The organism is Micromonospora sp. NPDC000442, assembly GCF_042898635.1.
GTDB lineage: Bacteria > Actinomycetota > Actinomycetes > Mycobacteriales > Micromonosporaceae > Micromonospora.
The window spans coordinates 1-50,058 of record NZ_JBIAYZ010000030.1; the positions used below are offsets into that span (position 1 = coordinate 1).

37 protein-coding genes are annotated in these 50,058 nt (G+C 71.6%); 9 read left to right on the plus strand and 28 right to left on the minus strand.

The window, feature by feature from the left end:
- Nucleotides 1-275: 275 nt before the first annotated feature.
- Complete coding sequence (locus tag ACFY2A_RS28510; RefSeq protein WP_387176148.1) at nucleotides 276-1,454, plus strand: ROK family protein; 1,179 nt, start codon at nucleotides 276-278, stop codon at nucleotides 1,452-1,454.
- Between the two features lie 55 nt (nucleotides 1,455-1,509).
- Here the strand turns inward: ACFY2A_RS28510 and ACFY2A_RS28515 are convergent, their stop codons facing one another.
- The 17 genes from ACFY2A_RS28515 to ACFY2A_RS28595 form a co-directional block, all read right to left on the minus strand.
- Nucleotides 1,510-2,517, minus strand: a complete 1,008-nt coding sequence (locus ACFY2A_RS28515) for a sugar phosphate isomerase/epimerase family protein (RefSeq protein WP_387176150.1) — start codon at nucleotides 2,515-2,517, stop codon at nucleotides 1,510-1,512.
- A gap of 247 nt (nucleotides 2,518-2,764) precedes the next feature.
- Nucleotides 2,765-4,486, minus strand: a complete 1,722-nt coding sequence (locus ACFY2A_RS28520) for a ThuA domain-containing protein (RefSeq protein ID WP_387176152.1) — start codon at nucleotides 4,484-4,486, stop codon at nucleotides 2,765-2,767.
- Nucleotides 4,487-4,565: 79 nt separating this feature from the next.
- A complete protein-coding gene (locus ACFY2A_RS28525) occupies nucleotides 4,566-7,403 on the minus strand; it encodes an RICIN domain-containing protein (RefSeq protein WP_387176209.1) in 2,838 nt (945 codons plus the stop codon).
- A gap of 250 nt (nucleotides 7,404-7,653) precedes the next feature.
- On the minus strand, nucleotides 7,654-8,721 hold the full coding sequence (locus tag ACFY2A_RS28530; protein ID WP_387176154.1) for a polyprenyl synthetase family protein: 1,068 nt from the start codon (nucleotides 8,719-8,721) through the stop codon (nucleotides 7,654-7,656).
- Nucleotides 8,718-10,112, minus strand: coding sequence for an alkaline phosphatase family protein (locus ACFY2A_RS28535; RefSeq protein ID WP_387176155.1), 1,395 nt, complete (start codon nucleotides 10,110-10,112; stop codon nucleotides 8,718-8,720). The genes ACFY2A_RS28530 and ACFY2A_RS28535 overlap by 4 nt, the downstream gene beginning before the upstream one ends.
- A gap of 120 nt (nucleotides 10,113-10,232) precedes the next feature.
- Nucleotides 10,233-11,480 (minus strand): metabolite traffic protein EboE, encoded by a 1,248-nt coding sequence (eboE, locus tag ACFY2A_RS28540; protein WP_387176157.1) that lies wholly within the window; start codon nucleotides 11,478-11,480, stop codon nucleotides 10,233-10,235.
- Entirely contained in the window at nucleotides 11,480-12,331 is an 852-nt protein-coding gene (locus ACFY2A_RS28545) for a TatD family hydrolase (RefSeq protein WP_387176159.1), read from the minus strand. Before ACFY2A_RS28545 ends, eboE begins: the two co-directional genes overlap by 1 nt.
- Nucleotides 12,331-12,948, minus strand: coding sequence for an EboA domain-containing protein (locus tag ACFY2A_RS28550; RefSeq protein WP_387176161.1), 618 nt, complete (start codon nucleotides 12,946-12,948; stop codon nucleotides 12,331-12,333). Before ACFY2A_RS28550 ends, ACFY2A_RS28545 begins: the two co-directional genes overlap by 1 nt.
- Before the next feature lie 70 nt (nucleotides 12,949-13,018).
- On the minus strand, nucleotides 13,019-13,954 hold the full coding sequence (locus ACFY2A_RS28555; RefSeq protein ID WP_387176163.1) for a sugar phosphate isomerase/epimerase family protein: 936 nt from the start codon (nucleotides 13,952-13,954) through the stop codon (nucleotides 13,019-13,021).
- Nucleotides 13,951-14,928, minus strand: coding sequence for an SCO3242 family prenyltransferase (locus ACFY2A_RS28560; RefSeq protein ID WP_387176165.1), 978 nt, complete (start codon nucleotides 14,926-14,928; stop codon nucleotides 13,951-13,953). The genes ACFY2A_RS28555 and ACFY2A_RS28560 overlap by 4 nt, the downstream gene beginning before the upstream one ends.
- Nucleotides 14,912-16,072, minus strand: coding sequence for an inositol-3-phosphate synthase (locus ACFY2A_RS28565; protein WP_387176167.1), 1,161 nt, complete (start codon nucleotides 16,070-16,072; stop codon nucleotides 14,912-14,914). The genes ACFY2A_RS28560 and ACFY2A_RS28565 overlap by 17 nt, the downstream gene beginning before the upstream one ends.
- Nucleotides 16,073-16,575: 503 nt before the next feature.
- Entirely contained in the window at nucleotides 16,576-17,751 is a 1,176-nt protein-coding gene (locus ACFY2A_RS28570; RefSeq protein ID WP_387176211.1) for a Gfo/Idh/MocA family protein, read from the minus strand.
- 54 nt (nucleotides 17,752-17,805) lie between these two features.
- Nucleotides 17,806-18,858, minus strand: coding sequence for a substrate-binding domain-containing protein (locus ACFY2A_RS28575; RefSeq protein ID WP_363923051.1), 1,053 nt, complete (start codon nucleotides 18,856-18,858; stop codon nucleotides 17,806-17,808).
- A gap of 89 nt (nucleotides 18,859-18,947) precedes the next feature.
- Complete coding sequence (locus ACFY2A_RS28580) at nucleotides 18,948-20,066, minus strand: ABC transporter permease (RefSeq protein ID WP_363923049.1); 1,119 nt, start codon at nucleotides 20,064-20,066, stop codon at nucleotides 18,948-18,950.
- A complete protein-coding gene (locus tag ACFY2A_RS28585) occupies nucleotides 20,063-21,643 on the minus strand; it encodes a sugar ABC transporter ATP-binding protein (RefSeq protein ID WP_387176170.1) in 1,581 nt (526 codons plus the stop codon). The genes ACFY2A_RS28580 and ACFY2A_RS28585 overlap by 4 nt, the downstream gene beginning before the upstream one ends.
- On the minus strand, nucleotides 21,640-22,818 hold the full coding sequence (locus ACFY2A_RS28590; RefSeq protein WP_363923045.1) for an ROK family transcriptional regulator: 1,179 nt from the start codon (nucleotides 22,816-22,818) through the stop codon (nucleotides 21,640-21,642). Before ACFY2A_RS28590 ends, ACFY2A_RS28585 begins: the two co-directional genes overlap by 4 nt.
- A 182-nt stretch (nucleotides 22,819-23,000) precedes the next feature.
- Nucleotides 23,001-24,161, minus strand: a complete 1,161-nt coding sequence (locus ACFY2A_RS28595; RefSeq protein ID WP_387176173.1) for a YhjD/YihY/BrkB family envelope integrity protein — start codon at nucleotides 24,159-24,161, stop codon at nucleotides 23,001-23,003.
- 635 nt (nucleotides 24,162-24,796) lie between these two features.
- Here ACFY2A_RS28595 and ACFY2A_RS28600 point away from each other — a divergent pair.
- From ACFY2A_RS28600 to ACFY2A_RS28620, 5 genes are all read left to right on the plus strand, one after another.
- Entirely contained in the window at nucleotides 24,797-26,968 is a 2,172-nt protein-coding gene (locus ACFY2A_RS28600) for a TRAP transporter permease (RefSeq protein ID WP_387176175.1), read from the plus strand.
- Between the two features lie 17 nt (nucleotides 26,969-26,985).
- Nucleotides 26,986-28,005 (plus strand): TAXI family TRAP transporter solute-binding subunit, encoded by a 1,020-nt coding sequence (locus ACFY2A_RS28605; RefSeq protein WP_387176177.1) that lies wholly within the window; start codon nucleotides 26,986-26,988, stop codon nucleotides 28,003-28,005.
- A gap of 65 nt (nucleotides 28,006-28,070) precedes the next feature.
- On the plus strand, nucleotides 28,071-30,488 hold the full coding sequence (locus ACFY2A_RS28610) for a nitrate- and nitrite sensing domain-containing protein (protein WP_387176179.1): 2,418 nt from the start codon (nucleotides 28,071-28,073) through the stop codon (nucleotides 30,486-30,488).
- Complete coding sequence (locus ACFY2A_RS28615; protein ID WP_387176181.1) at nucleotides 30,489-30,914, plus strand: roadblock/LC7 domain-containing protein; 426 nt, start codon at nucleotides 30,489-30,491, stop codon at nucleotides 30,912-30,914. It begins immediately after the preceding gene.
- Nucleotides 30,911-32,011, plus strand: a complete 1,101-nt coding sequence (locus ACFY2A_RS28620) for a TAXI family TRAP transporter solute-binding subunit (RefSeq protein ID WP_387176183.1) — start codon at nucleotides 30,911-30,913, stop codon at nucleotides 32,009-32,011. The genes ACFY2A_RS28615 and ACFY2A_RS28620 overlap by 4 nt, the downstream gene beginning before the upstream one ends.
- 1,377 nt (nucleotides 32,012-33,388) lie before the next feature.
- Here the strand turns inward: ACFY2A_RS28620 and ACFY2A_RS28625 are convergent.
- From ACFY2A_RS28625 to ACFY2A_RS28665, 9 genes are all read right to left on the minus strand, one after another.
- Complete coding sequence (locus tag ACFY2A_RS28625; protein WP_387176185.1) at nucleotides 33,389-34,198, minus strand: ABC transporter permease; 810 nt, start codon at nucleotides 34,196-34,198, stop codon at nucleotides 33,389-33,391.
- A gap of 9 nt (nucleotides 34,199-34,207) precedes the next feature.
- A complete protein-coding gene (locus ACFY2A_RS28630; protein ID WP_387176187.1) occupies nucleotides 34,208-35,005 on the minus strand; it encodes an ABC transporter permease in 798 nt (265 codons plus the stop codon).
- 22 nt (nucleotides 35,006-35,027) lie between these two features.
- Nucleotides 35,028-35,960, minus strand: coding sequence for an ABC transporter ATP-binding protein (locus tag ACFY2A_RS28635; protein ID WP_387176189.1), 933 nt, complete (start codon nucleotides 35,958-35,960; stop codon nucleotides 35,028-35,030).
- 50 nt (nucleotides 35,961-36,010) lie between these two features.
- Nucleotides 36,011-36,547, minus strand: a complete 537-nt coding sequence (locus tag ACFY2A_RS28640) for a hypothetical protein (protein WP_387176191.1) — start codon at nucleotides 36,545-36,547, stop codon at nucleotides 36,011-36,013.
- Between the two features lie 2 nt (nucleotides 36,548-36,549).
- Complete coding sequence (gene dnaG, locus ACFY2A_RS28645) at nucleotides 36,550-38,412, minus strand: DNA primase (protein ID WP_387176193.1); 1,863 nt, start codon at nucleotides 38,410-38,412, stop codon at nucleotides 36,550-36,552.
- A 189-nt stretch (nucleotides 38,413-38,601) separates the two neighbouring features.
- Nucleotides 38,602-40,185, minus strand: coding sequence for a BCCT family transporter (locus ACFY2A_RS28650; RefSeq protein ID WP_387176213.1), 1,584 nt, complete (start codon nucleotides 40,183-40,185; stop codon nucleotides 38,602-38,604).
- A gap of 197 nt (nucleotides 40,186-40,382) precedes the next feature.
- Nucleotides 40,383-41,228 carry a siderophore-interacting protein gene (locus ACFY2A_RS28655; protein ID WP_363923019.1) on the minus strand — a complete coding sequence of 282 codons (846 nt, stop codon included), beginning with the start codon at nucleotides 41,226-41,228 and terminating at the stop codon, nucleotides 40,383-40,385.
- Between the two features lie 52 nt (nucleotides 41,229-41,280).
- Nucleotides 41,281-42,522: a deoxyguanosinetriphosphate triphosphohydrolase gene (locus tag ACFY2A_RS28660; protein ID WP_387176196.1), complete on the minus strand. Its 1,242-nt coding sequence runs from the start codon at nucleotides 42,520-42,522 to the stop codon at nucleotides 41,281-41,283.
- Entirely contained in the window at nucleotides 42,519-42,872 is a 354-nt protein-coding gene (locus ACFY2A_RS28665) for a VOC family protein (protein WP_387176198.1), read from the minus strand. Before ACFY2A_RS28665 ends, ACFY2A_RS28660 begins: the two co-directional genes overlap by 4 nt.
- A 308-nt stretch (nucleotides 42,873-43,180) precedes the next feature.
- On the opposite strand from ACFY2A_RS28665, the gene ACFY2A_RS28670 reads away from it, so the two are divergent.
- A complete protein-coding gene (locus ACFY2A_RS28670; protein WP_387176200.1) occupies nucleotides 43,181-43,663 on the plus strand; it encodes a roadblock/LC7 domain-containing protein in 483 nt (160 codons plus the stop codon).
- Between the two features lie 119 nt (nucleotides 43,664-43,782).
- Here the strand turns inward: ACFY2A_RS28670 and ppdK are convergent, their stop codons facing one another.
- The gene (ppdK, locus tag ACFY2A_RS28675) at nucleotides 43,783-46,518 is read right to left on the minus strand and encodes a pyruvate, phosphate dikinase (RefSeq protein WP_387176202.1); all 2,736 of its coding nucleotides are present in this window, start codon (nucleotides 46,516-46,518) and stop codon (nucleotides 43,783-43,785) included.
- A gap of 312 nt (nucleotides 46,519-46,830) precedes the next feature.
- Between ppdK and ACFY2A_RS28680 the strand changes: the two genes are divergently transcribed.
- A complete protein-coding gene (locus tag ACFY2A_RS28680) occupies nucleotides 46,831-48,774 on the plus strand; it encodes a beta-N-acetylhexosaminidase (RefSeq protein ID WP_387176204.1) in 1,944 nt (647 codons plus the stop codon).
- Here ACFY2A_RS28680 and ACFY2A_RS28685 read toward each other — a convergent pair.
- Nucleotides 48,719-49,420 (minus strand): TetR/AcrR family transcriptional regulator, encoded by a 702-nt coding sequence (locus ACFY2A_RS28685; protein ID WP_387176205.1) that lies wholly within the window; start codon nucleotides 49,418-49,420, stop codon nucleotides 48,719-48,721. The two genes, ACFY2A_RS28680 and ACFY2A_RS28685, sit on opposite strands and share 56 nt — an antisense overlap.
- 126 nt (nucleotides 49,421-49,546) lie before the next feature.
- On the opposite strand from ACFY2A_RS28685, the gene ACFY2A_RS28690 reads away from it, so the two are divergent.
- Entirely contained in the window at nucleotides 49,547-50,050 is a 504-nt protein-coding gene (locus ACFY2A_RS28690; RefSeq protein WP_387176207.1) for a DUF998 domain-containing protein, read from the plus strand.
- Nucleotides 50,051-50,058 lie beyond the last annotated feature (8 nt).

The following is a 50,058-nucleotide window of genomic DNA, read 5'->3' on the forward strand; positions in this document are numbered from 1 at the left end:
TTGGCGCGGGTTACTCCGCCCCCCCCCCCCCCAATAATCGCGTCCGCGCCCCGCCCAAACGGCAAAAACAAAAACCCCCCCCCCCGCCCCCCCCCCCCCCGCCCGGGGGGCCCGGCCCCCGTCCGTACACCCGTCCCGCAACGGGCCACGGCGGGCCGGTAGTGGGGCCACAGCGGGCCGCCGCGGCGACATCGGACAGGCGTTGACGGATCCGGCTCCGGCCGGCCACTGGTCTGAAACACCGCCGTGGAACACTCCGAACGGAGGTGGTCGAAATGGCCCTGGTCCGGCCGGAAAATCCGCAGCAGGCACGGTTGGTCCGGTTACTACGGGACGAAGGTCCCCGCTCGCGGGTGGAGCTGGGTGACCTGCTGGGCCTGTCCCGGACGGCGCTCACCACCGAACTCGACCGGCTCACCGCCCGTGGGCTGGTCGAGACCGCCGGGCCGGCGGCCTCCCGGGGCGGACGCCGGTCGTCGCTGCTGCGCCTCTCCGGCGGCGTACGCTTCGCCAGCGTGGTGGTCGCCACCGACCGGGTCACCGTCGCGATCACCGACGGTGAGCTGAACGTGCTGGCCGAGACCGGCGAGGTGGCGGACGTACGCGACGGGCCGGAGCCGGTGACCGGCCGGGCCGTCGAGCTGGTCGACAAGCTCCGCGCTGAGCTGGGCGTCACCGAGCTCACCGGGGTCGGCGTCGCCCTTCCCGGGCCGGTCGACGGCGGCACCTCCACCGCGCCGGCCGTCCTGCCCCGTTGGCAGCGCTTTCCGGTGCGCGACGCGTTCGCCGCCGAGCTCGGCTGCCCGGTGTTGGTCGACAATGACGCCAACGTGCTCGCCCTGGGCGAACGGCACGCCGGCATCGGCCGCACCGTCGAGGATTTCCTCTACCTGAAGCTCGGCACGGCGATCGGCTGCGGGCTGGTGCTCGGCGGATCGCTCTACCGGGGGGCGACCAGCAGCGCCGGCGACATCGCCCACCTACCGCTCGGCGAGGAGGGGCCACCCTGCGCCTGCGGAGAGGCCGGTTGCCTCGAGGCGTACTGCGGGGATGTCGGGTTGGTCCGGGCGGCGCTGGCGGTTGCCCGGACGGATCGCTCCCCGGTGCTGGCCGCGCGCCTGGCCGCGGCGGGCACGCTCACCGTCGCGGACGTGGTCGCGGCCGCCACCGCCGGGGACCCGGCCACCCAGCTGCTGGTCCGCGATGCCGCCCGTCGGCTCGGTCGGGTGCTGGTGGGCCTGGTCAGCTTCTTCAACCCCGGCATGGTCGTGATCGGTGGGGCACCCGACGGGCTCGGGCACCTGCTGCTCTCCGAGATCCGTGGCGTGGTCTACCGACGCTCGGCGCCGCTGGCCACCGGCACCATGCCGATCGTCCTGTCCGACCTGGCGGGCCGGGCCGCCGTGGTGGGCGCGGCCTACCTGGCCAGCGAGCACGTCTTCAGCGCCGGCTGACCACGGAGATGCCCGGGGGCCGGCTGCGGGCCGCCCCCCGGGCATCCGTACGGTTTCAGTCCTTGCTGCTGAACGCCGCGTCGAAGGCGGCGGACGGTGCGTCGAAGGCGAGCCGGCGGACGAACTGGAGCGCTTCCGGGGCGCCGACCAGCCGGTCCATCCCGGCGTCCTCCCATTCAATGGAGATCGGCCCGGAGTAGCCGATCGCGTTCAGCGCCCGGAAGCAGTCCTCCCAGGGCACGTCGCCGTGGCCGGTGGAGACGAAGTCCCAGCCGCGGCGCAGATCCGCCCAGGGCAGGTGCGAGGCCAGCCGACCGCGACGGCCGTCGCCGGTACGCACCTTCGCGTCCTTGCAGTCGACGTGGTAGATCCGGTCGGCGAAGTCGAAGATGAAGTTCACCGGGTCGAGCTCCTGCCAGACGAAGTGCGACGGGTCCCAGTTCAGCCCGAACGCGGGCCGGTTCCCGATCGCCTCCAGCGTCCGCTTCGTCGTCCAGTAGTCGTACGCGATCTCGCTCGGGTGCACCTCGTGGGCGAAGCGCACCCCGACCGCGTCGAAGACGTCGAGGATCGGGTTCCACCGGTCGGCGAAGTCCTGGTAGCCGCGCTCGATCATCTCTGGCGGCACCGGCGGGAACATCGCCAGCGTGTGCCAGATCGACGAGCCGGTGAAGCCGACGACGGTGTCCACGCCGAGCTTCGCCGCCGCACGGGCGGTGTCCTTGATCTCCTCGGCGGCCCGCTGGCGTACCCCTTCGGGCTCGCCGTCGCCCCAGATCCGGGCGGGCAGGATGCCCTGGTGTCGTTCGTCGATCGGGTGGTCGCAGACCGCCTGGCCGACCAGGTGATTGGAGATCGTGAAGACCTGGAGGTTGTGCTTGGCGAGCGTCTCCCGCTTGCGTTCGACGTACGAGTCGTCGGCCATGGCCTTGTCGACCTCGAAGTGGTCGCCCCAGCAGGCGATCTCCAGGCCGTCGTAGCCCCACTCGGCGGCGAGCCGGCACACCTCGTCGAACGGAAGGTCGGCCCACTGGCCGGTGAACAGCGTGATCGGTCGCGCCATGTGTCCTTTTCCCCTGTCGTGTTGGGGATTCCGTTACCTGCGGGACCGGGGCGAGGGATGACCGGATGCGGCGGCCCCGACGATGCACCGGTGGACGCGGTCGCGCCTGGGGCCGACGGGTTGCGCCTCCCGTCGACTCACCGGCCACCTCGCGGTCGCCGTCTCTCACTCTAGGCGGGCGGCGCGCGGTAGGAAAGTGCCCCGGTGCGACGGGCGACCGTCGCACCGGGGCGTGCCCTTTGTTCGGTTACGGCAGGACCCAGCGCTGGTTGGCGCCGGTGTGGCAGGTCCACAGGTGCACGGCCTGCCCGTCGGCGGAGCTGTTGTTCGACACATCCAGACACTTGCCCGAGTTCGGGTTACGCAACGTGCCGTTGGACTGCGCCGACCAGTTCTGGGCCCCACTGCCGTTGCAGGTCCACAACTGGATCTTCGTGCCGTCGGCCGAGCCGGCACCGTTGACGTCCAGGCACTTACCCAACGCCCGGATCGTCGAATTCGGCGTCACCGTCCACGTCTGCGCCGCCGAGCCGTTGCAGGTGTAGATCTGAATCTGCGTACCATCGGCCGTGCCCGCGTTACGCACATCCAGACACTTACCGGCCAGGCCGGTGATCCGGCCGGTGCGGACGTCACCGCCCGGCGGCGGCTCCGAGCCGCCGAGTTCCTTGATCCGGATGTTGCGGAAGGACACGTCGTCGCCGGTGCCGTGGTTCTGGATACCGATGTGGCCGGCGAGCGACCGGACCGGGTCGGTGTTGGTGAAGTCGTTGATCTTCGAACCGTTCAGGAAGACCTGGAGGCGCTCCCCCTCCACCAGCAGCTCGTAGGTGTTCCACTCCCCCGCCGGGTTCAGCGCGGCGTCCCGGGCGGCGAGGTCGGCGGACTTGAAGCCGTAGACCGCGCCGGTGGTCCGGTCGGCGGCGTCGGTGGGGTCGATCTGCACCTCGTAGCCGTTGTTGATGGCGGAGTTCGGGTCGTTCGACGGTGGGAAGCCGATGAAGACACCGGAGTTGTCGTCCCCGGCCACCCGCCAGTCCAGCTTCAGCGAGTAGTTGGTGAACTGCTTGGCGCTGTGCCAGAACAGTCCCATCCCGCCGACGGAGGTCAGCGTGGCGTCGGAGTTGCTGAAGCTGCCCGGCCCGGCCTGGGACCAGCCGCTGGTGGAGCCGTTGTAGAGGGTGGTGTAGCCGGTCTCCGGCCGGCAGTCGGCCTTGGTGCGGCCGGCCGCGTACCGGATGCCGCCGAGCAGGTGCGCCCGGAAGGCCGGCTCGGCGTACGACGCCTGGGTGTGGCCGCCGCCGGTGTAGAAGGACCGGCCGCCGCTGTATGTCTTGCACCAGGCGATCGGGTGGTCGGCACCCATCACACCGCCCGAGTACGTCGATTCGTTGAGGTTGGCCAGCACCCGCGCGTTGGCCCGGGGGTTGCTCTGGAAGTCGTACCACTCGTCGGTGCGGACCCAGTTCTGCGGCAGGTGGGCGGTGGCCGCGTGGGCCCGGTTCTCCACCCGGACGGTGGCCTGCTGGATGGCCGGGTGGGAGCGGAAGTACGCCCCGACCAGGTTGCCGTAGAAGGACCAGCCGTACTCGGTGTCGGCGGCGGAGTGCACGCCGACGTAGCCGCCACCGGAGCCGATGTACGACTCGAACGCGCTCTGCTGGCTGTTGTTGAGCACGTCGCCGGTGGTGTTGAGGAAGATCACTGCCTCGTACTGGGCGAGGTTGCCGGTGGTGAAGACGGCGGCGTCCTCGGTGGCGGTCACGGTGAAGCTGTTCGCCGCGCCCAGGTCACGGATGGTCTGGGTGCCCACGGCGATGGAGTCGTGCCGGAAGCCGGCCGTCTTGGAGAAGACCAGCACGTCGTACGGGGTGTCGGCGGCGCTGGCGGGGGTGGCCGGGGTGGTGCAGGCGAGTACGGCGAGGGCGGCGGTGGCCAGGCCGACGGTGGTTCGGAGGAGTCTGCGCATGTCGCTCTCCCAACGATTGGTGGTGTCAGGAGGGGCCCCTGTTTCCAACACTAGGCGTTGACGAGGGCCCCTCCTCGGATCAGGGCAGGACCCAGCGCTGGTTGGCGCCGGTGTGGCAGGTCCACAGGTGCACGGCCTGCCCGTCGGCGGAGCTGTTGTTCGACACATCCAGACACTTGCCCGAGTTCGGGTTACGCAACGTGCCGTTGGACTGCGCCGACCAGTTCTGGGCCCCACTGCCGTTGCAGGTCCACAACTGGATCTTCGTGCCGTCGGCCGAGCCGGCACCGTCGATGTCCAGGCACTTGCCGAATGCCCGGATCGTCGAGTTCGGCGTCACCGTCCACGTCTGCGCCGCCGTACCGTTGCAGGTGTAGATCTGAATCTGCGTACCGTCGGCCGTGGCCGCGTTACGCACATCCAGACACTTACCGGCCAGACCCACGATCGGACCGGTTCCGCCCGTGCCACCGCTGCCGGTGGTGAAGGCGAACGAGTCGAGGTCGTAGAGCGAACCGGTGCCGGTGCCCGCGAAGGTCAGGTAGAGCGTGGTGGTGCCGGACGGCGGGTTGCTGATGGTGCCGGTGACCGTGGTGAAGGTGTCCCAGGCGCCGGTCACCGGGACGGTGGCCGAGCCGAGCACGGTGCCGGTGGCCGAGCCGGCGCGCACCTGGAGGGTGCCGCCGGAGCCGGCCGAGGAGACCCGGGCACTGAACGATGTCACGTTGTTGATCCGGTACGGCTCGAACGCGATCCAGTCGCCGTTGTTGATGTTTCCGACGGTCTTGCCGCCCTCGGCGGCCGCCTTGTCGAAGGTGGCGATGCCGGAGGAGGTCTTGTAGTGCTCGGCCTGCCGGCTACGGGGTTGGAGGGTGTGCTGGGTGTGGGTGGTGAGCCCGCCGGCATCGGTGTACTCGGCGTCGAAGATGGCGAAGATGTTCGCCGCGTAGTCGTGCTCCCCGTCCACCGGGATCGTGATCGAACCGGAGCAGCCGTTCTGCGAGGTGATCTGGTGTCCGTGGCTGTCGTGGCCCAGCACGTAGGTCATCTTGACCTTGGTGCAGTCGATGGTGCCGTCCTCCGGGTCGGTCACCGTGATGCTGAACGGCACGGTGTCGCCGAAGGAGAACAGCGATCCGTTGACCGGGCCGTTGATGGTGACCGTCGGGGCGGTGTTGCCGACCCGGATCTGCACGCTCGCGGTGCCGGTCGCGCCCTGCGGGTCGCGCACGGTCAGGGTGGCGGTGTAGCTGCCGTTGGCGGTGTACGTCTTGCTCGGGTTGGCCGCCGTCGAGGTGGTGCCGTCGCCGAACGCCCACGAGTAGGTCAACGCCCCACCCTCCGGGTCCGACGACCCGGCCGAGGAGAAGTTCACGGTCAACGGGGCGACCCCCGAGGTCCGGTTCGCCGAGGCCACCGCCGTCGGTGCGCGGTTGCCGCCGCCGACGTAGTCGTACCGGTAGACGGCCGAGTTGGCGTCGCCGTTGAAGTAGCCGGTGCCGTAGTCCAACACGTAGAGCGCACCGTCCGGGCCGAAGGCCATGTCCATGACCTGCTTGCCGTTCCAGGGGAAGGTGTCGATGGTGCCCACCGAGCCGTCGCCGTTGACATGGATCGGCTTGATCCAGCCCCGACCGAACTCACCGGCGAAGAAGAGCCCGTCGAAGCTCTGCGGCCACTTGGTCGTTGACGTCGACGCCGCGTTGTAGCGGTAGACCGGGCCGCCGCTCGGCGACTCGGAGCCACCGCCGAACTCCGGCGGGCTGCCGGCGTCACCGGCGTAGCGGATCCAGGACGGCTTGGCAGCCGGCAGAGTGGTCAGGCCGGTGTTACGGAACGAGTTGTTGGTCGCGCCGCCGGTGCAGTTGTACTTCGGCCCGGCGGTGTTGTTGGCGAAGTTCCACTCGGCGTACGTCTCGTTGCTGGTGTTGGTGCCGGTGCAGTACGGCCAGCCGTAGAAGCCGGGCCCGGTGACCCGGTTGAACTCCACCTGACCGCTGGGGCCACGCGCGGAGGTGGAACCCGCGTCCGGCCCGTAGTCGCCGACGTAGACGATGCCGGTGGCCTTGTCGACGCTCATCCGGAACGGATTGCGGAAGCCCATCGCGTAGATCTCGGGCCGGGTCCGGGCGGTGCCCGGGGCGAACATGTTGCCGGCTGGGATCGAGTACGACCCGTTGGCGTTGACCTTGATCCGCAGGATCTTGCCGCGCAGGTCGTTGGTGTTGGCGGCGCTGCGCTGCGCGTCGTACGCCGGGTTGCGGTTGGTCCGCTCGTCCAGCGGCGAGTAACCGCCCGAGTCGAACGGGTTCGTGTCGTCGCCGGTGGACAGGTACAGGTTGCCCGCGGCGTCGAAGTCGATGTCGCCGCCGACGTGGCAGCAGATGCCCCGGTCGGCGGGCACGTCGAGGACATCGACCTTGCTGGACTGGTTGAGCGTGAAGTCGGCGTTAAGGGTGAACCGGGACAGCCGGTTTACTCCCTGCCAGGCGGAGAAATCGCTGGCGGTGGCCGGCGCGTCGCCGCTCGGGGTGGACAGCGGCGGTGCGTAGTAGAGGAAGATGTGCCGGTTGCTGGCGAAGTTCGGGTCGACGCCGATGCCCTGCAAACCCTCCTCGTCGTGGGTGTAGACCGGTACGGTACCGATCACGGTCGTGGTGCCGGCCGCGTCGGTGCGACGCACCGTGCCGTTGCGGGCGGTGTGCAGGACCGAGCGGTCCGGCAGCACCGCGAGGGTCATCGGTTCACCGACCTCGGCCACTCCCTTGGCGAGGGTGACCTGCTGGAAGTCGCTGGCGACGATGGGGTGGGCGCGGGCCGGGGTCGGGCCGGCGATGGCAATGGTGCCGGCTGTGACGACCAGGAGCAGCGCCGAGGCGCTGGTGGACCACCGTGCGGGGTGGTGGGTGGTGCGCATGGTGGACATCGCAGTGCTGTCCCTTCCTGACGAGTGCTTCTGCCAGGGCGGGGCGCGCGCCGTCGCGCCGGATGCCGTAGCGGGGGTGCCGAGGGGGTCCCGCGCCGCCGGTTCACCTCGACGAAACATTTCGGTGCTAGCGACGACACTAAGCGTCATTCGTCTATATGTCTATATCTTCTGCCTGCCGGATACAGACTTTCGTCAGTTCGGTCAAAAGCCGCCCGGTGTTGCGCTGCCACGGCGGTGCTCAGCGCTGGCGGTCGATGGCCTGGGCGGCCAGCTCCATCAGGGCGGTCCGGCTCTCCGCGGTCACCTCGGTGTGTTCCAGCGCCGCCAGCCCGGCCTCGGCGCGGACCTGGATCATCTGCTCGATCTTCCTCCGGGCGCCGGTGCACTCGATGATCTCGCGCAGCTCGGCGGCGCCCTCGGCGTCCAGGTCGGGATTGCCGAACAGCTCGCGCAGCCGGGCCCCCTGCGCCCGGTCGGCGGCGTCGCGGGCCAGCGCCATCATCACCGTCGGTTTGCCCTCGCGCAGATCGTCCAGAACGGACTTGCCGGTGACCGCCGGGTCACCGAAGACCCCCAGCACGTCGTCGCGGAGCTGGAAGGCGTCCCCGAGCGGGTCGCCGAACTCGGCCAGCGCGTCCAGCAGCTCGACGGGTGCACCCGCCAGCGCGGCGCCAATCTGCAACGGCCGGGTGACCGTGTAGCGGGCCGCCTTCATCCGGATCACCGTGAGCGCGCTGGCCACCGAGCCGTCGCCCACCCCGGAAACCAGGTCGAGATACTCCCCCGCGATCACCTCGGTACGCATCAGCGCGAACACGGCGTACCCCTGGTGCACCTGGTCGGGGGTCAGCCCGCACTCGTGGAACATCTGATCCGACCAGGCGGCGCAGAGGTCACCACAGAGCAGGGCGGTGTTACGTCCGTACGCCTCGGGGTCGCCCCGCCAGGACGAGCGGGCGTGCAGGTCGGCGAAGATCCGGTGCACCGAAGGCTCCCCCCGGCGGCGGTCGCTGCCGTCCAGGATGTCGTCGTGGATCAGCGCGAAGGCGTGGAACAGCTCCAGCGCGGCGGCGGCGACCACGATCGGCGTGCCGTCCGGGCCACCCGCGCCCCGCCAGCCCCAATAGCAGAACAGTGGTCGCAGGCGCTTGCCACCGGCCAGCACGAAGCGGTGCAGCGTGGTGAAGACGCCCCGTGGTGCGCCGTCCGGCCAGTCCGGATCCTGCCGGTCGAGGAAGGCGGTCAGCTCGGCGTCGAAGCGGGCCCGCAGCCCGGCCGAATCGACAGGTGCCTCGGCAACCGTCACCGTCCCTCCATTCCGGCCAGTTCCAGCAGCAGCCCCTTCACCTCCGTGGCCGCTATCCGGTCCCGGGCCACCGACGCGTCGGAGCAGAGCAGCACCGGTCCGTCGGCCGGATCGGCGGGCAGCCGTCCGTGTGAGCCCCGGACCGCGCGTGCGCCGGCATCCAACCCGACCACGTTCATCAGGTACCGCATCCCGAGCTTCTTGCGGGCCAGCGCGACCGCGGCCCGGCGCTTCGCCGCGCCCGGCCCGGCCGGGTCGAAGAGCAGCTCCGCCGGGTCGTACCCGGGCTTGCGGTGGATCTCCACCAGCCGGGCGAAGTCGGGCGCACGCGCGTCGTCCAGCCAGTAGTAGTACGTGAACCAGGCGTCCGGCTCGGCCACCAGCACCAGCTCACCGGCGCGCGGATGGTTCAACCCGTGGGCCGCCTTGCCGTCGACGCCGAGCACCTCGGCCACCCCGGGCAGCCCGGCGCAGAGCTTCGCCACCGCCGGCACGTCGGCCGGGTCGCGCACGTACACGTGGGCGACCTGATGGTCGGCGACCGCGAAGGCGCGGGACGTCCACGGGTCGAGGTACTCCATGCCCGCCTGGGTGTGCACCCGCAGCAGCCCCTCGGCGCGCAGCAGCCGGTTGACGTCCACCGGCCGGGACACCTCGGTGATGCCGTACTCCGACAGCACCACCACCGTCGCGTCGCGGGCCTGCGCGGCGTCGAGCAGCGGTGCGAGCACACCGTCCAGCTCGGCCGCCGCGGCCGCGGCGCGGGGCGAGGACGGGCCGAAGCGTTGCAGGTCGTAGTCCAGGTGCGGAACGTAGACCAGGGTCAGGTCGGGCGAGGACTCGGCGAGGATCTGCTCGGCCGCCCGGCAGATCCAGCGCGACGACGGCAGGCCCGCACCCGGCCCCCAGTAGGTGAACAGCGGAAAGGTGCCGAGCCGGTCGGTGAGCGCATCGTGCAGCTGCGGCGGGTCGGTGTAGCAGTCCGGCTCCTTGCGACCGTCGGCGTAATAGACCGGTCGCGGGGTGACCGTCCAGTCCACGTCCGCGCCCATCGCGTACCACCAGCAGACGTTCGCCACCGTGTAACCGGGCCGGGCGCGGCGCGCGGCCTGCCACAGTTTCTCCCCGCCGACGAGCGCGTTGTGCTGCCGCCAGAGCAGCACCTCGCCGAGGTCCCGGAAGTACCACCCGTTGCCGACGATGCCGTGCTCGGCGGGGAGGGCTCCGGTGAGGAAGGTGGACTGCACCGAGCAGGTCACCGCCGGCAGCACGGTGCCCAACTCGGCGCGGAACCCGGTGTCGGCGACCGCGCGCAGCCGGGGCATGTGCGCCAGCAACCGGGGGGTCAGCCCCACCACGTCGAGCACCACCAGCTGTCGACCCGCGCTCACGGGATCACCGCCTTTGTTCGCGACTGCGGGGCTCGCAACACCGGCTCACTCCTCGCGCTCACGGGATCACCGCCTTTGTTCGCGACTGCGGGGCTCGCAACACCGGCTCACTCCTCGCGCTCACGGGATCACCGCCTTGTCGGTCGGGGTCAGCCCGAGGGCGACCAGCTCGTCCCGGGTGAAGGCCAGTTCGGCCGCGATCCCGGCGGCCAGCTCCGCGTCGGTGCGCGGGCGTCGCGCAGCCGGCAACACCCCCCAGGTGTACGTCTCGACGTCGAGGTGGTCGCAGCCGGCGTCGGCACCGGCGAAGAGCGCGGCCAGCGCGGCGCGCAGCACCGGCAGGGTCGAGCCCAGCGGTGGTTCGGGTGGGGCGTGCAGTGGCACGTGGTAGTGCACCCGCCACGGCCCGGGCAGCGCGGCGTCCAGGGCGACGTCGAGGTCGTCGGCCGCCCAGCTCGGATCCGCCGGATCGGCGCCCTGCGGCCCGCCTCCCGATACGACGCCGGTGGCCGCGGTCGGTGCGGCGCCGGTGGCGGCGGCGCAGCCGGCGGTGCGGGTCTGGTGCAGGAAACGCGGCTCGACCCAGCGGCGCAGGGCGGCGGCGTCAGCGGTCGGGTCGGCCGCCTCCAGCGCGGCGGACACCTGCACCTTGACCACCGGCAGGCCGGCGACGGCCAGCCGCTCCAGGGCGGCGGCGGGCTCCTCCCAGGCGCAGGCGAGGTGGGCCAGATCCAGGCAGATCCCGAGGCGATCGGTGTCCATTCCGGACAGGGCGGCGACGGCCTGCGGGGTGCTCTCCACCACGCAGCCGGGCTCCGGCTCGAAGCCGACCCGCACCGGCCGACCGGTGTCCCGCTCGACGGCGGCGAGTCCGGTGGCGAGCCGGTCGAGCCGTCGACGGGCGGCGTCCGCCCGAGTGCGGTCCCACGGCGCCCGCCAGGCCAGCGGCAGGGTGGAGACCGAGCCACGGGCGGCGTCGTCGGGTAGCAGGTCGGCAAGTACCCGGGCCAGGTCGAGGGTGTACCCGAGCCGGTCGTCAGTGGTCCAGTCCGGTCGGTACACCGCCCCCTTGACCACGGGCGCCTGGAAGGCGGCGTACGGGAAACCGTTGAGGGTGACCACCTCCAGCCCGCGTACGGTCAACTCGGTGCGCAACCGGCGGCGGGCGGCCGGGTCGGCGGCCAGTTCGGCGGCGACCGGGGCGGCCAGCCACAGGCCCAGCCCGAGTGGATCGGCGCCGAGCGTCTCGCGGACCGGCACCGCGTAGGTGTCCAGTTGGGCGACGATGCCGGCGAGGTCCTCGGCGGGGTGCACGTTTGTGCAGTATCCGAGGTGGACGGTGCGCCCGCCGGTGTGCCGCAGCCGCATCAGCTGCCGCCGCGCAGGATCGAGTTGCCGGCGAAGGTCGGCTCCGCGAGGTCGTCGTCGGTCAGGTCGAGCCGCCCGGACTGCCCGTAGAACTCGACCGGGTTGCGCCAGAGCACCCGGTCGACGTCGTCGTCGGTGAACCCGGCGCGCAGCATCGCCTCGCCGGTGGCCCGGGTGAGCAGCGGGTCGGAGCGTCCCCAGTCGGCGGCCGAGTTGACCAGCACCCGTTCGGTCCCGTACGCCTTGAGCAGCTCGACCATTCGCGGCGGCGACATCTTGGTGTCCGGGTAGATGGAGAAGCCGAGCCAGCAGCCGGTGTCCCGGACCAGTTTCACGGTCATCTCGTTGAGATGGTCGAGCACCACCCGCTCCGGCGCGATCCCGGACTCGGCGACCACGGCCAGGCTACGCTCGACACCCCGGGCCTTGTCCCGGTGCGGGGTGTGCACCATCGCCGGCAGGTCGTGCGCCACGGCCAGGGCGAGCTGGGCGGCGAAGGCGTCGTCCTCCTCGGGGGTCATCGAGTCGTACCCGATCTCGCCGACCGCCACCACGCCGTCCTTCTCCAGGTAGCGGGGCAGTTCGTCGAGCACGGGCCGGCAACGCCTGTCGTTGGCCTCCTTCGGGTTCAGCGCGATCGTGGCGTGATGGCGGATCCCGAACTGCCCCGCCCGGAACGGCTCCCAACCGACCAGGGAGTCGAAGTAGTCGGTGAACGAGCCGACGTTGGTGCGCGGCTGGCCCAGCCAGAACGCCGGTTCCACCACCGCCCGGACGCCGGCTGCGGCCATCCGCTCGTAGTCGTCGGTGGTACGGGACGTCATGTGGATGTGCGGGTCGAAGATCCGCATCACACCTCCCTGGGCTGGGGCTGGCTGGCGGCGGTGAGCCGATCCAGCAGTTCGGCGGCGTCGGCGGGCATGCTCCGGCCGGCGGCCCGGCGCTCGGCGGCCAGCGCGGCGAGCATCGCCGCCAGTTCCTGGTCCGCGCGGGCGTCGAGGTCGGTCACCACCGCCAGCGGCACGCCGGTGAAGACGCACTTGAGCACCGCCTGCCGCCAGGCCGGCGGGTCGAGGTGGCGGGCGTACGGGCCGAGGGCCGCGGCGACCAGCCGGGTGTCGTTGGTGCGGATCGCGTCGTGCAGCAGTGGCAGCCCGGCCGCGCCGATCGGCAACAACGGCAGCGCCTTGAGCACGGCCCGCTTCTCGGCGGCGTCCCCGGTGCGGTAGAGCACCTCGGCCTGCTGGGCATGACCGGTGGGCAGGCTGGCCAGCAGCAGTGCCCGGGCCGCCTCGTCGGCGGTCCAGCCGGGCAGCTCGGGCAGGTCGTGTCGGCCGCAGCGGCGGCCGGCCGCCGGGAAGAACCGCGCGATGGTGGTGGGTTCGGCCGCGACGCGGTCCAGGGCCGTGGCCAACCAGTCCGGATCGGGTACGCCCCGCAGGGCCGCCCGCAGCTCGTCCACTGTCATCGCGTCTCCTCCCTCGTCCGCCGCCGTCGACGGCCGTGGCGGTGGCACCGCGTGCGTCCTTTGCTCTGCTTCACTCCACGCGTCGGTCGTTGTCCGGATAGCGGACGCCTGGTGGTGCGCCGGTTGAAGCAGAGCAAAGGACGTGCCCCGAGGCGGCGGTGCGCAGGAAATCCAGCGAGCGGGCGGCGACGGTGGGCGCGGCGTGCGAGTGCCGGGGCAGTTCCACCGCCGCCAGGCCCCGGTAGCCGATCTCGCGCAGCGCGGCCAGCACCGGCGGAAAGTCGATCTCGCCGACACCGAACTCCAGGTGTTCGTGCACACCCCGCCGCATGTCGTCGATCTGCACGTTGACCAGGTGCGCGGCGACGTCACGGACACAGTCGGGCACCGACTGCGGCTCCAGACACCGGCAGTGTCCGATGTCGAGGGTGATGCCGAGGTGGGCCGGCGAGCCGAGGGCGGCGTGCAGGCGGCGCCAGTCGGCGATGTCCTCGACCAGCATGCCCGGCTCCGGTTCGAACCCCAGCGTGACCCCGACGGCCTCGGCCGCCTCGATCACGGTGGCACAGCCGGCGACCAGGCGGTCCCAGGCCACCGCCGGCGTGACCGTATCCGGCCGGACGCCGGCCCAGAACGAGACCGCCTCGGCGCCGAGGTCCGCGCCGATCGCCACCGCGCGGCGCAGGAACTCGATCCGGAGCGTGGGGTCGTCGTGCAGCAGCGTCGGGGCGTGCTTGTGCCAGGGGTCCAGCAGGAATCGCGCGCCGGTCTCGATCACCAGGCCGAGCCCGAGTTCGGCCAGTCGGCGAGCGACGGCGTCGACGCGCCCCGCCAGGGCGGGCGCGAACGGGTCGAGGTGGTCGTGGTCCAGAGTGAGCGCGACACCGGCGTAGCCGAGGTCGGCGATGACCGCGAGCGCGTCGTCGAGGCGGTGGTTGGCGAAGCCGTTGGTCCCGTACCCGAACCGCAGTCCGTCGGGGGGCCTGGCGATGCCGGCGGACGTCATGTCGGTGAGACCTTCCGGGCCAGCCGCCGGCCCAGCGGTGCGGCCGCCGCCACCGCCAGTCCGAGCAGGCCCGACCCGGCGCGGGCGGTCAGCGCCCCCTGCAACGCGGGCAGGCCGGTGATGCCGGCGCCGACCGCCGCGCGGACCCGCGCCGCGGTGGGCTCGGCCGCCACCCGCGCCTGAGCGGTGCCGTAACGGGCGGCGTACCAGGCGGCGAGGACGGCGGGCAGCGCCACCGCCACGGTGCCGAGGGCACGCCGACCGTTCCCGACGTCGACGGTTCGCCGACCGTCGGTGCGGACGGCAGGGGCACGCCAGGCGGGCTCCGCCGGACCACCGGTCCGGGTGACGCTCGCGGTGAGTCGCCGACCGGGCGGGACGGCGGCGCTCGCCGCGACCAGGGCGGTGCCGGCGAGGGTGCGCAGCGGCAGGGCGCAGTCGGTGCCGCTGACCTCCCGACGGGACAGCGCGGTGACGGTCCAGGTGTGCGCGGCGACGGTGACCGCCGCCGGCAACGCCCGCGCCGTCCGACCTCCGGCGGCACCGAGCAGCACGTCCAGCCCCCGACAGGTGGCCATCATGGCGGGCCCCACGGCGGTGTTCTTGGCCGCGAGGTCGTACCCCCAGACGGCGGCGGCCAGCGGCAACGCGACAGCGGTGGCCCGCCGGCCACCGGCCGCGGCGGCGAGCCCGACACCGGCGGCGGTGAGACCGGCGGCAAGGCCGACCGCGAGGCCGGGACTGACCCGGCCGCTCGGTATCGGCCGCTCGGGGCGTTCCACCGCGTCCAGTTCGCGGTCGGCCCAGTCGTTGGCGGCCATGCCGGCCCAGTACAGCAGCACCGACGCGGCGGCGAGGGCGGGGGTACGCGGACCGAGCGCGCCCGCCGCGGCGGCACCGGCGACCACGTCCCCGGGTACCGAGAGCGCGGCCGGGGCGCGGACCAGCTCGGCCAGGTCAGCCACGCGAGGCATCGGTGTCTCCGGCGTCCAGGCTGCCAGCGAACGCGCACAGCCGCGTCCATTGGTCGGCCAGCGAGTGGGTCCCGGTGCCCAGCGGATCCTTGAAGAAGAAGGCCAGGTCGGTCAGCGGCCCGGTGTGGCCGGCGGCGTGCGCGGCGGCGGTGAGCCGGGCCAGGTCGAGCACGAGCGGGGCGGCCAGCGCCGAGTCGCAGCCGTGCCAGGTGAACTCCAGCCGCATCCCGGTGCCCAGGAACCCGGCGAAGGTGATCAGATCCCAGGCGGTCTTGAAGTCACCGAGTTCCTCGACGTACCCGATCCGGGTGTCGCCCTGCGGCAGGTAGCCGAGCGTCTCCCCGAGCACCCGTTGCTTGCTGCGTACCTTCGCGGCGTTGGCGTCGGGGTGGGCCAGGGTGGCACCGTCGCCGCCGCCGAGCAGGTTGAGCCCGGACCAGGACCGGACGGTGAGGTGGCGCATCGCGAACATCGGGGCGAGCACCGACTTGAGCAGGGTCTCCCCGGTCTTGCCGTCGTGGCCGGCGTACGGCACGCCGCGGCGGTCGGCCAGCGCGGTCAGCGCCGGCAGCCGCAGGCCGGTCGACGGGGTGAAGTCGACGTACGGGCAGTCCGCCGCGACGGCCGCGTACGCGTAGAGCGAGCTGGGTGGCAGCACCTCGTCGGGACCGGCGAGGGCGGCCCGCAGCGCGTCCGGGTCGGCGTGCCCGGGATGCGGTCGGGGAGCCGGTTCGGTCGCGGCGACGTTGACCACCACCACCCGGGCCAGCTCGTGTCGCTGCCGGAAGGCGGTGAGATCGCGGACGAGCGCGGCGGCCCGGTCGGCCTGGGTCCCGGCGGTGGGTGCCGGGCGTAGTTCCCGCTCCACGGCGGCCAGTTCCTCGGGCAGCGCGGCGACCAGGCGGGCCGGCAGTACACCGGCGTCAGCGAGCGCCTCGGCGCGCTTGGCGATCGGGGTGGCGACCACGTCGTGGCCGCCGAAGACCAGGTCGGCGAAGGCCGGCAGGGCGGGGCTGTTGACTCCGGGCAGTTCGGTGACGCAGCCGGTCGGCCCGGTCAGCCCGGCGCGCAGCGCGAGTGCCCCGACGATGCTGGTGGTCGCGACCGAGCCACGCGCCCCCACCAGCCAGACACCTGTACGCATAGCGCTCCTTCCGGTGCCCGAGAAACCGACATACATCGATTGAATCTTGATATCAGGAAAAAGCTGAAAAAGATACGGGTTGGGCCGATGCGCCCCGTCCGCCGCCCGCTCCGGTGGGTACTCGCCGGCCGACGCCGAGGTCGGCGGCGACGACGTCGGGCCGGCGTACCGGGTGGGTCGGTCGGACGGGGCTGGCAGGCAGGGACAGTCGGCGTCTCGCCCCTGCCTCCCCCGCATCCGGCCCGGTCAGGACGACGATGTCCCGATCGGACGACTCGTCGGACGCGGTCCGCCTGGCGGCGGGAGTCTCCAGGTGGACGGTCGGTGGACTGGTCGGTGGGCGGCGGCCCTCCGGTGCTGCCGGGGAATCCCGGTCCGGCCGCACCGGAGGAACCGCATTGCTCGTGCCGCCGGTCGCCCGGTGGCACGACCTCCGGACCCGACCCGTACCGGCCACGGGGCGCAACCGTGGCCGGCCCTCGCCGGTCGGCTCCGGAGGTGGTTCAGGCGGCGACCGGTGCCAGCGACGGCTCCACCGCGGCCCAGGAGGAGCCCAGTTCGGCCGAGCGGGTCACCGCGTCCAGCACCAGTTGCACCTGCAACGCCTCGGCGAACGAGGGCGACGGGTCGACCCCGGTCGCCACCGCCTCGATGAAGTCGCGCATCTGGTGGGTGAAGGAGTGCTCGTACCCGATGATGTGTCCCGGCGGCCACCAGGCCGACAGGTACGGGTGCTCGGCCTCGGTCACCAGAATCCGGTTGAAGCCCTGCTCGGCCGCGGGCCGGGTGGCGTCGAGGAACTCCAACTCGTTGAGCCGCTCCAGGTCGAAGGCGACACTGCCCAGCGAACCGTTGATCTCAACCCGGAGGGCGTTCTTGCGTCCGGTGGCGAACCGGGTCGCCTCGTACGTGGCCAGTGCCCCACCGTCCAGACGGGCCACGAAGATCGCCGCGTCGTCGACGGTGACCGGGCCGGTGGCGGCGTCGGCCCCGTCGGCCTGCGCCGCCAACCCGCTCGACTCGGCCGGCAACGGCCGCTCCTTGACGAAGGTCTCGGTCACCGCGCTGACCCCGCTGATCTGCTGTCCGGTGACGTACTGGGTCAGGTCGATGATGTGCGAACCGATGTCGCCCAGCGCACCGGATCCCGACACCTCCTTACGGAGCCGCCAGACCAGGGGGAACTGCGGGTCCACGATCCAGTCCTGCAGGTAGGTGGCCCGGACGTGCCGGATCTCGCCGAGCCGCCCGTCAGCGATGAGCTGACGCATCAGCGCCACCGCGGGCACCCGCCGGTAGTTGAAGCCGCACATCGACCGCGCCCCACCGGCCTGGGCGGTGGCCGCCGCGGCGGCCATCTCCCGGGCCTCGGCGACCGTGTTGGCCAACGGCTTCTCGCACAGCACGTGCTTGCCCGCGGCGAGCGCGGCCAGCGCGATCTCGGCGTGGCTGTCACCCGGTGTGCAGATGTCGACCACGTCGATGTCCGGCCGGTTCACCAGCTCCCGCCAGTCCGTGGTGTGCTCCTCCCAGCCGAGCCGGTCGGCGGCGTCGGCCACCTTCCCGGCGTCCCGGCCGCAGAGGAGCGCCATCCGGGCCCGCGCCGGCAGGTCGTACACCCGGTTCACGGTCCGCCATGCCTGCGAGTGCGCGGCGCCCATGAACGCGTAGCCGACCATGCCGACCCGCAGTTCGTTGTTTGTCGTGGACAAGGTGGGTCTCCCCCCGTTGTGTCAGAACCCGAGCTTGAGGTAGTCGCTCGCGTTCTCCTTGGTGATCGTTTCGGAGGCGAGGACAATCTCCTTGGGAACCTGGAGTTCCACCAGGTCGGACATGCCCCTGCCCTGGCCGATGAGGCGGGCCAGCGAGATCGCCGAGGACGCCATCGACGGGCTGTAGGTCACCGTGGCCTTCAGCACCGTGTTGTCGGCCTGGATGTCCTCCATCGCCTTCTTCGAGCCGGCGCCACCGACCATGAAGAACTCGTTGCGGTTGGCCTGGCTGAACGCGGCCAGCACCCCGATGCCCTGGTCGTCGTCGTGGTTCCAGATCGCGTCGATCTTCGGCTCGGCCTGCAACAGCTGGCTCGCCTCCTGCTGGCCGGAGTCCGCGGTGAACCGTGCCGCCCGGCGGTTCTTCACCTTCAGGCCGTGCTGGGCCAGGGTGTCGTTGAAGCCCTTCGTACGCTCCTGGGTCAGCTCCAACTCGTCCATCCCGGCGATCTCGGCGATCACCGGATTGCTGACGCCCTTGGCCTTGAGCTGCTCGACGATGAAGGTGGCGGCGGAGACACCCATGCCGTAGTTGTCGCCCTTGATCTGCAACCGGTACGCCTTGGCGTCCGGGAAGGCCCGGTCCAGGTTGACCACCGGGATGCCGGCCGCCATCGCCTCCAGCCCGAACGAGTTCAGCTCCTTGCCGTCGTGCGGCAGCAGCACGATCACGTCGGGCTTCTGCGAGATCAGGGTGGACAGCGCGGCCCGCTGGGCCGCCGCGTCCGCGCCCGCCTCGACCGTCTTGAACTCCACGTCGGAGTACGCGGCGGCCTGCGACTTGGCGTTGTTTGTGATCGCGGCGATCCAGCCGTGGTCGGCGGCCGGCGCGGAGAAGCCGATGGTCACCTGCTTGCCGGGCTCGGCGTTGGCGTTGCCGTCGGCCGCCTTGGTCTGCGCCTCGGTCGGTGTCTGCTCGTTGCTTGTGCAACCGGCGAGCAGTACGCCGGCGCCGACGGCCGCCCCGCCGAAGAGCAGCCGGCGCCGCGACATGTCGCGACTGTGCTGGGTCATGACGACCTCCTGGTTATTCAGTGGTGGGGATTTTGGGTGTACGAAGCCCGGCCACCGTCGGTTGCTCGGTGGCCCGGGTGCAGCGGTGGTCAGCTCGTGGTGAGCCGGTTGCGACGGAAGAACTGGGAGAGAGTGCCGAACTGGACCTGCTGGATCAGGACGGCGGCGACGATGATGCCGCCCTTGACCATGTTCTGGGCCTCCGTGGAGAGGCCGTTGATGGCGAAGAGGTTGGTGATGGTGGCGAAGATGATCACACCGAGCAGGGAGCCGACGATGGTGCCCCGCCCACCGCTGAGCAGCGTGCCCCCGATGATCACGGCGGCGATCGCGTCCAGCTCGTAGAGGTTCGCCATCGCCGCCTGGGCCGAGGTCGCCTGCGCGGTGAGCATGATGGCGGCGATGCCGCAGCACAGGCCGGACAACGCGTACAGCAGCAGGGTGTGCAGTCGGACGTTGATGCCGGCCAGCCGGGCGGCCTCCGGGTTGCCGCCGACGGCGACGGTGCGCCGCCCGAAGGTGGTGCGGTTGAGCAGCACCCACCCCGCGGCGACCACGGCGGCCAGGATGTAGACCAGCAGCGGGATGCCGAGCAGGTCGGTGCTGGCGATGCCGTTGATGGTGCTGTTCTGCGAGATCTGGGTCTGCTTCTGCGAGATCTCGGCGGCCAGCCCTCGCGCGGCCACCAACATGGCCAGCGTCGCGATGAACGGCACCAGCCGCCCGTACGCGATGAGTGTCCCGTTGACCAGGCCGACCGCCATCCCGACGATGATCGCGGTGAAGATCATCCCGCCGGCGCCGAAGCTCTGCGTCGCCACCGTGGTGCACCAGACCCCGGCCAGCGCCACGATCGCGCCGACCGAGAGGTCGATGCCGCCCCCGATGATCACGAAGGTCATGCCGACGGTGACCACGCCGACCACCGAGGCGAGCTTGAGGATGCTGAGCATGTTCGCCCAGACCCAGTCCGGGTTGGAGTACAGATCCGAGCGGGTCGCCGCACCGATCACGAACAGGGCCAGCAGCACCCCGATCAGGGCGAGATTCCGCTTGGCGCCCTCACCGCCGTCGCCGTGCCACCAGGAGAGCCGACCGGTGGTGGCCGCCGTGGCGGTCGGCGTCGAGTGACCGGCCGCCTCGGTCTCCGCCGGGTCCACCGGGGGTGACTGCGCCGGCAGCTTAGTCGTGGGCGGACTATCGGTCATGCCGCTGCGCCTTCCATCAGGGACCCCGCCATCACGAGGTCGAGCACGGTGGGTTCGTCGATTTCGTCGGCAGGGGCGGTCCGGACGACCCGCCCTTCGCGCATGACCAGCACCCGGTCGGCCAGGCCGAGCACCTCGGGCACCTCGCTGGAGACCAGCAGCACCCCGACTCCCTTGGCCGCGAGCTGCCGAATCACCTGGTACAGCTCGGCCCGGGCACCGACGTCCACCCCGCGGGTGGGCTCGTCGAGCAGCAGCAGCTTCGTGTCGCCGAGCAGCCAGCGACCGACCACCACCTTCTGCTGGTTGCCGCCGGAGAGCGTGCGCACCGCCCGGCGGACGTCGCGCGGACGCATCTCCAGGCTCTCGGCGATCCGGTCGGCCGCCGCCCGTTCCCGGCCCACGTCGGTGAAACCGAAGCGGGCGTAGCGATCGAAGGTGGCGAGGGTGACGTTGCGGTAGATCGGCTCGCCGAGCAGCAACGCCTGGCTCTTGCGCTCCTCGGGGGCCATACCCATGCCGGCCCGCACCGCCGCGCCGACGCTGCCCGGCCGCAGCGCCCGACCGGCCATCCGCACCGAACCGGCCTCGGCCGCCCGCGCACCGTAGATCGTCTCCAGCAGTTCCGAGCGGCCGGAGCCGACCAGGCCCGCGATGCCGACGATCTCTCCAGCCCGGACGGTCAGTGACACGTCGGCGAACTCGCCTGTACGGGTCAGCCCGTCGACCTGGAGCAGTTCGTCGCCGACCACGGTCTCGGCGGGGCGGTCCGGGAAGACGTACTCGATGGTCCGGCCGGTCATCTGGGACACCAGGTCGCTTGTCGGGGTCTCGCGGGCCGGCAGGTTCGCCGCGGTGGTCCGGCCGTCCTTGAGTACGGTCACCCGGTCGCCGATCTCGCGGATCTCCTCCAACCGGTGCGAGATGTAGATGACCGCGATGCCCTGGGCGGTCAGTTCGCGGATGATCCGGAAGAGGTTCTCCACCTCGTCGTGGGCGAGCACGGCGCTCGGCTCGTCCATGATGATCAGCCTGGCCTCGTGGGACAACGCCCGGGCCATGCTGACCACCTGCTTGCCGGCCGCCGGCAGGGCCCGCACCATCCGACCCGGTGGGATCTCGGCGTGGCCGAGCCGGCCGAGGATCTGGCGGGTCCGGCCGGCCATGTGGCCCCGACGGATGAACCCGAACCGACGCGGCTCGTGCCCCAGGAAGGCGTTCTCCGCCACGGACAGGTCCTCGACCAGGTCGAGTTCCTGGTAGATGGTGGCGATCCCGGCGCGCATCGCGGCCTGCGGGTTGGCGAAGCTGATCCGCTCACCCAGCCACTCGACCTGCCCCGAGTCCGGCCGGTGCACCCCGGCGAGCACCTTGATCAGGGTGGACTTGCCGGCACCGTTCTGCCCGAGCAGGCAGTGCACCTCGCCCGCGCGGACCTCCAGTTGCACGCCGTCCAGGGCGCGTACGCCCGGGAAGGTCTTGACCACGTCGGTCAGGCGCAGCACCACCTCGCCCTCGCCGGCGGTCGTCTCCACCGGCGGCGCGCCGGTCCCGCTCGCGGCGTCCTGCCCGGTCATGCCGCCTCCCCGAAGGCCAGGTCGCTGGCGAGCACCGCGGCGCCGGCCACACCGGCCCGCGGGCCGAGCTCGGAGAGCACCACCGGCAGGTTGCCGGTGGCCAGCGGCAGCGAGCGGCGGTACACGACACTGCGAATCTCGGCGAGCAGGATGTGCCCGAGTTGGGCGAGTCCACCGCCGATCACGATCATCGAGGGGTTGGTGAAGCTGACCAGCCCGGCGAGCACGCCGCCGACCCGCCGTCCTCCCTCACGGATGAGTTGGATGCAGGTCACGTCCCCTTCGAGCGCCCCGGCGGCGACGTCGAGCGCGGTGACCGCGCCGTTGGCCTCCAGTCGTTCGGCCAGGGCGGGTGAGGTGCCGGCCCGCGCGGCGGCGGTGGCGTCCTTGGCCAGGGCGGCCCCGCTGAAGAGTGCCTCCAGGCAGCCGGCGTTGCCGCAGGAGCATATCGACCCGTGCGGATCGACCTGGATGTGGCCGATGTCGCCGGCGCACCCGTCGGTGCCCCGGTAGACGTCGCCACTGAGGTAGATACCGCAGCCGATACCGGTGCCGATCTTGACGAAGAGGAAGTCGTCGACCGAGTGGGCCACCCCGCCGTGCCGCTCGCCGATCGCCATGATGTTCACGTCGTTGTCGACCACCGCTGGGCAGCCGTGCTCGCGGGTGAGCAGTTCACGGACGGGGAAGCGGTCCCAACCGGGCATGATCGGCGGCGAGACCGGCACTCCGTCGCGGAAGCTGACCGGGCCGGGCACACCGATGCCGACCGCGTCGAGTCGCTCGTAGACACCGTCGACCCGGGCCTTGTGCAGCAGCTCGTTGACGCGCTGGAGGGTCGCCTTCGGGCCGGACCGGATGTCGGCCGCCTCCGCGTACGCCGCCACCGGCTCCAGCCGGCCGTTGACGACCTCGACGTCGATCGAACTGGCACCCAGATCGACGGCCGCGAAGCGCAGCTCCGGGCTCAGTTCGACAAGCGTGGAACGCCGCCCGCCCCGGGAGGCCGCCTTGCCCGCCTCCGCCACGTAGCCGAGGGCGACCAGCCGCTCCAGCTCGGCGAGCAACCGCGGCCGGGGCATCTCCAGGCGGTCGGCGAGTTCGGCCCGCGACAGCGCTCCCTCGTCACGTAACAACCGCAACAATCGGACGTGCAGGGGGTCGGCGTTGGGCACGGCTCACCTCTCCCACCGGGGGTGTTCACATCGACGAAATGCCAACGTGTGGTGCCCGACACAGTAGGAGGCTTCAACCTGCGCTGTCCAGACCTTAGAGCATTTTGACGTCAACTTTTGCCTGATCTAGCAAAAGTTTCAGCGTGAAGCGGGAGCTAGTAGGTGTAGATCCGTCCGGAAGGTCACTGAGAAGGCGATTCTCCACCCTTCGAGCGCAGCTTGCGGTCGTCGCGCAACTCAACGTAGGGCTCCCGATCGACCGGCCGGAGGCCACCGCTGATCGCCCGCGCCCGCGCCAACTCGGCATCGAGCTCCGCACCGAACAGGATCGCGATGTTGCTCAGCCAGAGCCAGACCAGGAAGATGATCACCCCGGCCAGTGCCCCGTAGGTCTTGTTGTACGAGCCGAAGTTGCTCACGTAGAAGGCGAACAGGCCGGAGACCAGCAGCCAGATCAGCACCGCCAGCACTCCACCCGGGCTCACCCAACGGAAGCCGCCCTGGCGCGCGTTCGGCGACGCCCAGTAGAGGATGGCGAACATCAGGCTGACCAGGACCAGCAGCACCGGCCACTTGGCGATGTCCCACACCGTCACGGCCGTGCTCCCCACCCCCAGCGCGGCACCGACCTCCTCGGCGAAACGGCCGGTGAAGACCACAATCACCGCGCTGGCCAGCAGCATCACGCCGATCACCGCGGTGACCCCGACCCGGATCGGCAGGGTCTTCCAGATCGGCCGCCCCTCCGGCACGTCGTAGATCGAGTTGGCGGCGCGCATGAAGGCGGCGACGTAGCCGGAGGCCGACCAGAAGGCGGCGAGCAGACCGATGATCGCGGCGATACCGGCCAACCCACCGTTCTGCTGGGCCTGCCCGATCGCGGCGTCGAGGATCTGGCGGATGTTCTGCTCGGGCACCGACTCGGCGACGGTGTCGCGTACCGTCCGGGTGGCCTCCGTGCCCATCAGGCCGAGCAGCGAGACCAGCACCAGCAGGCCCGGAAAGATGGAGAGCACGCCGTAGTAGGTGAGCGCCGCGGCCCAGTCGGTCAGTCTGTCGTCACCGAACTCACGCCCCGTGCGGCGCACCGCCGCCATCCACTCGCCACGCGACAACCGGCCCGGATGCGCAGGCGGGTCACTCGCCTCACGATCTACCTGGCTGCGGTCGGCACCCGACTCGCTCCGCCCCTCAGCGGCACGGTCGTCCCGCCGCTCCTCGGGAGCACGGTCGTCCCGCCGCTCGGGAGCACGGTCGGCACCCGCCTCGCCCCGCCGCCCGTCAGGGGCGGTGTCGGGCCCCGGGCCACGCCGGTCTGGACGGGAAGACTCCTCGGAGGCCATCGCCTCTCCCCTCGGCTCCGCTCGCGGTGATCGTTGAGGACACATGCCCAGCGACCGACGTGAAGTAACCCAGCCGCATCGGACGGTGCGCCGGCTCGGATCGCCTCGGCCGACCCCGAAGCAGCCCCGCCGGGGCGTGAAACAGTCGATGCAGGCCCGGTTCCCTGCGCGCGGGAAATGCGCCGACCCTGCTTCCCGTCGACGGGAACGGGGCGAATTCGACCCGGCGCCAATGGGTTCGCATCGCCCGTCGGGACCGGCCAACGGACCGGCGATGCGCGCCGGGCGCACCGCATCGATCTTCCGGGCGGCATCGACCACCCGGCCGCCACCAGGCGACCGAGGCGGCTCGAGGCGACACCGACCGTAGTTGTATGCACGGAGAGTAATCGTCTGAGTTGATTTTCTTGCCGACCCACACGGCCGCAAGATGTCCGCTAACTCGATAAAACGGACAGCTCTCGCCGCCCTCCTCGCCACCCGCCCCCACCCTCATCGGCACGTCCGGGCCAATCGTGAACGCTATTCTTAATTATTGCCGCGACACGTGACATGAAAGAATTTAAAGTCACTCAGCGAAGCGATGTTCGACTATGTCCCCCAACGCGGAGTCAATTCGCGTATCGTCCCCCCTCGTGTCGGCTATCCGATTCACCGAAGATTCCGGACCTGAGCGTCACGGCGGACACAGCCGAGTCGCGGAGGCGGAGGCGCCCGCCGTCAGGACCGATCCGGTCCGGATCGATCCGGCCGAACTCGCCGGGCGGTTCGAGGACGAGAAGCCGGGTCGGGTGCTGACCGGACCGGTCGCCCTCGCCCTGACCGCGGCCACGCTGGCCATCGGCCTGCTCGCACTCTGGCAGGTGTTCCGGCCGCTGGCCCAGGGCAGCAAGTACTACCTGATCTTCTTCCTGGCCGGCGTACTCCCGTTGGTCTTCCTCGCCTACCCGGCCGACCTGAGGCTGCCGCGCCGCCTGCGGGCGCTCGCAGGGCGGGAACCGTCGGCGGCGACATCCCACGCGACCGTACCGGGCCGGTCCGGGCCCAGCCGCGTCGACTGGCTGCTGGCCGCCGCGGCGCTGGCCGGCTGCCTGTACCCGGTGCTACCGATCGCCCTGGCCGGCGGCGGTGGCGGCTACGACGCCTTCCTCGACCGGCAGGGGCTGCTGGTCGGGATGGACGTGGCGATGGGCACCGTCCTGCTGCTCCTGCTGCTGGAGGGTTGCCGGCGCACCACCGGCTGGATCCTGCCCGCCGTCTGCCTGGTCTTCCTCGGCTACGGCTACTACGGCGGGCTGCTGCCGCAGACCTGGGCGGTAGCGCACGCCGGGCTGGACTTCGGGCAGCTGGTCGACGCCTTCTACAACTCCGACAGCGGCTTCTACGGCACCCCGCTGGACGTGGCCGCCACGTACATCGTGCTGTTCACCATCTACGGGGCGGTGCTCGACCTCTCCGGCGCCGGCCGGTTCTTCGTGAACCTCTCCGCCGCGGCCTTCCGGCGCTCCCGTACCGCGGCCGGTCGTACCGCAGTGGCCTCCGGCTTCCTGCTCGGCACCGTCTCCGGCTCCGGGGCGGCCACCACCGTCAGCATCGGGGCGGTCACCTGGCCGATCCTGCGTCGCGCCGGATACCCGGCGGAACGGGCCGGCGGGATGCTCGCCGCCGCCGGCGTGGGTGCCATCCTGTCCCCACCGACGCTCGGCGCGGCGGCATTCATCATCGCCGAGTACCTCGGCGTGTCCTACCTCCAGGTACTCGGCTGGGCGGTGGTGCCGACCATCCTCTACTACCTCGGCATCGTGCTCTCGGTGGAGATCGACGCGCGCCGCTCCGGGGTGCGGCCGGCAGCCCTTGCGGCCGGTTCCGCCTGGCGGCTGCTGGCCCGGTCCGGTTATCACTTCACCTCCCTGTTCGCCATCGTCGGGTTGCTCGCCGTCGGGCTGTCGGCGACCCGTGCCGTGGTGCTGGCCACCGTCCTCGCGATCGCCCTGTCCTTCCTGGACCGGACCCACCGGCTCACCCCGGCCCGGCTGGCCGCCGCGCTCTCCAACGGCGTACGCGGGGTCCTCGCGGTCACCGTCGTCTGCGCGGCGGCCGGCGTCATCACCGCCACCACCACCAAGACCGGTCTCGGTCCGCAGGCCGCCGCGCTCCTGGTCGGTGCCGCGAGCGCGGTCAGCTCCGAGCCGGCCGTGGTGCTCGCGCTGACCGCGCTGCTCGCCGCCGTCGCGCTCAGCCTGCTCGGCCTGGCGGTCCCGGTGACCGCGTCGTTCGTGATCGGCTGGGTGATCATCGGACCGGCCCTGCTCGACCTCGGTGTCAGCGCACCCGCCGCCGCCATGTTCGTCTTCTACTTCGCGGTGCTGTCCGAGGTGTCGCCACCGACCGCACTCGCCGCCGTCGCCGCCGCCGCGGTCACCGGCGGACGGCTGGTGCCGACCATGTGGCACACCCTGCGGTACGCGCTTCCGGCGTACCTGATTCCGCTGGCGTTCGTGATCACCCCGACCGGGCTCGGCCTGCTCGGCATCGGCGGTCCCCGGCGCATCCTCGTCGCGGCCGTCGTCACGGCCCTCGGTGTCGCGGTGCTGGCCGTCGCGGCCGGCGGCTGGCTGCCCGGCGTCGGTGCGGCGGGCGTGCCGGAACGCGTGATCGGCGGGGCCGCCGGCCTGACGCTGCTCTGGCTGCAACCCGCGCCCGTCGCGATCGGTGCCGTGCTGGCCGGCGTCATGACGGTGGGCGTGTTCGTACGACGCGGATCCGCCGGCCCCTCCGGCGGAGCGCGAGCCGGATCACCGGCATGACTCAGGAAGGAGACAGTGTGGGACGGATCAACGCGCGGCTCGTGGCCGGGGTGGGAGCCCTCACCCTCGTCGCCGCCGGCGCCGCCGGTTGCGGAGGCCGCCAGGGCGCCGCGGTCACGGACGACACCGGGAGCGCCGTCACCTGCGAGGTGGCCGAGAACACCCGGGTGGGCATCGCCACCGGTAACGCCACGGGCGTCTACTACGTGGTCGGCAACGCTCTGGCCGGGCAGCTCTCGGAGAGCACCGGCGGCCGGTTGACCGGCACCGCAGCCGAGACCGGAGCGTCGGTCCAGAACATCGAACAGCTCGTCGGTGGCCAGTACGACGTGGCTTTCTCGCTGTTCGACACGGCCGTCAACGCGGTGGAGGGCAAGGACAGCTTCAGCGCACCGCAGCCGGTCGAGGCGCTGGCCCGGATCTACGACAACTACACCCAGGTGGTCGTCCGGGCCGACTCGGGAATCAACACGGTGGCCGACATGCGCGGCAAGAAGATCTCGACGGGCTCCCCCAAGTCCGGCACCGAGGTCATCGCGAACCGGCTGTTGGAGGCCGCCGGTCTGAACCCGGCCACGGACGTCCAGGCCCAGCGGCTCGATCTCACCAAGACCGTGGAGGGCGTCAAGGACGGCACCGTCGACGGCTTCTTCTGGTCCGGCGGCCTGCCCACCGGCGGCCTCACCGACCTGTTCACCACCGCCGGCGACAAGGTGAAATTCATCGACGTCACGCCGTTGCTGCCCAAGATGAGCGAACTGAACCCCGCGTACCAGGGCGGCACGATCGGCAAGGACGTTTACTCCACAGTGGCGGACACCCCGACCATCGTGGTCCCGAACGTGCTGCTCGTCCGCAAGGACCTCGACGCCAACGTGGCCTGCGCCATCACTCGGACCGTCTTCGAGAAGAAGGACGCGCTGGCCCAGGCCAATCCCGCTGCCAAGGGCATCGCCCTGGACACCGCCCGCAGGACCGACCCGGTCGGTCTGCACCGGGGCGCGGCCAAGGCGTTGCAGGACCTCGGCGCGAGCTGACCGACGGCGGCCGGGCCGGACGCCTGACACCCCGGCCCGGCCGCCCCAGACCTCGGGAGACCCCCGTGCCGCTGTCCTCGCTGGCCCGCGTACGCCGGCACAACCGTCCGTCCGGCCACACCGGCCGACTGTGGTCGGTGCGTACCCAACTGCTCGCCCCGATCCTGATCGCCACCGCCGGCCTGCTCGTGCTGGGGGCGATCCAGACCGGTGACGCCCTGGCCGCTTCCACCGACGCCGAACGGGCCCGGGTGCTGGCCGGCACCGCCACCGCCACCGTCTCACTGGTACACGAGCTGGAACGGGAACTCGGCGAGACGGCGGCGCTCCGCCAGCGCGGCGGTACCTCCGGCCGCCAACTGGTCGACGCCCAGCGGCGCCGGGTCGACGAGACCAGCGAGCGCTACCAGACCGCCAGCGCCGACGCCCGCCGCACCGCGCCGGACCTCGGCCGCGACCTCGACGGCGTGACCGAGCACCTCGACCAGCTCGACGAGGCCCGGATCGCCGCGCTCACCACCGACAACGCCGACGGGATCTACGTGGCGCTGGCGGAGTCGCTGCTCGCCGTCGCCGACGCGCTTCCCGCCCAGCTACGCGACCCCGAGCTGGCCAACCGCGCCCGTGAGGTGGCCGCGGTCGCGGCCCAGGAACACCTGGCATCGCTGGAACGTGACCTGCTCCGGGCCATCTTCGTCCGAGGTGAGCTGGTCGAGGGCGAACTCGCCCGGCTGGGCCGGCTGCGCGGAGCGCAGGAGCAGCGGCAGGCCGAGTTCTCCCGGATCGCCGGGGAACGGGCCACCGACGCATACACCCGACTGATCGCCGGCGGCGACGTCTCCACCGCCCGACGGATGCGCGACAGCGCGTTGAACGCCGACGCCGAGCCGGCCGCGCTGGCCGCCGACGGCGACGCCTGGTACGTCGCCCAGAGCGGTGCCATCCGCCGGTTCAACCTGCTCGGCCGGGAACTCTCCGACGAACTGGACCGGCGCGCCGCCGAGCTGGCCACCGCCGCCCGACAACGGGCGCTGGTGACCGGCGGATCCACCGCCGGCCTGGCGCTGGTCTCACTGACCACCGCCGCGCTGCTGGCGGTACGCACCAGCCGCCGGCTGCGCCGGCTACGGGTGGCGGCGCTGACCATGGCACACCGGGAACTGCCCGAACGGATCACCGCCATCGCGGCCGGTGACAGTGGCCCGACCGAGGGCACCGCCTCGCAGCTCACCGCCGGAATCAGCCGTGGACGCGACGAGATCGCCCAGGTGGCCGAGGCGTTCGACACCGTCAACCGGGCCGCGCTGCGGCTCGCCGGCGCGCAGGCCGAGCTGCGGATGGACGTGACCCGGATGGTCGAGGCGCTGGCCCGCCGGATCCGTACGCTGATCACCCGACAGCTACGGCTGCTCGACGAGTTCGAACAGGACGAGACGGATCCCGACGCGCTGGCCCGACTTTTCGCCCTCGACCATCTCGCCGCCCGGATGCGGCGCAACGGGGAGAACCTGCTGGTCCTGGCCGGCGGCGAGCCCGGACGCTCGCAGGACGGCCCGCATCTGGTGGCCGACGTCGTACGCGGTGCCGCCTCCGAGATCGAGGAGTACGCCCGGGTCGAGATCGACGTGCCCACCGCCGGTGTGCAGGGTTCGGCGGTCGGCAACCTGGTGCACCTGCTGGCCGAGTTGCTGGAGAACGCCACCTCGTACTCTCCGCCGCACACGCCGGTGCATGTGGACGGTCGACGTACCGTCGACGGGCTGACCCTGCGCGTACACGACCAGGGCATCGGCATCGGCGAGAACCGGCTGGCCGAGATCAACGAAAGGCTGCGCGCCCCCGCCGCGTTGTCCAGCGCGGCGGCCGGCAGTATGGGCCTGCACGTGGTGGCCCACCTGGCCGCCCGGCACGGCATCCAGGTGCGGCTGCACAGTGCCGGTGCCGGGACGGTGGCCCAGGTGGACGTGCCGGAGTCGCTGCTGACCCGGATGGAGCAGCTCACCGGCCGCCCGAACACCGTCGGCCGACCGGCTCCCCCGGCCGTCGGCGCCTGGTTCCGGCACCGGGGCGCTCCGGCGGTGGTCGGCGCCGCAGCCGACTCCTACGACGTGCACCGGGCCCCGACGATGACGTTGCCGGTGGTGAACAACGGCGCGGCGGCCTGGTCACCCGAGCAGCCCGGTCAACCGCACTACCGGCCGCCCGCACAGCCCGTCGGCGTCACGCCGAACGGGCCGCCCGCGTCGGCCAACGGTGCGTCAACCTGGCGGCCCGGCGCCGCCCGTCCCGAGGAAGCCACCTCGGCCGGCCTGCCCCGGCGGGTACGCGGCGGCGGCCTTCAGTCCGAACTGCACGACGTGCCGCCGCCGCAGGCCACGCCGGACCTGCTCGACCCCGAGGTGGTACGGGCCCGGCTGTCCGCCCTCTCCGCCGGGGTGGCCCACGCGATGCGACGTAACCAGCAGACGAACGGGAGACCCTAGATGATGCCCAACGGCAGCCCCGGCCTCGACTGGCTCCTGGCGAACTTCGCCGAGAAGGTACCGGACGTGTCGCACGCCCTCGCCGTCTCCGGGGACGGGCTGCGGCTCGCGGCCTCGCCGCACCTCTCGACCGACCAGGCGGACCAGCTCGCCGCCGTGATCAGCGGCCTGGCCAGCCTGACCGTCGGCGCTGCCCGGTTGATGTCCGCCGGCCGGGTCCGACAGCAGATCGTGGACATGGACGGCGGCGTACTGCTGGTGATGGCGGTCGGCGACCGCGCCCTGCTCGGCGTGCTGGCCGCCGCCGGATGTGACCTGGGTCAGATCGGCTACGAGACGGCGACGCTGGTCCAGCGGGTCGCCGAGGCACTCGAACCGGCGGCCCGCACCTGGGCCGACCACCAACCCGGCGGAGTGCCCGCATGACCGGCCCGCAGGTGACGCCTGACCGCGCCGAAGGTGCGGACACGCCCCGACCCGCCGCGCACGCCGGCACGCCCCGACCCATCGCGCACGCCGACGCGACCGAGGGTCGGCGGCGCGACAAGGTCGGCGGAGGTAGAGGGCGGCGGTTGGTGGCGACGCTGTTGGCGGTCGCGCTGGTCACCGGCTGCGGTGCCGAGCGCACCCCGGAGGCTCGGCCGTGGCACGACGGGCGCATCTTCCTGGCCACCGGCAACACCACCGGGGTCTACTACCAACTCGGCGGCGGCTACGCCGACGTCATCAGCCGCCACCTACCCGGCTACGAGGCTCGGGCGGAACCGACCGGGGCCTCCGGTGAGAACATCACCCGGTTGGCCGACGGCGACATGGAGATCGCTTTCAGCCTCGCCGACACGGCGGCGGACGCCACCGCCGGCCGTGGCGCCTTCGACGGTCGCCCGCAACCGGTCCGGGCACTGGCCCGGGTCTACAGCAACTACACCCACGTGATCGTCCGGGCCGACGCGCAGATCGCCGACCTCGCGGGACTGCGTGGCAGACGGGTCTCCACCGGCTCACCGAAGTCCGGCACCGACGTCATCGCCGGTCGCCTGCTCACCGCCGCCGGACTCGACCCGGAGCGGGACGTACGCCGAGCCCGGCTGTCGCTGCCGGAGACGGTCGCCCGAATGCGCAGCGGCACGCTCGACGCGATGTTCTTCTCCGGCGGTCTGCCCACGCCGGGCATCGCCGACCTGCTCACCAACGCGCCGGACCGGTTCCGGCTGCTACCGGTCGCCGACCTGAGCGAGCCGTTGAGCGCCACGCACGGCTCGGTCTACACCACCGCCGAGCTGCCCCGCGACGCCTACGACACCCCGTCGGGCACCCCCACCGTGACGGTCGCCAACGTGATCCTGGTCAGCGCGGAGATGCCCGACGACCTGGCGTACGACCTGACCCGCCTGCTCTTCACCTACCAGGCCGACCTGGCCGTGGCGCACCCCGAGGCGCGCAACTTCGACCGTGAATCCGCCGCCACCACCGACCCCATCCCCCTGCACCCCGGCGCCGCCCGCTACTACCAGGGCGGCTGACCCCCGCATCGCTGGCAGTTGCGAGATCTTGGACAATTTCTGTTAGGTCCGAACGGGAACTTTCCAAGATCTCAGCGGTTTGTGGCGTCGGGGTGCCAGCCGGCGGCCAGGAGGCACGGCGAACGATGTCGGCGACCTGCTCCGGGTGTGCCCGAACCAGCCACGCGGGAAAGCGGAGAATCCGCTCCCCCGCCGTCCAGACGTCGTTCTGTCGTCGCATGTCCGCCGTCCACTGGCGTACGTCCATGTGGTGCGCGCCGTCGATCTCCGCGTGCACGCCCCACTCCCGCCAGTACGCGTCCAGCCAGCGCCGCCGGCCCGCCGCGTCGGTCCGCCGCTGTTGCAGGTCGGGCCGGGGCAGGCGGGCCCGACGGCAGAGCCGAACGAAGTCGATCTCACTCAACGCCTGAGCGCCACCGGCGATGTCGTCGATGGTCTGCCGGATCAACAGCCGCCGGGGAGCGCGAGGCAGCACGTCCAGCACGGCGGCCAGTTCCTCCGGCAATACCCGCCGCTGCTGGCAGCCGGCGGCGAGCGCCTCCTGCGCCAGGCGCGGCGAGGGTGCCCATCCGGCGGCGTCGACAAGTGCCCGCGCGGTGGTCGTCCGGGGCGGACGGCCGACCTGGAGATGCGCATCGGGCAGGACCGATGTCCGGTGCACCACCACGGCGGCCATGTCGATCGGCAACTGGCGTAGGGTGGTCCGCCCGGCCCGACGGGACGCCGGCACGAGTACGTGCAGGGGCTCGGATCGCAGGCCACGTACCCCCGCCTCGGTGGCTGCCGTGGTACCCGCGAGCACCGCACCCGATCCTGCGGCAAGCACCGCGACCCACAGCTGCTGGTCCCGGGTCAACCGGCCGTTGCCCGTCAGCAGCAAACCACGACTGATCGAGCGCCACCGTCGGGAACGCACCAGCCCGCGTACGGTGCCATCGGTGAGCACGGTGCGGGCCTGCGCGCTGGTGAGCACACCAGCCTGCTCGAAGGCCAACCACTCCAGCGCCCCAGCCGCCTCATCGGGAACCATCCACCGACAGTGGTCGCCCCATCGGCGGCACACCACCAGATCTTGGACAGAATCCGTTAGCACGTAACGGAAACTGTCCATGATTGGCCGGCTCAGCCACCGGGACGGTGGCGGAACGCCGGGACGGTGGCGGAACGCCGGGACGGTGGACGCGGTGGGACTACGGACGTACGGGAAGGTGGGCGACGAAGGCGCGCCTCACCTGGGCCCGACCCCGCTGAGGCGCGGCGCGCTGCCCTGCTGCGGCGCTGAACTGTGGCACTCCTGATGCTCGACACGCCGGCCGGAAGACACCTGGATTGCCACGAATCGCCGCGGCCCGCGACGCCCCGGGGGCCGGGCGCGAGCTACTTGTAGAGCAGGCGGCCCATCCGGCGGGAGGCGATGAGCAGGCCGGCTGCCAGCACCGCGAGCAGGTAGAGCACGTCGAGCGTCCAGCTCCAGCCACCGATGTCGACGGTCAGCGCACGGATCAGGTGCACCGCCCGGTAGAGCGGAGTCACCTCGACCAGCCACCGCAGCACCACCGGGTACACCTCGGCGGGCACGAAGGTGCCGGAGAACAGGAACAGGACGAACTGCACCGAGCCCATCAGGTCGAAATCCTGCCAGCTGCGCATGAACGTGGAGAACGCCATGCCGAGCGCGCCGAACGCGAAGCCGACCAACACCGCCGCCGGGAACGCGGCGAACGCGCGAGCGGGCGCGGTCAGGTCCATCACCACCATCACCACGAGGAACGCGGCCGAGTACGCGCTGCCCCGCAGCATCGCCCAGGCCAACTCGCCGAGGGCGATCTCGAACGGCTGCACCGGGGTGGCGATCACCCCGTCGTACAGCTTCATGTACTTCATCTTCCCGAAGAAGTTGAAGGTGGTCTCCGCCAGCGCGCCGGTCATCGCCGACGAGGCGAGCATGGCCGGGGCGACGAAGGCGGCGTACGTGACGACCGTGCCGCCGGGCAGCGTCAGGTCGCCGATCAGCGCACCCACCCCGACGCCGATGGACAGCAGGTAGAGCAGCGGCTCGACGAAGCCGGAGACCAGTAGTAGCCAGTAGACGGACTTCAGGGCCGCGACGTTCCGTTCGGTGACCGACGCGGATCGCCGCGACGCGGCCGAGACGTCGACCAGCCGGGGCAGCACCAGACTGACCATGACCCCCTCCTAGACGACGAGCCGGCGGGCGAAGACGCGGCGGGCGAGCAACCATCCTCCGGCCGCCCAGGCGGCCAGGTAGCAGAGGTGACCGGCGACCGACCACTGCGGGGCGACGCCGAGCACCGCCGCCCGGCACAGGTCCACGGCGTGCCAGAGCGGCGTGACGTACGCGAGCCAGCGCAGCACCAGCGGCAACGACTCGACCGGGAAGAACACCCCGGCGAACAGGGTCATCGGGATCACCGCGAAGCGGAACAGCATGGCGAGCCAACTGTCCGAGTCGACAGATGCCGCGTACGCGAAGGTGGGTGCGGCGACAGCCAGCGCGAGCAGCGCGGCCACCGGCACCGTCAGCACCGCCCACGGCGAGCGCAGCGCCCCCAGCACGCCGGTCACCAGGAGGAACGCGATGACCGAGGCCAGCACCCGGAACAGCACGAACGCCAGGTGGCCGGCGAGGATGTCGGCCACCCGCAGCGGAGACGAGCGCTGGCCGAGGTAGATCTTGCTCCACTGGAGGTTGCCGAACACCGTCCACGTCGACTCGCCGATCGCCACCTGCAACGCGGTCGAGGCGAGCAGCCCGCCGACGACCCATTCCAGGTAGGAGACGCCACCGACGCCCTGATCGATGTACGCCCCGACGCCCACCCCGAACCCGAGCACGGTCAGCGTGGGCAGCAGGAAGGACGAGAAGGCGCCGGCCCGCCAGGTGCGCCGGTAACCCACCAGGCGGTATTCGAGCACCGCGAGTGCCGGCACCCGCGGCAGGGCGGGGCGGTCCCGGGTCAGTTGTGCGGTCAAGGCAGACCTTTCCAGTCCTGGCTCAGTCGACGAGGGTGCGGCCGGTGAGGTGCAGGAAGACGTCCTCCAGGCTGCTGCGCCGGACCAGCACGTTTGTCGGGTGCAGACCGAGCGCGGCGACCTCGGCCACCGCCGCGTCACCGTCGGGCACGTAGACCAGGACCCGGTCGGGCAGTACCTCGACGCGCTCCCCCAGCGCCTCCAGCTTGCCGGCGAACGCCTCCTGCGACTCGACGGTGAACCGCAGCTCGACCACTTCGCGGGTGGCGTACCGCTCGATGAGCGCGCGTGGTGACCCCTCGGCGACGATCCGGCCGCCGTCCATCACCACCAGCCGGTCACAGAGCTGCTCGGCCTCGTCCATGTAGTGCGTGGTGAGCACCAGCGTGACGCCCTGCTGCTTGAGCCGGAACAACCGTTCCCAGACCAGGTGCCGGGCCTGCGGGTCGAGACCGGTGGTCGGCTCGTCGAGGAGCACGATGTCCGGCTCGTTGACAAGTGCACGGGCAATGGTGAGCCGGCGCTTCATGCCACCGGAGAGCGGCTCGACCTTGCTGTCCGCCCGGTCGCCGAGCTGCACGAAGTCGAGCAACTCGGCGGCCCGGGCCCGGGCCACCCGGCGTGGGATGCCGAAGTAGCGTGCGTACGTCGTCAGGTTTTCCCGGACGGTCAGCTCGGGGTCGAGGTTGTCGAGCTGTGGACAGACGCCGAGCCGAGCCCGGATGGCTGGCCCGTCCCGCACCGGATCCATGCCCAGGATGCGCAGCTCTCCGCCGCTGGGCGGTGAGGTGCAGCCGACCATCCGCATGGTGGACGACTTGCCGGCGCCGTTGGGGCCCAGGAAGCCGAACGCCTCACCGGCGCAGACCTCCACGTCGATGCCGTCGACGGCGATGAAGTCGCCGAACCGCTTCACCAGCCCCCGAGCCTGGATGAGTGGTTGTGCCGTGGTCACACTGACGGACCCTAGACACCGGGTCCGACACTTCCCACCGGATTACCGAGTCAGAGGTCCGCGGGGGTGGTGGCGGTGCGGGCGGACGCGACCAGGCGATCGGTCTCGGCGAGGACGTCGGGGTCGTCGGTGGGGGTGCCGGGGTCGTAGTGGACCATCCAGGTCAGACCGTCGCTGCCGGGCACCCGGCGGCCGACGACGCGGCCGGATCCGCCGGGCAGGGCGTGGTGCTGGGTGTACGCGACGGAGCGGGTGACCCGGGTGCGTACCTGATGCGGCAGGTCACCCGGATCGAGCAGCAGGTACCGCTCGGCCGGCAGCTCGGCGACCACCAGGTAGCCGTCCCGCTCGGCGACCCGCTCGCCCGGGGTCACGGTCAGCTCCCGGCCCGACCAGACGGCCTTGACCACGTCGTGCCAGCCGATCCGGTGGCCCCGGCCGGGCAGCCAGAGCCCCAGGTTGGTGGCGACCACCACCCCGTCGCCCTCCCCGTTGCCGGCAGCGGCCCAGGCCAGCACCCGTTCGTCGCGCTCCAGCGGTGGCCGGTCGGCCGGTGGCAGCTTCGGCCGGCGGCGGAACAGTGACATTCCTACAACCCTCCCGCCGCCTGCTCGCGCAGGGCACGGGCGTGCTGCTCCAGCGAGAGCAGCTCACCGAAGGCGGCGAAGTACTCGTCCTTGTTGTTTACCGGATTGATCCGCTGGATCCGGGACTTCAGCTCCCGGATCCGTGCGGTGACCGACCCCCACTGCAACCGGGCCATGGTGATCGAGACGTAGCGCGGATCCGGTTCACCATCGATCCGCAATGGTTCCACGGCCAGCTCACCGACCAGGGCCTGGGCGGCGAGATCCTCGCAGGCGTCGCGTACCGCTTCGATCCACACCGCGCCGCCGGCCGCCGACGCGACCCCGCCGGCTGCGGCGACCGCCGCCCGGACGGCCACGTGCACCGGGTGCCGGTAGTCGGTCGCCTCGACCGCGTCGAACATCGGACCGGCCAGCACCGGCTCCTGGAGAGCCAGTTTCAGCGCCTCCCGCTCGACCATCGACTGCGGGCTGTCCACGCTCGGCTCGGCCCGGGCGGCCCGGGCCGAGCCGTTCTCCGGTCGTCCCGAGGCGGCGGTCAGCACCGCCCGCTGCACCGGTTCGATCTCCATGCCGAGGTCGCCGGCGAGCTTGCGAACGTACTCCGGACGCTTCTCCCGGTCCTTGAGCTTCGCCACCAGGGGCGCGGCACGCCGCATCGCCTCGACCCGGCCGTCAACGGTGTCCAGGTCGTACCGGCTGATCACGTGGCGCAGCGCGAAGTCGACAAGCGGCTCGCGGCGGGCGACCAGGTCCCGCACGGCCAGGTCGCCCTTTGCCAACCGCAGCTCGCACGGGTCCATGTTGTCGGGGCTGACCGCGATGAAGGTACGCCCGACGAAGCGCTGGTCGTCGTCGAAGGCGCGCAGCGCGGCCTTCTGCCCGGCCGCGTCCCCGTCGAAGGTGAAGATGATCTCGCCAGCGACGGCGTCGGTGTCCAGCAGCAGCCGGCGCAGCACGCCGATGTGGTCGGCGCCGAAGGCGGTGCCGCAGGTCGCCACGGCGGTCGGCACACCGGCCAGGTGGCAGGCCATCACGTCGGTGTAGCCCTCGACCACCACCACCCGGCCCTGCTTGGCGATCTCCCGTTTGGCCTGGTCGATGCCGTAGAGCACGTGGGACTTCTTGTAGATCGGCGTCTCGGGGGTGTTCAGGTACTTCGGGCCGTCGTCGTCGGCGAAGAGCTTGCGCGCACCGAAGCCGATCACGTCGCCGGTCAGGTCCCGGATCGGCCAGAGCAGCCGGCGGCGGAACCGGTCGATCAGGCTGCCCGAGCGGGCCGGGCGGGACAGCCCGGCGGTGACCAGTTCGTCGTGGCTGAAGCCACGCTGACGCAGGTGCTTGGTGAGCAGGTCCCAGCCGTCGGGGGCGAAGCCACAGCCGTACCGCTGCGCGGCGGCCCGGTCGAAGCCCCGCTCGGCCAGGAACTCCCGGGCGGGACGCGCGCCGGCCGTGGCCAACTGCGCGGTGTAGAACTCGACGGCGGCGGCGTGCGCGGCCACCAGCCGCTGCTTCTGCCCCTGCTGCGGGCGGTTCGGTCGAGGCGCGGACCGGTCGTCCTCCACGTACCGCAGTTGCAGACCGGCACGGGCGGCGAGCCGCTCCACCGCCTCGACAAAGCTGAGGTGCTCGGCGTCCATCAGGAACTTGATGGCGTCGCCGCCGGCACCGCAGCCGAAGCAGTACCAGACGTTGCGGGCGGGCGAGACGTTGAACGACGGGCTCTTCTCGTCGTGGAAGGGGCAGAGCCCCTTGAGGTTGCCGCCGCCGGCCGACTTGAGCGTCACCGTGTCGGAGATGATCTCGGCGATGGACGTCCGCTCGCGGACCAGCGCGATGTCCTCGTCCCGGATCCGCCCCGCCATTGCGCCACCTCCTCGACCTACATCCTGCCCTGCCCGCTCGGGGAGTGAGGAAGGGCCCCTTGTTGACGTCTCCGGTAGCGGAAGGGCCCTGCCCAACGGCGCGGGCGGCCGCCGACGCGGGGCACCGACGCCGACGCCGCGCCGTTCCGGCACAGCGGCGGGACGGCGCGGCGTGGGCGGTCAGAACGGTCAGCGGGGGCGTCGCCGCAGGTAGCGGCGTACCGGCGGCGGATCCTCCTCCTCGTACGATCGGGCGGCGCGCACCGCTTCGGCCAGGCCGTGCGGGCGGTTACGCGTCGGCGCGGCCAGCAGTGGATCGCCGGCCATGTCCTTGACCAGGGCCACGGCCAGCCCGAGCATCACCACCACGAACGGCAACGCCACCATGATGGTGGCCTGTTGCAGCGCATCCAGCCCACCGACGAGCAGCAGCACGGCGGCGACCGCGCCGATCAGGATTCCCCAGCTGACCACGACCAGCCGGTGCGGACGCAGCGCGCCCCGGGAGGTCAGCGAGCCGAGCACCAGCGAGGCGGAGTCGGCGCTGGTGACGAAGTACAGCGCGATGAGCACCATGGCCAGCACGCCGGTCAGCGCCGCCAACGGCAGCGCGTCGAGCAGACCGAACAGCGCCTGCTCACTGCTGGCGGAGGCGTCCACCACGAGGTCGCGTACCCCGGTGGCCTGCACGCGCAGCGCGCTGCCGCCCATGATCGCGAACCAGACGGCGCTGGCGCCACTGGGCACCAGGAGCACGCCGATCAGGAACTGCCGCACGCTTCGCCCACGGGAGATGCGGGCGATGAAGGTGCCGACGAACGGTGCCCAGGAGATCCACCACGCCCAGTAGAAGATCGTCCAGCCGCCCAGCCAGGCCGGGTCGGAGAACGCCCCGGTCCGGGTGGACATGAAGACGAGGTTGCTGAGGTAGTCGCCGATCGAGGCGGGCAGCACCTCAAGGGTGTAGATGGTCGGCCCGACCACGAACACGAACAGCATCAGTGCGACGGCCAGCACCACGTTGGTGGTGGAGAGCCACTTGATGCCCCGGTGCAGACCGGTGAAGGCGGAGATGACGAAGGCCAGCGTCAGCGCCCCGATCACCACCAGTTCCACCGCGGTGCTGTCCGGCACCCCGGCGACCAGGTCCAGGCCGGCGGCGACCTGAAGGGCGCCGAGCCCGAGGCTGGTGGCGGAGCCGAAGACGGTGGCGAAGACGGCCAGCAGGTCGATGACCTGACCGACGGGGCCGTCGGCGCGGTCGCCGATGAGTGGCCGGAACGCCGCCGAGATCCGGTTCTGCCGGCCCCGACGAAACGTCGAGTACGCCAGGGCCAGCGCCACCACCGCGTAGATCGCCCACGGGTGCAGGGTCCAGTGGAAGAGGGTGAACTGCATGGCCGCCGATGCCGCCTGCCCGGTCTGCGGCTCGACGCCGGCCGCCGGTGGCGGTGCCGCGTAGTGCTGGATGGGCTCGGCCACGGCGAAGAAAACCAGGCCGATGCCCATGCCGGCGCTGAACATCATGGCGATCCAGGCCAGCGTGCTGAACTCCGGCTCGTCGTCGTCCTTGCCGAGCCGGATCCGGCCGAACCGGGACAGCGCCAGCACCACCGCCAGCACCAGGAAGGCGTTGGCCGCCACCACGAAGAACCAGCCGAACGTGCCGATCACCCAGGCCAGACCCGATTCGCCGACGCTCGCCAGCGAATCACGGGCCAGCACCCCCCAGAGCACCACGGCGAGCACTCCGCCGACGCCCAGGCCGAGCACGATCGGGTCGATCGTGCCACCCTTACCGCCGTGTTCGGCGGCCTTCTCGTCTACCTGCTCGCTCATGGTCACCCCTGACCATCCTCCCGCTCCCCCGCCGTCGTGCTCCGAAATTCCGGCTAATCGCACCCTGAGAGTCGACTTCAGCCGTTCAGGGGCGAGTTGGGGTGCCACCTTGCCGGTTATCGGCCCGATGGTCAACCGAGCGGCGCGGGAACTCGCCCCTGCTCGTCGGCCTCGACCTGGCGGTTCCAGTCGGGCTTGGTGGCCCGCCAGCCCTCGTCGTCCAGGCCCTTTCGCCAGTAGCCGGAAATGGACAGCCACTCGCGGGGAACCGACCGCTCCACCCGCAGCAACCGGCGCAACTGGCGGACGAAGGCCGCCTCACCGTGCACGAAGGCGTGCACCGTGCCGGGCGGGAAATCCAACTCACGCACCGCGGCCACCAACGCCTCACCCACCGGGCGTACGCCTCGGTGCAGCCAGGTCAGCCGTACCGCGCCGGGGCTGGGCAACGGCTGTTCGTCGGCCGGGCCGTCGACCTCGACGAAGACGTGCGCGGGCGCGCCGACGGGCAGCCGGGCCAGGGAAGCGGCGATCGCCGGCAGGGCGCTCTCGTCGCCGACCAGCAGGTGCCAGTCGGCCGCCGGGCTCGGCGCGTACGCCCCACCCGGGCCGACGAACAGCACCTCGTCGCCGGGGCGCAGCGCCGCCGCCCACGGGCCGGCCAGCCCTTCGTCACCGTGGTGCACCACGTCGACGGTCAGCTCCCCGGCCACCGCGTCCCAGGCGCGGACCGTGTACGCGCGCAGCCGGGGCCACTGCTCGCGAGGCAGGTCGCGGCGAATGGCGGCGAGATCGATCGGGCGCGGGTGGTCGACTCCGGCGACCGGAAAGACGATCTTGATGTAGTGGTCGGTGAACTCGCCGACCGGCAGGCCGGCCAGTTCCTCCCCGCCGAGGACCAGCCGGACCACGTGTGGGGTGGGCCGCTCGGTACGCAGTACGCGGGCGGAGGTGACCTTCTTCGGGCGATCCGTCATTCGGTTAGGCTAACCTCACTCACGGCGTGCCGTTCAACCCCCAACCCCGGTGTCAGCTTCTGATCAGGCGATCGTGCCAGGCCAGGGCGGCGGGATCGGTAAGCGAAGCCACCTGGTCGATCACCACCCGCAGTCGGGCATCGTCGTCGGCTGCGTCCCGCCACAGCGGTGCGAAGACCGGATCCAGCGCTTCCGGTGCCCGCGCGGCCAGCGTTCCCACGAGCCCCGCGACGATCTCCCGCTGCCGCTGGTAGCGGCCCTGCGCGCCGGGCCGACGCATCACGTAGCGCAGGGCGATCCCCTTGAGCAGCGCGCACCGGGCACGCAACGGCCGGGGTACGACCAGCTCGGCCGCGTACCGTCGGTGCGCTCCCGGGCCGAACCGTTCGGTGGTGGCGGCGACGGCGGTCGCCACGAACCGGCCGGTCAGCACGCTGGTGGTGGCCTTGAGTGCGGCCTGGGCCCGATGGCTGCCGTCGTAGCCGGCCAGCGGGGCGAGCACCGGGTCGGCGAGCAGGCCGGCCAGCGTCTCGGCAAGGTAGTCGGGCGACTCGGTCGAGTAGACGGCGGCGACGTCGGCGCAGAGCGCCGCCCGCTCGTCGGAATCGATGAGCAGCGGCTCCAGCGTGAGATATCCGCCGTGGATGCCGTCCTCGACGTCGTGCACCGAGTACGCCACGTCGTCGGCCCAGTCCATCACCTGTGCCTCCAGGCACTGCCGCTCGCCGGCCGGGGAGCCCTGCCGCAGCCAGGCGAAGGCGGGCAGGTCGTCGGCGTACACCCCGAACTTGCGCCGGCCAGGCTGGCGGGTCCACGGGTATTTGCCGACCGCGTCCAGCGAGGCACGGGTCAGGTTCAGCCCGGCGGACGTCCCGTCCGGGCCGTACACCTTGGCCTCCAGCCGGGTCAGTACCCGCAGCGTCTGGGCGTTGCCCTCGAACCCACCGCAGTCGGCGGCCAGTTCGTCGAGCGCGGCCTCGCCGTTGTGACCGAACGGCGGGTGCCCGAGGTCGTGCGCCAGCCCGGCGGTGTCCACCACGTCCGGGTCACAGCCCAGCCGGGCGCCCATCTCCCGGGCGATCTGGGCCACCTCCAGCGAGTGGGTCAGCCGGGTACGCAGGAAGTCGTCGGTGCCGGCCGTGTGCACCTGGGTCTTCGCGGCCAGCCGGCGGAACGCCGCCGAGTGCAGCACCCGGGCCCGGTCCCGCTCGTACGGGGACCGGCCGTGCTCCGGGTCCTTGACCGGCTCCGCGACCCGACGCGCCGCGTCCGGCCCACCGGACGCAGCACTCAATCCCCACGCTGCCGCAGCACGCAGAACTCGTTGCCCTCCGGGTCGGCCAGCACCGTCCAGTCGTCGCCGTCCTGGCCGATGTCGACGTGCCGGGCACCCATGTCGACAAGCCGTTCCACCTCGGCTTCCCGGTCGATCGGGCGCAGGTCGAGGTGCAGCCGGTTCTTGCCCTCCTTGACGCCGGTCACCGGCACGAAGACGATGCCGGGCAGCCGGTCCGCGCTCTGCCGGATCTCCACCTCGTCCGGCCGCTCCTCGACCACCTGGTACCCGAGCGCCTCGGCCCACCAGCGGGCCAGCCGACCCGGGTCACGGGCGTCGACGGTCAGGCTCTCCCACACGGCGGTCATGCGGGCACCGCCACCGCGACACCGACAGCCTCTGACAACTCGGTACGCGATCCCATCCGGCCACCCCTTCGCGAAACGACGGTCCACGGGCGAAGTCAGGTTACGCCCGGGGGCCCGGTTCGGCTCGCCGGCGACGTGCCCACGGCGGGTCCACATCCTCCGATCAGACGAGAGTTGTCGCCCGATTGCCGACGGTAACGGGATCGCACTCATCGACATCCACGGGTAGCGTCGCCATCGCGGAACGTCACCTGTTGCGGCGAGACACGACCGGTGGGAGAGACACGCTCGTGAACGCGGAAACGATGATGGGTACCGAGCTCCGAGGGCTGCGCCGACGCCGTCCAGAGGTCGCCGGCACGGTCCTCGCCGGCACGGACGGCCTGCTCATCTCCAGCGATCTGCCTACGACCGACGCCACCCACCTGGCGGCGCTGGCCGCGGCCAGCTTCGGCCTCGGGCATCGGATGGCGGCCACCGTGCGGCAGGGCGAGTTCCACGAGTCCGTGGTGCACACGGCCGCCGGTTGCGTGGTCACCTACCCGGCCGGTCGGGACGCCCTGCTGACCCTGGTCGCCGCACCGGGAGCGGATCTGGCGGCACTCCGCGAGGAGGCCCGTGGGGTGGTCCGCCGCGCCGGCCCCGCCCTCGCCGCCTGCCGCCGCCCGACGCTGCTGCCCCACCAACCGGATCCGCACGCCCCGCTGGCGGTGCGCACACCCATGGCCACGATGCCGAACCAGCGCCCCCACCGCGACCCGTCGATCACCTGGCGCCGCCCCCCGATCTGATCGCAGGACACCGGGCATCGCGAGGACACCGAGCATCGCGCGACAACATCGGGGATGGTGTTGCCTCGCCGGTGGCTCGACAGAGCGCCATCCCCGATGTCGCTGCTTCGGGCGTGCGGTCAGCGGCTGTCCGAGCCGCTGGTGACCAGCGTCGCCCGGCCTGCCTCCAGCCGCGCCACCGGGACCCGGAACGGCGAGCAGGAGACGTAGTCCAGCCCGACGGAGTGGAAGAAGTGCACCGAGTCGGGATCGCCGCCGTGTTCGCCGCAGACCCCGATCTTCAGCCCCGGACGGGCCGCCCGTCCCTCCTCGGCGGCGATGCGGACCAGGCGGCCGATGCCGTCCGCGTCGATGGACTCGAACGGTGAGATGCCGAAGATGCCCAGCTCCAGGTAGCGCCAGAAGAACGCCCCCTCCACGTCGTCCCGGGAGAAGCCCCAACCCATCTGGGTCAGGTCGTTGGTGCCGAAGGAGAAGAACTCGGCCGCCTCGGCGATCTGCCCGGCGGTCAACGCTGCCCGGGGCACCTCGATCATCGTGCCGATCAGCACGTCGACGTCGCTGCCGCCGACCACCTCGGCGATGATCCGCTCGGCTTCGGTGCGTACCGTCTCCAGTTCCTGGACCGCACCGACCAGCGGGACCATGATCTCCGGGCAGGGCCGGATCCCCTGGCGGGTGCACTCCACGGCCGCCTCGGTGATCGCCCGGACCTGCATCGCGAAAAGTCCGGGGATGACCAGACCCAGGCGTACGCCGCGCAGCCCGAGCATCGGGTTCTCCTCGTGCATCCGGCGTACGGCCGCCAGCAGCGCCTCCTCCTTGGCGACGTCCTCACCACGTTCCTGGGCGACCGCCACGTTGACGGCGAGCTGCTCCAGCGGCGGCAGGAACTCGTGCAGCGGCGGGTCGATCAACCGGACGGTGACCGGCAACCCGTCCATCTCCCGGAAGATCTCCACGAAGTCGGCCCGCTGCAACGGCAGCAGCGCGGCGAGCGCGTCCTCCCGCTCGGCCGGATCGCGGGCCAGGATCAGCCGTTCCACCAGCTCGCGACGGTCACCGAGGAACATGTGCTCGGTGCGGCACAGCCCGATGCCCTCGGCGCCGAAGCGCCGGGCCCGGGCCGCGTCGGCGGCGGTGTCGGCGTTGGTACGTACCGCCAGACGCCGGCTGGCATCGGCGTGCGACATGATCCGGTGTACGGCACGCACCAGTGCGTTGTCGATGTGCGCCGGGTCGAGACTGCCCTCGAAGTACTGCACCACCTCGGAGGGCATGACCGGCACCTCGCCCAGGTACACCTTGCCGGTGGTGCCGTCGATGGAGACGACGTCGCCCTCGGTGACCGTGTGTCCGGCCACGGCGAACCGCCGCTTCGGCACGTCGATGTCCAGGTCGTCGGCACCGGAAACGCAGGTCTTGCCCATTCCCCGGGCCACCACCGCAGCGTGGCTGGTCTTGCCGCCCCGCGAGGTGAGGATGCCCCTGGCGGCGATCATGCCGTTCAGGTCGTCCGGGTTGGTTTCCCGGCGCACCAGGATGACGGCCTCGCCCTCGGCGGCCAACTCGACCGCGCGGGCCGAGGTGAAGACGACCTTGCCGACCGCCGCGCCCGGCGAGGCGCCGATGCCGGTGGCGACCGGCTGGAACTCGTGGTCGAGCTGGAAGCGCGGGAACATCAACTGGGCCAGTTGCGCGCCGTTGACCCGGTGCAGGGCCTCGTCGAGGTCGATCAGGCCTTCGTCGACGAGTTGGCCGGCGATGACGAACGCGGCGGCGGCGGTGCGCTTGCCGACCCGGGTCTGGAGCATCCACAGCTTGCCGCGCTCAATGGTGAACTCGATGTCACACAGGTCACGGTAGTGCCGCTCCAGCCGGGCCATGTAGTCGAGCAGTTCGTCGTAGGAGTCCTTGTCGATCCGCTCCAGCTCCTGCAACGGCACGGTGTTGCGGATGCCGGCGACCACGTCCTCGCCCTGCGCGTTGGCCAGGTAGTCGCCGTAGATGCCCTGGGCGCCGCTGGCCGGGTCGCGAGTGAAGGCGACGCCGGTGCCGGAGTCGGGCCCGAGGTTGCCGAAGACCATCGCCACCACGTTCACGGCGGTGCCCAGGTCGGCCGGGATCCGCTCCTGCCTGCGGTAGACCACCGCCCGCTCGGCGTTCCACGATTCGAAGACCGCCCGCACGGCGAGGTCGAGCTGTTCGCGTGGCTCCTGCGGAAACTCCCGCCCGGTGTGTTTGGTGAAGATCTTTTTGTACGCGTCGACCAGCCTGCGCAGGTCGTCCGCGTCCAGGTCCAGGTCGAGGTCGGTGCCCTTGGCGCGCTTGGCCTCGTCGAGCGCGTGCTCGAACTCCTCGCCGGGCACGTCGCAGACGGTCTTGCCGAACATCTGGATCAGCCGGCGGTAGGAGTCCCAGGCGAACCGGTCCGCGCCGCCGGAGGCGGCCGGTTCGGCCGAGCCACCGGCCTGCCGGGCCAGTCCTTCGACGCTGCGGTCGTTGAGACCGACGTTGAGCACGGTCTCCATCATTCCGGGCATCGAGAACTTCGCCCCGGAGCGTACGGAGACCAGCAGCGGGTCGTCCGGGTCGCCGAGTCGCCGGCCCATCTCGCGCTCCAGCGCCGTCAGGTGCGCGGTGGTCTGGTCGGCCAGCCCGGCCGGTTCCGCACCCGTGTCGAGGTACGCCTTGCACGCCTCGGTGGTGATGGTGAAGCCGGGCGGCACCGGCAGGCCGAGATTGGTCATCTCGGCCAGGTTCGCTCCCTTGCCGCCGAGGAGGTCCTTGAGATCCTTGTTGCCCTCGGCGAAGTCGTAGACGTACTTGTGCTCAACCGTCTCTTGCGCTGCCACCAGAGCCTCCCACGCGCCCGGATTGACACTTAACGAAGGTTCAGTTTTTTGATACCCCGAATCCACCGCCTGGTAATCCGGGGAGTCGTGCCGATCGGTGGGCGAAGGCTAAGCGACCAACGCGCGGCCCGGGAGCATTCGGTGACAATAGGCACAGCAATCACGACAGTTCGCGTTCAGCACGGTTTTTGGGAACGGTCCCACGCGCACATTCACGCAATTGCCAGCCTCCCCGTACGCTTGACGGCACGCTCTGTGACCACCCCGCACCATTGCCACAACAGCCGCGAATACACCCCCTCGGGAGTCCTCGTGTCCGCCGCACCCAGCACCGCACCGGAACCACTCGACCCGCCCCACCCCGCCGACGTCACCCCGGCGTCCGAGGCGACGCCCGCCCCGGAGGTGGAGACCGCCGCAGCGGACCAGAGCGCCGCAGTTGGCAGGGCCGCCGCGCAGGCGAACGCCACCGACAGGGCCGAGCCCGCCGGGCAAACGAACACCGCCGCCGGAGCCGGAACGACCGCGCGGGCGAACACGGCTGCCGGGGCCGAGACGGCCGCGCACGCGGACGATGCCGCTCAGGCTGCCGGGCGTACCGCCGGGGAGCTGGCCAGGGCGGCGGAGCGCAAGGCGGCGGCGCTGCTCGCACCGCCGGCACCGACCCGGCTGGGCGACGTGGTGCCGGCGCCGGAACAGGTCATGCCGGACGCCGGGGCCGACTACCTGCTCGCCGCCGACGCGGTGATCCGGGTCAGCGCCGATCCGGCCGCCATGGCCGTCGCCGGGCATCTCGCCGCGCTGCTGCGCCCGGCCACCGGATACCCGCTGCCGGTGACCGACGCCGCCACGCCCGTACCGTCCGGTGGCATCGCCCTCGACCTGACCGGCGAGGCCGCGCTGGGCGAGGAGGGCTACCGGCTCGACATCACCACCGACGGCGTACGCATCGCCGCCGGCACCGCCGCCGGTCTCTTCCACGGGGTGCAGACCCTGCGGCAGCTGCTGCCGGCCGCCGTCGAGAGCGCCACCCCGGTCACCGAACGCTGGGTGCTGCCGGGTGGGTCGATTCTCGACCGCCCCCGCTACCCGCACCGGGGAGCGATGCTCGACGTTGCCCGGCACTTCTTCGGCGTCACCGACGTGCTGCGGGTGATCGACGACCTGGCCCGGTACAAGCTCAACCGGCTGCACCTACACCTCACCGACGACCAGGGCTGGCGGATCGCGATCGACTCCTGGCCCCGGCTGGCCACCGTCGGCGGGGCCGGCGCGGTCGGCGACGCCCCCGGCGGCTACTACACCCAAGCGGACTACCAGCGAATCGTGGCGTACGCCGCCGACCGGCACATCACCGTGATCCCCGAGATCGACCTGCCCGGTCACACCCACGCGGCGTTGACCGCGTACGGCGAGCTGGCGCCCGACCGGGTCGCGCCGCCGCCGTACACCGGCACCGAGGTCGGCTTCAGCTACGTCGACCCGGCCAGCGAGCGGACGTACGACTTCGTCGCCGACGTGCTCGGCGAGATCGCCGCGCTCACCCCCGGGCGGTGGCTGCACATCGGTGGCGACGAGGCGTTCAAGGTGCCCGCCGAGGTGTACGCCGGTTTCGTCGACCGGGTGCAGCGCATCGTCGCCGAGCTGGGCCGGGACGTGATCGGCTGGCACCAGATCGCTCCCGCCACCCACGCCGAAGGGCGGATCCTCCAGTGGTGGGGCACGACCGGCGAGGACGCGGTGACCGCCGAAGCGGTGCGCCGGGGGGCCCGGCTGATCCTCTCCCCCGGCAACCACGCGTACCTCGACATGAAGTACGCCCCGGACACCCCGATCGGGCACGACTGGGCTGGCCTGATCGACGTACACCGGGCGTACGACTGGGACCCGGCCAACCATCTGGCCGGCGCACCGGCCGAGGCGGTGCTCGGCGTCGAGGCGCCGCTGTGGACCGAGTCGGTGACCACGCTCGCAGAGATCGAGTTCATGCTGTTCCCCCGGCTGCCCGCCATCGCCGAGCTGGGCTGGTCACCCCGGTCGACGCACGACTGGAGCGCGTTCCGCGAGCGGCTGGCGACGCACGGCCCGCGGTGGGCCACTGCGGGCATCACGTACCACCGTTCTCCTGAGCTGCCCTGGCCGACGACGCCGGTGCCCGCACCGCGCAGGCCGTCGGCCGACGATGTCGGACAGGCGCCGGTCAGCCGCCTCGACGAGACGCCAGTCCGTCCAGGAACAGCTCCAGACCGAGGGTGAAGCGGTCCACCGGGCCGGCGGCGAACAGTGCGTCGCGCAGCGCGACGGTGTGCGGGAAGCGGTCCGCAGGCAGGTCGCGGTAGTACTGCGCGACGGCCGCCCAGCGCCGCTGTACCGCCTCCGGGCCATCGTGGGGCGCCCGCTGCCGCGCGGTGTCGAGGGCGTCGGCGGTGACGTAGAGGGAAAGCCGGTCCACCGCCCACGCGCAGACCTCGTCCGGAAAACCAGCCGTACGCAGAATCGCCAGTAACGCCTCAGCGATGCGGGCTGGACTGTCGCCGACCGGTGGACCCGACATGGCCACCGCGGCGATGTCGTTGTGCGCCAGCAGGACCCGTCGCACCTCGCGGGCCAGCGCGATGAGCGGCCCGCGCCAGTCCTCCGGGTCGGGCGGCGGCACGGCGACCTCGGCCAGCACCCGGTCGAGCACGAGTTCGAGAAGTTCGTCCTTGCTGGTGACGTGCCGGTAGATCGAGGCCGGCCCGGTGCCGAGCGCGTCGGCGACGCTGCGCATGGTGACCGCGTCCACGCCGGCCCGGTCGACCAGGTCGAGTGCGACAGCGACGATCGCCTGCTGGGTCAGCGCCGGCTTCGGCCGGGTGGAACGACGCCGCCGAGCCGGGAGCTCCGCACCACTGTTGATCATCCGGCTTCCTCCGCAATTCCGGTGGCCGCCCCGATCCCGGCGGGACGGCCACAGGGTAGTCGAGGCCCCGACAAACCACCTTGCGAACGATGTTCGCATCATGCGAACATCGTTCGCATGATGCCGATGAACGCCCTGACCCGTACCGCCCGCGCTGCCGCCATCCTCGCGCCGACCGCGTTGATCGGCGTGGACCTGGCCGACGGCGCAACCCGCCCCGGCTATCAGCTCACCCGGCACTGGATCAGCCATTTGTCCCTGGGCGACCGGGGTTGGCTCGGCACCGTCAAGCTGGTCGCCGTCGGGCTACTGGTCGTCGCCATCGCGATCGGGCTGCGGGGCCAGGCGAGGGCGGCCGGCGCGACGCCCCGCCGGGCAACCTGGAGGTCGGTGACGCTCGCCGACTCCCGGCACACCGCCGCCTCCGTCGACCGGCAGCCCCGCGCCAATGGCACGGCCGGCACCGCTGCGCGGAACACCGGTGGGGACAATCGTGCACGGCGTGGCCAGATGTCCGATTCGCCGGTGACCGGGGCCACGCCCCCGGCGGAATCGCGGGCCCGGCCCGGTGGTTATACATGGCGTAACCGCGAGTGCCTCCGAGCGCCGCCCCCGGCCCGGTCGGAATGACCCCCCAC

Coding starts and splice junctions, on each gene's coding strand:
- ACFY2A_RS28545 (WP_387176159.1), bottom strand. CDS start 12,331: ATGCGGATCTTCGACCCGCACATCCACATGACGTCCCGTACCACCGAC.
- ACFY2A_RS28685 (WP_387176205.1), bottom strand. CDS start 49,420: ATGATCAACAGTGGTGCGGAGCTCCCGGCTCGGCGGCGTCGTTCCACC.
- ACFY2A_RS28585 (WP_387176170.1), bottom strand. CDS start 21,643: ATGACCGGGCAGGACGCCGCGAGCGGGACCGGCGCGCCGCCGGTGGAG.
- ACFY2A_RS28515 (WP_387176150.1), bottom strand. CDS start 2,517: ATGGCGCGACCGATCACGCTGTTCACCGGCCAGTGGGCCGACCTTCCG.
- ACFY2A_RS28670 (WP_387176200.1), top strand. CDS start 43,181: ATGGGTACCGAGCTCCGAGGGCTGCGCCGACGCCGTCCAGAGGTCGCC.
- ACFY2A_RS28690 (WP_387176207.1), top strand. CDS start 49,547: ATGAACGCCCTGACCCGTACCGCCCGCGCTGCCGCCATCCTCGCGCCG.
- ACFY2A_RS28560 (WP_387176165.1), bottom strand. CDS start 14,928: ATGCCTCGCGTGGCTGACCTGGCCGAGCTGGTCCGCGCCCCGGCCGCG.
- ACFY2A_RS28665 (WP_387176198.1), bottom strand. CDS start 42,872: ATGACCGCCGTGTGGGAGAGCCTGACCGTCGACGCCCGTGACCCGGGT.
- ACFY2A_RS28640 (WP_387176191.1), bottom strand. CDS start 36,547: ATGTCACTGTTCCGCCGCCGGCCGAAGCTGCCACCGGCCGACCGGCCA.
- ACFY2A_RS28565 (WP_387176167.1), bottom strand. CDS start 16,072: ATGCGTACAGGTGTCTGGCTGGTGGGGGCGCGTGGCTCGGTCGCGACC.
- ACFY2A_RS28510 (WP_387176148.1), top strand. CDS start 276: ATGGCCCTGGTCCGGCCGGAAAATCCGCAGCAGGCACGGTTGGTCCGG.
- ACFY2A_RS28550 (WP_387176161.1), bottom strand. CDS start 12,948: ATGACAGTGGACGAGCTGCGGGCGGCCCTGCGGGGCGTACCCGATCCG.
- eboE (WP_387176157.1), bottom strand. CDS start 11,480: ATGCGGCTGCGGCACACCGGCGGGCGCACCGTCCACCTCGGATACTGC.
- ACFY2A_RS28575 (WP_363923051.1), bottom strand. CDS start 18,858: ATGACCCAGCACAGTCGCGACATGTCGCGGCGCCGGCTGCTCTTCGGC.
- ACFY2A_RS28580 (WP_363923049.1), bottom strand. CDS start 20,066: ATGACCGATAGTCCGCCCACGACTAAGCTGCCGGCGCAGTCACCCCCG.
- ACFY2A_RS28620 (WP_387176183.1), top strand. CDS start 30,911: ATGACCGGCCCGCAGGTGACGCCTGACCGCGCCGAAGGTGCGGACACG.
- ACFY2A_RS28625 (WP_387176185.1), bottom strand. CDS start 34,198: ATGGTCAGTCTGGTGCTGCCCCGGCTGGTCGACGTCTCGGCCGCGTCG.
- ACFY2A_RS28555 (WP_387176163.1), bottom strand. CDS start 13,954: ATGACGTCCGCCGGCATCGCCAGGCCCCCCGACGGACTGCGGTTCGGG.
- ACFY2A_RS28595 (WP_387176173.1), bottom strand. CDS start 24,161: ATGGCCTCCGAGGAGTCTTCCCGTCCAGACCGGCGTGGCCCGGGGCCC.
- ACFY2A_RS28655 (WP_363923019.1), bottom strand. CDS start 41,228: ATGACGGATCGCCCGAAGAAGGTCACCTCCGCCCGCGTACTGCGTACC.
- dnaG (WP_387176193.1), bottom strand. CDS start 38,412: ATGGCGGGGCGGATCCGGGACGAGGACATCGCGCTGGTCCGCGAGCGG.
- ACFY2A_RS28520 (WP_387176152.1), bottom strand. CDS start 4,486: ATGCGCAGACTCCTCCGAACCACCGTCGGCCTGGCCACCGCCGCCCTC.
- ACFY2A_RS28570 (WP_387176211.1), bottom strand. CDS start 17,751: ATGGTCGGCTACGCGTTCATGGGCGCCGCGCACTCGCAGGCATGGCGG.
- ACFY2A_RS28525 (WP_387176209.1), bottom strand. CDS start 7,403: ATGCGCACCACCCACCACCCCGCACGGTGGTCCACCAGCGCCTCGGCG.
- ACFY2A_RS28615 (WP_387176181.1), top strand. CDS start 30,489: ATGATGCCCAACGGCAGCCCCGGCCTCGACTGGCTCCTGGCGAACTTC.